The sequence below is a fragment of the Roseovarius pelagicus genome (assembly GCF_025639885.1).
GTDB classification, from domain to species: Bacteria; Pseudomonadota; Alphaproteobacteria; order Rhodobacterales; family Rhodobacteraceae; genus Roseovarius; species Roseovarius pelagicus.
The window spans coordinates 1,711,513-1,767,355 of sequence record NZ_CP106738.1; the positions used below are offsets into that span (position 1 = coordinate 1,711,513).

Consider the following 55,843-nt stretch of genomic DNA (forward strand, 5'->3'; position numbering starts at 1 on the left):
GCAAATAGCCGCACAGATATAGAGCGATCACGAGGCCGGGTGTTCTGGAAACGGGACAGCCGGTCTTGCCTTGCGCCCCGCCGGGTTGTACCCAGAACGCAATCAAATTTGCGGGGGCCCCATGGCGACAGATGATCCCAAAACACTGGTTTCCACCGAATGGCTCGGCGCCCATTTGAAGGACCCTGATCTGCGTATTCTGGATGGTAGCTGGTATCTGCCCGGCGATGGGCGCGATCCAAAGGCTGAATACGATGTCGCCCACATCCCCGGCGCGCGATTCTTTGACATCGACGACATCTCGGACAGCCGGTCAACCCTGCCGCATATGGTGCCGACAACCGAAAAATTCATGTCGCGCCTACGGGCAATGGGCGTCGGCGACGGGCATCAGGTCGTGGTCTATGATGGTGCGGGGGTCTTCTCGGCAGCCCGTGTGTGGTGGTTGTTTAAGCTGATGGGCCAACAAAACATTGCTGTCCTCGACGGTGGTCTGCCAAAATGGCAGGCCGAGGATCGCCCTATAGAGGACATGCCACCCATCATCCGCGACCGACACATGACGGTGCGCCGCCAGAATCATCTGGTCAAGGATGTCACGCAGGTCTCTGCTGCGGCCAAATTGGGCGATCACACAATTCTTGATGCGCGCGCCGCTGCACGGTTTCGCGGTGACGCGCCGGAACCTCGCGAGGGGCTGCGCGCGGGACACATCCCCGGATCACGCAACATGCCCTATACTGAGTTGCAAAACGCGGATGGCACGATGAAAGATGCTGACGCCCTGCGCGCGGCATTGCAAGCCGCCGGAGCCGATCTTTCGAAACCGGTGATCACCACTTGCGGCTCTGGCATCAGTGCCGCCATTATCAACCTCGCGCTGGAACGGATCGGCAAGACTGATCATGCTCTCTATGACGGCTCTTGGGCCGAATGGGGTGCCTCGCCCACCGTGCCGATCGCGACCGGAGACGCCTGATGCTGAACGCCCTGAATGAGCAATCCCCTGACAAAATCCTGATGTTGATGCAGGCGTTCAAGGAGGATCCCCGCCCGGTCAAGATCGATCTGGGCGTTGGCGTCTACAAGAATGCCAACGGTCAAACCCCGATCATGCGTGCGGTCAAGAAGGCCGAACAACAATGGTGGGAAGAGGAAACCAGCAAGAGCTACGTTAATCTGGCAGGCGACCCCGAGTTTTCTGACATGATGATCGGGCTTATTCTCGGCTCCAGCGTCGCCCGCAATTCTGTGGCGGCCATCGCCACGCCGGGCGGCACAGGTGCCCTGCGGCAGGCGTTCGAACTGATCCAGATGGCCAGCCCCGAGGCAAAGGTATTCGTATCGGACCCGACATGGCCCAATCATCTGAGCATCCTGCGCCATCTCGGGATCGAAACCGTATCCTATAGGTATTTCGACAGTGCCACGGGCGCTGTCAATTTCGATGGCATGATGCAAGATCTGGCCAAAGTGTCCAAAGGCGATGTCGTGTTATTGCATGGTTGCTGCCACAATCCGACCGGGGCAAACCTGAACCTGACCGAATGGCAGACCGTGGTTGACCTACTGAACGAAATCGGTGCGGTGCCGATGATCGACATCGCCTATCAGGGCTTTGGCGATGGGCTGGAGGCCGATGCGAAAGGCACCCGACTGGTCGCCACGTCCTGTCCCGAGACGTTGATCGCCGCAAGCTGTTCAAAAAATTTCGGCATCTACCGCGAACGAACCGGCATCCTGATGGCGGTCTCGCAAGATAGCAGCCTGCGCAATCTCGCCCAGAGCAACATGACACACCTCAATCGGCAGAATTATTCATTTCCGCCCGATCACGGCGCGCGGCTGGTCACGCATGTGCTGCGCGATGATGATCTGCGGGCAGACTGGCAGGCAGAGCTGGACGATATCAGGAACGGTATGCTGACCTTGCGCCAGCAATTGGCAGATGAGTTGCAGCGCCTGTCTGGCTCCAACCGATTCGGATTCATCGCCCAGCATCGTGGCATGTTCTCTCGTCTGGGCCTGTCCAGTGCGCAAGTAGAACAGATCAGGGCAGATCATGCGATCTACATGGTCGGTGACAGTCGTATCAATATCGCCGGGCTGAATGACGAATCGGTGCCACTGTTGGCGGACGCAATGATCAAGGTCGGGGCCTGACGCTTTTTCAGCTTTGGACAACGACCAGCCCGCATAGTCGCGAAATCCATCGGCCCCCATCAAACATGGTGGGTACTATGGGTTCAGACGCCGTAGCGGGCCAAGAACATCTTGACCACTTCATCCACCACGTGCGTGATCCGCGCGTCGTCAAAATCACTTTCAACACCGCATAGCTGGCGCGTGAACAAATCACATTTGCACAGCTCGCCGAACTGATTGGCAGCCATCTCCATATCTTCGATCTGCAACGTCCCGCGATCAACGTAGATTTGTAGCACGTCGCTCAACCGTGACCGCACCAATGCCGGTCCCGATTCATAGAACCGCTTGCCAAGCTCGGGAAAGCGAAAGGATTCGGCAACACAAATGCGAAATACCTGCTGACCGAACTTCGTCAGAAAGAACCGTACGATCCGGTCCGCCGCCTCATGCAAGGCTACCTCGACCGGCGCATTCACGTCGATCACATCCATCGCCGCTTCGGCCTGACGGTTACACTCGACTCGCGCCACTTCGGAAAACAGCAGCCGCTTGTCGGGGAAATATGAATAGAGCGTCGCCTTGGACACACCAGCCTCACGGGCGATGTCGTCCACACTGGCGCCCTCGAACCCGTCGCGCATGAAGACATCGCGCGCACCATCCAGCACCTGAGCGAATTTTCGACCCTTTTTAATCTCTGCAGATGCCGTTGGCATGCACTTCCTCCTCTGGCATTTCCACAGTCTAGTGCGGATACCAGTGAATCTGAAACAAGGAAAGTGCATGACGCGGCACGAATGTGGCGCGGCACTCAACGTGCCTGCGCCACAAGCCACGCAAAGCTCAACCGTCGATGTCGACCGCACCGCGCGTTGGTGTGTCCGGCGTTGTTGGGGTGGGATAGGTCAGGACCGGAGTCAGGCTGCTAAAGTCATAGCTGAGCGCCAAGGTCGGAACGAACGCCATTGGCAGCGCCAGTGACGCAGCAAGGACAATGAGGAATTTTCTAAGTTTCATGTTACACCTCTATCTGAACTAAACTGTTCAGATAGAGGTGTAAACCGATCGGTTTAGATTGCAAGCCAGAAGTGAACTATCTGGTTTACTTTTTGGCGGCGGGCCAGCACCCTTGAAACTCGGGAGTTACCCGCGATAGATTAGAATGGTTCTAAATAGTGAGGCAGAAATGATTCCCGGCCTGTCCCATCGTCGCCGTTTCCGTGATCTGAGCGAGCAGGAAATTCTAGCTCTGGCAATCTCTTCAGAAGAAGACGATGCCCGCATCTATCGCAGCTATGCAGAGCGACTGCGCGCTGACTTCCCCGGCAGTGCCGAGGTGTTTGACGGCATGGCCGCCGAGGAGGACGAGCATCGTCAGCGGTTGATTGATCTGCATGTAGCCCGCTTTGGCGCGGTGATCCCGCTGATCCGGCGCGAACATGTGGCCGGTTTCTATGCCCGCCGCCCGGTTTGGCTGGTCGAAAATCTGGGGATTGAACGCATACGTGCCGAAGCCACCGCAATGGAACAAGATGCAGAGCGGTTTTACCATAACGCCGCTGCGCGTTGCACAGACGCAGCCACCCGCAAGCTTCTGGGTGATCTGGCAGCCGCCGAGGCCGGCCATCAGCAAAGTGCCGATGAACTGGAATCCCGCCATCTGGACCCTGACGCACGCGCATCAGAAGAGGCCACCGCCAACCGTCAGTTTATCCTGACCTGGGTGCAACCGGGTCTGGCCGGGTTGATGGACGGCTCGGTCAGCACCCTCGCGCCGATTTTTGCCACTGCCTTTGCTACACAGGACACTTGGACCACCTTTCTGGTCGGGCTTGCTGCGTCTGTCGGGGCTGGCATCTCGATGGGCTTCACCGAGGCAGCCAGCGACGACGGAGAGCTATCGGGGCGCGGCAGCCCGGTGAAACGCGGTTTCGCCAGCGGCATGATGACCACTATTGGCGGGCTGGGCCACGCCCTGCCCTATTTGATTACTGATTTCTGGACCGCCACTGTGATCGCCATCATCGTTGTTTTTATAGAGTTGTGGGCGATTGCCTGGATTCAAAACAAATTCATGGAAACACCGTTTTTCCGGGCGGCGTTTCAGGTCGTGCTGGGTGGCGCGCTGGTCTTTGCGGCGGGCGTTCTGATCGGAAGCGGATAGTGTTTATTCGCCACCCTCGACTTCAGGTGGGCTTGTTGGCCGACTGACAGGCCCCGGCGTGGTCTGCGGTGCAGCTGGCGGCGCAAATACTGTGGTGATCGGATCAGGCGTCGGGCCCGGCGCGCGCTGCAACACCGGTGGCGAGGCCAGCAACGCTTCCTTATCTGCGCGCGGCAATCGGGCGATACGGTTCGCGCAATCTTCGATCGTCTCGCAAAAAACCGCCCGACCTTTGACAGTAAATTCGTAATCCACGTCAGTGATCGCCGAGGTTTGCGTCGAAACGCGGGTAATCAGATAATGTGTCCCGTCCACCTCGATAACTTGGGTATCGCGTGTAATGCCGCAGGCCGACACGGCCAAACATATCCCGATCCCAATCGGTACGCCAAATACTCTAAACATTGTTTTCCTCCTATTTCCGGCCCACACATTCGGTATTTTGCGTTGCCGGAATTGAACACTCCTCTAAAAAATGAACCCTTGAATGCACCCATCGCATGTCGCAAGTCATGCGATCCGCCACCAGCCTACCACACAACAGCAAACAGCTCTGGAAAATGTCTGTTTCGCAAAGGTGCATTTGCCAGCAGGTGAATTGACGCGGCCCGGCGACGTGGTATCAGTCCCTCATGCTCGCCATCTTCCTCCAGACCCTGCCTTTTTTCCTGATCATCGGGCTGGGCTTTGGCGCGGGAAAAACCGGGTTCTTCTCGGACGAGGCAACCGGGTGGTTGACCAAGTTCGTATTCTATTTTGCCCTGTCGGCGATGCTGTTTCGGTTTTCCGCCAATCTCAGCCTTGCCGAGATATTCGATCTTCGGTTCGTTCTGGCCTATCTATGGGCAACGGCCTTTGTTTACTGCATTGCCACGACCGTCGCCCTTTTGCGTGGGTTGAGCATTGAAGTCGCCTCGGTAGAGGCGCAATGCGCCGTTATCGGCAATGTCGGATTTCTGGGGATCCCGATGCTGGTGATGCTGATGGGCGAAGCCGCTATTGCGCCGGTAATGATGGTGCTGGCGGTCGACCTGATCGTTTTCGGATCGCTGATCGTGATCCTGATCACCGGATCGCGGGACGGGCGCATGAGCATCGGAATTTTGCGCACCGTGGGCCTGGGATTGCTCAAAAACCCGATGATCGTCTCCATCGTGCTCGGTATGCTCTGGTCCTCGTTGGCCCTGCCGATCCCGGACCCAATGAATGACTTTCTGTCGATCCTTGGCGGCGCGGCCACGCCCGGCGCGCTCTTTGCTATTGGCGCTTCGCTGGCGTCCAAATCTGCAGAACGCCTGTCGGTCGCGGGCTGGCTGACGGCGTGCAAGCTGATCCTACACCCCGCTTTCGTGGCGATTTCGGCGCTCTGGCTGTTTCGTGTGGATCCGTATTCAGCCGCCGTGATGATCGCAGCTGCGGCACTGCCCGTGGCTGGTAACGTCTATATCCTCGCACGGCATTACGGCGTCGCACCACAGCGCGTATCGGCCTCGATCCTGATCTCGACAACATTGGCAGTCGTGACAGTTTCGCTGGTGATTGGCTGGGTGCGAACGCTTAGCTGAATGCCAATGCCCGCGGCTGGGATGTCGGCATAGGACCTTCAGAATAGCGAATCGTGCCAACCGCTCACCTTGCCCGTACAGACCCAATCCTTGCTGCTGCGCATGGAACCCACCCAAGTGTAGCGAGCGTCACCGCTGCTGTGAGCATTGTAGCCGCTGAAGGTATACTTGCTCCGACCGTTGACATGGCTGGCGCCGCAATCGGGCTTACCCTTGGTGCGGCGGGTGCAAACCTTGATATAAATGCCTCCCGCGCATTTGTTGTGGATCGTCGTAATCAATTTGTTGCCCGACCATTTCGACGACGACGAGACACATCCAGACGCATTGTAACAACCATCCGAATCCTGCGCATGGCCCGGTAGCGCCGTCAGAGCAAGAAACACAGCCGCGGATAATATCCTGCTAAAATATTGTTTCGACACGGTAAACCTCCTTCAATTTTACTAAACGCCACGAAGCAATCACATCGCACGCGTTCCGGTCAAGCCAACCGACCCAACCTTTTTTTGGTAGCCCCCTGCGCGAACAGATTACCTTGCACTCTGTCCTGTCCTTTCGGTCCTGATACGGCTGCCCCGCGCAATTGCCTATTCTCGCAGCGATGATATAGGCTGTCGCAAAGACCGAAGACTTGCTCTTCACTACAAGGAGACAGCCATGCAAACCAAATCCGAAAATGCCTGCTTTGGCGGGGTACAGGGCGTCTATTCCCATGCCTCCGATGCATGTAAATGTGACATGACCTTCGGTCTATTCTTACCAGCCGAGGCGCGCGACGGTCCGGTTCCCGTTTTGTGGTATCTGTCGGGGCTGACCTGCACCCATGAAAACGCCATGACCAAGGCCGGCGCTCAGGGGTGGGCGGCGGAACAGGGGATCGCGCTGATTTTTCCCGACACGTCGCCACGCGGCGATGCAGTGGCCGATGACGAGGCATATGATCTGGGCAAGGGTGCCGGGTTCTACGTGAATGCGACACAGGACCTCTGGGCGCCGCACTACAAGATGTGGGATTATATCGCCGACGAACTGCCTGCTCTGATCACCGGGAATTTCGCGATTGACGGGGATCGGCAGGCAATCACTGGCCATTCGATGGGCGGGCACGGCGCGCTGACACTGGCGATGGGGCTGCCCGGACGTTACACATCCGTTTCGGCCTTTTCACCGATCTGCAACACCACTGGCAGCGACTGGGGCCGCAAACAACTGAGTGCGTATCTGGGCGATGATGAGGCCGGATGGGCCGCCCATGACGCCAGCCTCGTGATGCGCGAGCGCGGCTTTGACGGACCTGTGCTGACCGATACAGGCACTAAGGATCAGTTTGCCGATCTGCTAAAGACTGAAACACTGGCCGAAGCCGCAATGGCGCGCCGCCAACAGGCGACGATCCGTATGCAGCCGGGCTATGATCACAGCTACTTCTTTGTCCAAAGCTTCATAGAGGATCACATCGCCTTCCACGCCGAGGCGCTGTACGCATGACGCATTACGACCTGATCATCATCGGATCGGGCCCGTCGGGCCGCTCTGCCGCAATTCAGGCTGGCAAGCTGAAACGCCGGGTTCTTGTCATAGACCGCAAGGATCGGCTGGGCGGCGTGTCTGTTCATACCGGCACGATCCCGTCTAAAACCCTGCGCGAAACGGTATTGAATCTGTCGGGCTGGCGCGAGCGCAGTTTTTATGGACGTTCTTACCGTGTCAAAGATGACATCGACGCTGGCGATCTCAAGGCGCGGCTGCACAAAACGCTGGATTACGAAGTCGATGTGCTGGAACACCAGTTCAATCGCAACCATGTCGATACGCTGAACGGGTTGGCGCGCTTTACCGGACCGAACGACATTGAGGTGGCAACAGAAGCTGGCGACGTGACCAAGCTGACGGCAGACAGGTTCCTCATTGCCACTGGCACCCAAACCTACCGCCCCGAAAATGTGCCATTCAACGGCACGACCATCGTGGACAGCGACGAGTTTCTGGAACTGGCGACAATCCCGCGCAGCCTGACCGTGGTTGGCGCTGGCGTGATTGGCGTAGAATACGCCACAATGTTCTCGGCGCTTGACGTACGCGTGACACTGATCGAGCCGCGCGATAGTTTTCTCGACTTCATTGATCGCACGCTGATTCAGGATTTCACGCACCAGATTCGCGAGAACGGTGTCGACCTGCGGCTCGCGTCGGCGATCGAGACCATCGAGGACGCCGGCAATCATGTCGAAATCACGCTCGCCAACGGACGACACGTGCGCAGTGAAATGTTGCTCTTTGCCGCCGGACGCATGGGGGCCACTGCGAAATTGAACGTAACGGCGGCGGGATTGAAAACCGATCACCGTGGCCGCCTGTCAGTGGACCGCAAGACGTACCAGACGCCCGTGCCGCATATCTACGCGACGGGCGATGTCATCGGACATCCCAGCCTTGCATCGGCATCGATCCAGCAAGGGCGCGTTGCCGCATGTCATGCGCTAGACACGCCGACCCTGCCCGAAAGCCCGTGGTTCCCATATGGTATCTATTCCGTTCCCGAAATCAGCACTTGCGGCATGTCCGAAGAAGAGATGCAGGAACGTGGCATTCCCTACGAAGTCGGCGTTGCCCGGTTCCGCGAGACCAGCCGTGGACATATCATGGGGTTGGAGCATGGCATGCTAAAGATGCTCTTTTCGCTCAAGACGCGGCGCGTTCTGGGCGTGCAGATCGTTGGCGAAGGCGCAACCGAACTCATTCACATCGCGCAGGCGGTTCTGAACCTCAAGGGCACGGTCGATTACTTCGTGCAGAACACGTTCAACTATCCCACCCTCGCCGAGGCCTATAAGATCGCTGGTCTGGATGCATTCAACCGCATGCCCATTCCCGAAGCCTACAAAGTGCCCCGTGCCGAAGGGAAAAAGCCCGCGTGATCCCCTTGCGATTCTCTTCGCCGGAGAAAATGACGGCAGAAAATCCGAAGAGTTTTCTCGTCCCAATCAGGAGCCAGCGATGCCCATCTATGTCGACGCCGATGCCTGCCCTGTAAAGGAAGAGGTCGAACGCGTGGGCACCCGCCACAAGGTGCAGATGTTCATCGTCTCGAATGGTGGGTTGCGCCCGTCGCAAAATCCTCTGGTGGATAATGTGATCGTACCCGATGGCCCCGACGTGGCCGATATGTGGATCGCTGATCGCGCCGGATCCGGTGATGTTGTGATCACCGGCGATATCCCTCTGGCGGCCAAATGCGTGGCCGCTGGTGCCCGCGTACTAAAGCACAACGGCGAAGCGTTAACCGAAGCAAACATCGGCAACATCCTCGCCACCCGTGATCTGATGGCAGACATTCGCGCGGTAGACCCGTTTCGTCAGGGCGGCGGCAAAGGGTTCACCAAGGCAGACCGCTCGCGGTTTCTGGATGCGTTGGAACGGGCCCTGCGCGCAACGTCTGTCTAGATTTGTGGTATTGAGGTGTCACCAAACAAGGATCAGACACCATGCCTCCGCTGCTACGCCCAGAGCTACTCTACCTCAGCTACGTCGGTATCGAAACCGATCTGATCTTCAATCACGGCATCGACCTGCCAGAGTTCAGCCTCTATCCAAAGGTCGAAACCGAGGACGGGCGTGCGCTGCTGCGGCGCTACGCCAAGGCACAAATCGCAATAGCCACGGCCAACGGAATGGGCGCGATTCTTGAAACACCGACTTGGATGGCAAACACTGATCGCGCCGCCGCGCTGGGATATAATGCCGAGGCATTGGACAGGATCAATGCAAAGGCGGTCACACTCCTGCGCGAGGACCGCACGGCGAGCGAGCACCATGTATTGATCAGCGGCAATATCGGCCCACGCGATGACGCCTATGCCCCCTCTGAACAGATGGATGCCGATACTGCATGCGCCTATCACACCCGACAGATCAACGCGCTGCGCGGTGTGGACATGATCGGAGCGTTCACATTGACCTATGTCGCAGAAGCGATCGGGATCGCGCGCGCAGCTCAGGCTGCGGAAACACCCGTGGTCCTCTCCTTCACGGTCGAAACCGACGGCCGATTGCCGGATGGCATGGCACTCTGCGATGCCATGGCGGCCTGTGATGACGCCACTGACGGCAGTGCAGCATTCTACATGATCAACTGCGCCCACCCCGAACATTTTGCACATGTGCTCGATGGCGGCGCGTGGCAGCAAAGACTTGGTGGTATCGTGGTTAATGCCTCGCGTTGCAGCCATGCAGAACTGGATGCAGCAACCAAATTGGACGCTGGCGATCCCAAAGCCCTAGGCGTTCAGATCGCGGCACTCTCCGCAGACCATAGAAATCTGCGGGTTTTTGGCGGTTGCTGCGGCACCGATGCGAGGCACCTCAACGCGATCGCGACTGCGTTGCGCGCAGAGAACTGATCGCAAACGCCGACAAAGGCTTTACAATCTTCGTACACTCACGCTTTCTGGGCATTGGCAACACGGTGCATTTCGCGCCTCCTCCAACCCCAAAGGCATGCTATGACGGCCGAAATGGTCAAGCGGAACAACAGCATCGGCGCGCTTTTTGCGTTGGCTGCGATGGTGTGTTTTTCGTTCAACGACATGGGCATAAAGTTCCTGAGCGACCATTACGCGCTGCATCAGGTCGTGCTCTATCGCTCGGTGGTGGGCATGGTGTTTTTCCTGTGTTTCATCATGCCTTTCAACGGTGGGTTTTCCCTGATCCGCACCCGACGCCTGCGCGCGCACCTGCTGCGCGGCTCGTTCGTCGTCTTTGCCAACATGAGCCTTTTTCTGGGGCTCGCAGCCATGCCCATCGCAGATGCAATTGCGGTCTTCTTTGTATCGCCCATGGCGATCGCGGTCATGTCAGTGCTGGTGCTCGGCGAAACAGTCGCGCCGCGCCGCTGGGTGGCCATTGCGATAGGGTTCGCAGGGGTGCTGGTGATTGTGCAGCCGGGGACATCGGCCTTTCAGGTGGCCTCGTTTCTACCCGCGCTGGCCGCGATCCTGTACGGGTCGATGCACATGATAACCCGGCGCATCCGCGCAACCGAAAGCGCCGCTACGATGGCGTTCTACATCCTGCTGACCTTTATCGTCGCCAGCTCCACCTTTGGGCTGCTACTGGGCGATGGGCGTTATGCTGACTCTGCGCATCCGTCGCTCGCGTTCCTGCTGCGGGCGTGGCAGCCACTGGAACCCGACGATATTGTCATCATCATCATGCTCGGGATCACCGGGGTCGTCGGGGGGGTTCTTGTCAGTCAGGCATATCGCCTGAGCGAGGCCGCCTTTGCCGCGCCGTTTGAATACATCGCCATGCCGCTGGCGATCATGTGGGGGGTGACGGTGTTCGGAACTTGGCCTCAGCCAAACGCCTGGGCGGGCATCGCATTGATTATTGGGTCGGGTTTTTACCTTCTGTGGAGCGAAACCAACGGTTCCACACTGCCCCGACCCCAACCGCGCAGGTAACGCATGCTAAGTGATGCAGTGATTTTCGACATTGGCAATGTGCTGATTGAATGGCAGCCCGAGCGGTTCTTTGATGCACAGATCGGCACGATAGCGCGCAAGGCTTTCTTTGCCGATGTACCGTTTTACGAGATGATGGACCGTATAGATGCCGGGGCCGATTTCTCTGCCACGGTAGAGAGTATGGCGCTGGCCTATCCCGGCTGGGAAAGTGCGATCAGAATGGTACGCGATAACTGGAGCGATCTGGCGCAACCATCCATTCCTCATTCGGTTCGGTTGCTGGCGGCGCTCAAGGCCAACGGCATACCCGTCTTTGCCTTGTCAAACTTCGGCGCGCAAAACTTTCCTGTCAGTTGCGCCGCGTTTCCGTTTCTAACCTCGTTTGATCGCCACTATATCTCGGGCGAGATGGGCTTGATTAAACCCGACCCTGCGATCTACGCCGCCGTCGAGGATGATTGCGGTATCCCGGCGTCCCGGCTGCTATTCACCGACGACCGGGCCGACAATATCGCCGCCGCACGCGCCCGCGGATGGCAGACCCACCTCTTTGACAGTCCCGCTGGATTTGCGCAGTGTCTGGTCGACGCTGGACTGTTGACCGAGGAGCAAGCGAAATGAGCATCACGATGATCCCCTTTGACGAAGGCGAGACCAACCTCGATTGGCTGGGTCTGTGTGATGCGTTCGAACACGGGCACCTTCTGCCAAAAGCCGAGATTGGCGATACTTTTCTCTACCGAGACCCCGATACACTGCTCAGCCGGTCGGCCTGGATCGACGGCATGGGACTTGCGGTGAAATCCGCCACCATCTTTCCGCGCAATCCCGATAAGGGCGCGCCCATGATCAACGGCGCGGTCAGCCTCTTCGACGATGCGGCCGGCACGCTGGCGGCGATCATTGACTTTCACCTTGTGACCAAATGGAAAACCGCAGGCGACAGCCTGTGTGCCGCGCGCCGCCTCGCACGCCCGGACAGCAAACATATCCTGATCGTCGGGGCAGGCACCGTTGGCCACAACCTGTGGCAGGCTTATTCCGCTGGCTTCCCGGACGCCACGTTCACCGTCTGGAACCGCACCCGCGCAAACGCGGAAGCGATGGTAGAGGACTGTCCCGGATTGGCTGTCGCCGACGATCTGCAGTCCGCAATCCGCGATGCCGATATCGTCACCTCCGCCACGATGAGCACACAGCCAGTGATGTGTGGCGACTGGTTCCAGCCCGGTCAACATATCGACCTCATTGGCGCCTACCGCCCCGACATGCGCGAAGTGGACGATAAAGCCCTGACCCGCGCGCGTATCTTCGTGGACAGCTACGACACCACGGTTGGCCATATCGGCGAAATCAAGATCCCGCTGGAGGCGGGTGTGATCGCCCGCAGCGATCTGCAGGCTGATTACTATGAACCGGAAAAATTCAAACGCAAGTCCGAGGATGAGATCACCCTGTTCAAGAATGGCGGCGGCGCGCATCTGGACCTGATAACAAGCCGTTACATTCTGGACGCGTGGCAAGCGGCAACATGAATTGGCTGCTCGGGCTGCTCGCGTGTATCGCCGTTGCTCCCTTCCTTCGCGAGGCGCTGCGCCCCCCGATCTCATCCGCGCGAAAGGACACTGCCCCGGGCGATTTCGCCATCCTGTCGCGCGGGACCACTTACTATCGGTGGCGGGGGCCAGTGGATGCACCCATCGCCGTTTGCGTGCATGGATTGACCACTCCGAGTCTGGTCTGGGACCGGATCGCCGATGCGCTGGTCGACATGGGGTTTCGCGTCCTGACCTATGACCTCTACGGGCGCGGTCTGTCGGACCGGGCGCGCGGCCTGCAAGATGCCGATTTCTTTGCCCGCCAACTGGAAGAGTTACTATCCGAACTAGGCACCCACCCCAAGATCACGCTGCTGGGCTACTCTATGGGCGGCGCAATCGTGCCCGCCTTTGCCGCGCGTCATATAGACCAACTACGCCAGATCGTGCTGATCGCGCCCGCCGGGCTAGGCCACGACCTCGGCCCGGCCTCACGGATCATCGCCAATACCGGCTTGCTGGGTAAATGGCTGATGCTGACGGTCTATGCACGCTCAATGCGGCGTGCCTGCAATGCTGAACGCAGCATACCCAGTTCAATCGCCGGTATCACGGATGTGCAGGTGAGTCAGATCAATGATCGTGGCTTCCTGCCTGCTGTGCTGTCATCCTTGCGCGGTATACTCGATGCCCCTCTGGACGATGCGCACCGCGTGATCGCCACCGCCGCTGTGCCGACGCTTGCCATCTGGGGCGAAGAGGATGACGTGATTCCGCTCGTTGGCCGTGACACGCTCGCGGCTCTGAATCCACACGCCACAAGCGTGGTAATTGATGGGGCGGGCCATACCCTGCCCTATACCGACGATGACGCCGTCGTGGCCGTCCTGCGCGATCATCTCATCCGGCCGGACAGGACGCCGGGCTAAAGCCGGATTTACGCCGCCACTAGCCGCTTTTCCTTGACCGGCAGATGCACTATCGCGCTGAACGCGCCGACACCGACGCCGATCCACCATACCGCGTTGTAGTCCCCGAAGGCGTCATACATCCGCCCGCCCAGCCAGACCCCCATGAAGCTACCCAATTGATGGCTGAAAAACACGATCCCATACAGCGTGCCCATGTAGCGCAACCCATAAAGCTGCGCGACCAGCCCGCTGGTCAACGGCACAGTTGCCAACCAGAGCGACCCCATGCCGACCGAGAAAAGCAACACCGTCGCAGGTGTGATCGGCGTCATGATAAATGCCGCAGCAATAAAGGTACGCAGCGTGTATATCCCAGCAAGCAGATACTTCTTCGTATATCTCTTACCCAGATACCCCGCTGTCAGCGTACCCGCGATATTGGCGAACCCGATGGCAGAAATCGCAACTGCACCCAACGCCGACGTGCTGGTAACCCCCATCCCATACAGCATTCCACCCGGATCAATCGGACCGCACATCTCGGTCACAAATGCCGGGAAATGCGCAGTGATAAAGCCCAGCTGATAGCCGCAGCTGAAAAACCCGAGGAAGATCAGTGCAAAACTGGGGTCGCGCAACGCTTTGCCCAGAATTGCGCCCATGCTTTCCTCGATCTGCGGGGAGCCGGTGCGGGCGGGCGCGCGCATCAACGGTAATACCATCAACACAGCCATGATCATCACGGCGAAAATGACGAACACCATCTGCCAACTGGTCACAGCCAATAGCGCTTCGGCCAACGGCGGACCAAAGATTTGCCCGACAGAGCCAGCAGCGGTCGCAATCGCCAAGCTCATTGAGCGATGCTCGTCCGAACTGGCCCGACCGACCACAGCCAGAATAACGCCGAACCCGGTGCCTGCGATGCCGAAACCGACGAGTATCTCATAGACCTGATGTTCACCCGGCGTGACGGCAAAAGACGACAACACCAGTCCGGCCGCATAGACGAGCGCCCCCATCACGATGGCCTTACGATCACCGATTTTCTCGGCCAGGGCACCGAACAACGGCTGACCGATCCCCCAAGCCAGATTCTGAATGGCGATGGCCAAACTGAACTCTGCCCGGAGCCAGCCGAACTCTTCGGCGATGGGGATCTGGAACACGCCAAAGGCCGCACGGATCGAGAAGGAAACCATGACAATGACACAGGCGGCGATCAAAACCGGGTTCATCAAAGGGGCAGGTCGGTTCATGTCGCGCTCCACGCATCATCTGAGCGCAGACTAGGCGGCATTCGTCTCACGTCAATTCAACAAATGTGATTGGTACAATCACTTCCCGGCGTCTCGGTGCGCCATCGTCTCCAACCGTTTGTCGATGGCGTCCAGACGTCCCAGCACATCATCGCGATAGGCATCAGTGTTGGCGGTGTCCTCCGCATGGTGCGCATCCTGCATCGAATTGACGATCAGACCCACCAGCAAGTTCACTACTGCGAAAGTCGTCACCATGATGAACGGTACGAAAAACGCCCAAGCCCAGACATAGACTTCCATCACGGGGCGCACGATGCCCATCGACCACGATTCCAACGTCATGATCTGAAAGAGGGTATACCCGGAGCGCCCCAGCGTTCCGAACCACTGCGGGAAGGCCGCGCCAAAAAGTTTTGTCGCAATCACCGCCCCGATGTAAAAGATAATCGCCATCAGCAGGAACACCGATCCCATGCCCGGCAGCGCGGTGACGAACCCTTCGACCACCCTGCGCAGGCTCGGCGCGACCGAAATCACCCGCAACACCCGCAATATCCGCAAGGCTCGCAGCGCCGATAGCCCCTGCCCCGCCGGAACTAGAGAGATTCCCACAATGACCAGATCAAAGAGGCTCCAGCCTTCTCGAAAGAATCGCCCCCCCCGCGCCACCAGCTTGGCCGCGATTTCAACGACAAAGAAAATCAGGCAGGCCGTATCGAGCGCCGTAATCAATGTGCCGAAACGGTCCATGACCGTATCCGCCGTTTCCAGCCCCAATATGATCGCGTTAAACACAATCACCCCGATGATCACTCTTCGGACATCCGCCCGGTCCAGAAACGCATCCAATCTTTGCCGAAACCCGGTCATGCTGCCCTCTTCGCTGCTCTCGCGATATATGAGACGCGCCGCCCCAGCATACAAGCGCCAACACTCTGCTTTTTCTTGGCAAAAATACCCCAGCGCGCGCCATCGGTTCGCACAACGCCAGTCACGGCAGCCCAACCTGCGCGGGCGCAAATGATGACAATGGGCGCGCCCCTCCGGGCGCGCTCGATCAAATTACACCTTAGTCAGGTCGCCGCGATCATCTCAGCTTGCTTTACGATCACTTCGGCCTGCTTGATCGAGGCAATATCCACCAGACGCCCCTTGTAGACGGTCGCACCCTCGCCATTGGCCTTCGCTGTTTCCATTGCCGCCAGAATTTCACGTGCTTCCGCCACAGCCGCTTCTGTCGGGGTGAATACCTCGTTGGCCAGCGAGATCTGCTTGGGGTGGATCGCCCATTTGCCGACCATGCCCAGCGTAGCGGACCGCAGCGCCTGCGCGCGAAACCCATCATCGTCGGAAAAATCCCCGAACGGTCCATCTACGGGCAACAGTCCATGCGTACGGCACGCCGCAACGATAGCTGTCTGCGCCCAGTGCCACGGATCGGACCAGTGTTTTTGCCCCTCGTGCAGCATATAGTAATTTTCCTGAGTTCCACCGATACCCGTTGTCGCCATACCCATCGAGGCGGCGAAATCCGCAGCACCTAGGCTCATCGCCTGCAATCGCGGACTGGCCGCCGCGATTTCCTCGACATGCGCGATGCCAGCCGCGCTTTCGATAATCACCTCGAAACTCAGCGGCTTGGTACGGCCCTTGGCGCGTTCCACCGCTGTAACCAGTGCATCAACGGCATAAATGTCGGCTGCACAGCCCACTTTCGGGATCATGATCTGATCCAGCCGGTCGCCTGCCTGTTCCAGCAGGTCGACCACGTCGCGGTACCACCATCCAGTATCCAGGCCGTTGATCCGCACGCTGAGATATTTGTTGCCCCAATCCACCGTGTTGATTGCGTCGATCGTCTGAGCACGGGCTTTGTCTTTGTCCGTCGGAGAGACAGAGTCCTCCAGATCAATGTTCACCACATCCGCTGCACTCTTAGCCATTTTTTCAAACAGCTTGGCGTTGGATCCCGGTCCAAATAGCTGACAGCGGTTCGGGCGGGCAGGTGCAGCGGGTTGCAGGCGAAAGCTCATGGTGCGGGCCTTTCGGATAAGGAAATTGCGGAAAACATCGCCTAGTTGCTATTAAATTGCGCGGTCGCGCGCAAGGCATTTTGCATCTGCGGCATTTTGCATTGCGACGCAGCATACCTCATCCGCGACGCTCGTGTCGGTAACAGGCGCGAGCCGCAACATCAGGCCATGACAGGTTGCAGCATAAACAACCCGAGAGGGCGAAATGCGTCGCGCACTTATCGAGAATTGGGCCCTCTTCCTTGGGATGTTGATGCTCATGGTAGCCAATGGGTTGCTGGTTACATTGCTCACCATCCGTGGCGATGCGTTGGGGTTTTCCGATCTCACGATCTCGGTCATGCATGCCTGTTATCCACTGGGTGCGCTGGCCGGGACGATCGTGACGCCACGGTTGGTCGAAAAAGTGGGCCATATCCGTGTCTTTTCCGCCCTCGCCTCGCTGGTATCGACATCGGCAATTGTGCATCTGCTGACCTCTGATCCAGTCAGCTGGAGTGCGATGCGCCTGCTGGCCGGAGCCTGCTTTCCGGGGCTTTATGTCGTCACCGAAAGCTGGCTGAATGCCAAGGCCGACAACACGTTGCGCGCGCAGATCCTATCGGTCTACTTCATCATCCAACTGGCCGGTCCCGCTGTCGGCACGGCGATGGTCGGTCTGCCCGATCCCAGTGGATCGTTACTCTTTGGCACCATTTCTATCCTGATGTCGCTGGCGATCGTCCCGCTACTCTTGTCGAACAATCGCGCACCGGATTATTCGGCACCGGACCGCATGCCTGCGGCGCGGCTCTTTGCGGTATCGCCGATGGCCGTTTTGGGGATCGTGATCATGGGCTCGGCCGTTTCGGCCTGGTTCATCTCCCTGCCGCTCTATGCGTTGGCGCAGGGATTCAGTCAGGCACAGGCGTCAGGCGCGTTGGTGGTCGCTATGTTGGCGGCGGCCGTGGTGCAATACCCGTTGGGCTGGATGTCCGACAATACCGACCGGCGCTATGTGGTCATCGGGTTGTCGCTGATCGCCGTGATCGCAGCAATGTGGATGGTGGTAGACACCTCGCCTGCCCGTACCGTGATCGGTTTTGCGGTAATCGCAGGCGCGACATTGCCTGTCTATTCCATCCTAGCCGCCCACGCCAATGACCAACTTACGCCGGGGCAGATCGTGCCCGCCAGCGGCACAATGGCGTTTTTGTTGCAGCTGGGGCAGGTGTTCGGCATGCTGATCGGGCCGAACATGATCGCGCTTGCGGGTGGCCGAGGGTTGCAGATCATGATCGCAGTATCGGCGTTGGTGGTCGCACTGATCGGGATCGCGCGCCGCGCACGCAGTCAAGCGCCCATCAATACCGGCGAGGTCCAGCCCAGCGGTGTCATCGGCGTCGCACAGCCCGGCTTGTTTCAGGCCGAAGCAGGTACGCTGGCAAATGAAATGGAAGAAGTTGTCAGCAGGTAGCATATTTACCGAATAATCTTGCGTATGCATCGCATCAGGCTTCTGTTTTGACAGGATATAGCGCAAAATCCATGCAATTTTTACCATGAATTGATTCCCGCCAAGGACGACTGCCATGATCGAAACACCATATCTCCTCTTCTTGGGCGACGCGCCCGACATGCTTGCCGCCAAAGTTGCCATAGGTATCCGCGACTGGCGCCCTGAAAATGCAGTCGGCCAAATTCGGCTAGACGGATGCGGTGCCGATCTGGGCCTGACCGACATGACGTTGGCCGCGGCGCGCGAGGCCGGGGCCAAGACACTGGTGATCGGTGTCGCCAACCGGGGTGGCGTGATCAGTGCGGCCTGGAAAGAAGTGCTGATTGAGGCGTTGCAGATGGGCTATGATTTGGCTGCCGGCCTGCATAACCTGTTGCGTGACGAGGGCGATCTGGTCGCCGCCGCGCAGACCTATGGCGGCACATTGCATGACGTACGCGTGCCGACGGTTGGCTATCCTATCGCCAACGGCGTCAAGCGCAGCGGCAAACGCTGTCTTGCTGTTGGTACCGACTGTTCTGTTGGTAAGATGTATACCGCCATGGCGATGGAGCGCGACATGGCAGAGCGCGGGATGAAGACGACCTTTCGTGCCACTGGCCAAACCGGCATCCTGATCACCGGCCATGGTGTCCCGCTGGACGCCGTGGTCGCCGATTTCATGGCCGGGTCCATTGAATACCTGACACCAGATAACGACGATGACCACTGGGACATGATCGAGGGGCAAGGCAGCCTTTTTCATGTCAGCTATTCCGGTGTCACCATGGCATTGATCCACGGCGGGCAGCCAGATGCGCTGATCCTGTGTCACGAACCGACTCGCGCGCACATGCGAGGGTTGCCGGGCTACACGTTGCCTTCGTTGGAGCAGCTCCGCGATACCGCACTGCCGCTGGCCCAAGTCGCCAACCCTGAATGCAAGGTGGTCGGTATTTCCGTCAACACGCAGCACATGACCGAAGACGATGCGCGTTCCTATTTGTCTGAAGTGTCGTCGCGCATGGGCTTGCCCGCGACGGATCCTTATCGGTTCGGATCCGATGTTCTGGTGGACGCGCTGATCGCCCTGTGATCTGACGACACGCGCGGGGGCATCTGACCGATGCCTCCGGCGGATGTTTTATACAAAGAAGAAGGGCCAAAGACGTGCAAATCACCGTCACTCCGGATGTCTTCAAACTGGCGCAGGTCTTTACGATTTCACGCGGCTCACGAACCGAAGCGAAAGTGCTGACCGTGCGTATCAGCGACGGCATTCACCAAGGTTGGGGCGAATGCGTACCCTATGCACGCTACGGTGAGACGTTGGAGAGCGTGACCGCTCAGATTGAGAGCGTCAGCGGATCAGTGGACCGTGCTGGTCTTTATGCGTTGCCAGCAGGTGCGGCACGCAATGCGTTGGATTGCGCGCTGTGGGATCTGGAGGCCAAGCGCGCAGGAAAACGGGTCTGGGAATTGGCGGAATTGCCCGCACCCGGACCTGAGATCACCGCCTATACCCTATCTCTGGACACCCCCGCTGCGATGCAGGCTCAGGCGGCCAAGAACGCATCCCGCCCCCTGCTCAAGATCAAGCTGGGGACACCGGACGACATGCCCCGGCTCGAAGCCGTGCGCGCAGGTGCACCGGATGCAACCATCATCGTCGACGCCAACGAAGGTTGGTCGGCAGAGGTCTATGCCGACCTCGCGCCGCATCTGGTCCGGCTGGGTGTGGCATTGGTCGAACAGCCGCTGCCAGCAGGTGACGACGATGCGTTGATCGGGATGGATCGTCCAGTGCCGGTCTGCGCTGACGAAAGTTGCCATGACCGCGCCAGCCTGCCCAACCTCAAGGGTAAATATGACGTCGTGAACATCAAGCTGGACAAAACCGGCGGGTTAACCGAAGCGCTGGAACTGCGTAGCGCGGCACTGTCCGAAGGTTATCAGGTGATGGTCGGATGCATGATCGGCTCGTCTCTTGCAATGGCGCCGGCAACTCTGGTGGCACAGGGTGCGATGATCACGGACCTTGACGGCCCCTTGCTTCTGGCCGAAGACCGGGATGCACCGCTAATGTTCGACGCCCATGGCGTACACCCACCGAGCGCCGCGCTCTGGGGTTAAGGAGATCTGAGATGACCCGCACCGTTTACGTGAATGGCGACTACCTGCCAGAAGCCGAAGCTACCGTTTCGATTTTTGACCGTGGCTTCCTGATGGCCGATGGCGTCTATGAGGTGACCAGCGTTCTGGGCGGCAAGCTGATCGATTTCGCGGGGCACGCCAAACGGCTGGAGCGATCCCTGAACGAACTGGATATGAAAAAACCCGCCTGCTTTGATGATTTGCTGGAAGTGCATCGCGAACTGGTGCGCCTCAACGCAATCGACGAGGGCCTGATTTACCTGCAAATCACCCGCGGCAGTGACGGCGACCGTGATTTCGTGTTCCCTGACCCTGACACGACCGAACCCACAGTGGTTCTCTTTACTCAATCAAAGCCCGGTCTGGCAGATAGCGCGCAGTCGAGAACCGGAACCAAGATCATCTCGATCGAGGATATCCGTTGGGGTCGCCGCGATATCAAGACGGTGCAGTTGCTCTACCCGTCGATGGGGAAAATGATGGCCAAGAAGGCCGGCTGTGACGATGCGTGGCTGGTCGAGGACGGCCATGTGACCGAAGGCACGTCAAACAACGCCTATATCGTCAAGGGCGGCAAGATCATCACCCGCCAACTCAGCAATGACATCCTGCATGGCATTACCCGCGCCGCCGTGTTGCGTTTTGCCCGCGAGGCACAGATGGAGATTGAGGAGCGCAGCTTTACGATTGAAGAGGCGCAAGCGGCAGACGAGGCGTTCACCACTTCGGCCAGCGCCTTTGTTATGCCAGTGGTCGAGATCGACGGCGTAGTTTTAGGTGACGGCACACCGGGGCCGGTGGCAAAGCGACTGCGCGAGATTTATCTGGATGAGAGTGTGAAATCGGCGATTTGAGGCTGATCGCAGATGACCGCCCGCGCTGACCGTTGCACCGGCGGAAAAATCCGACAGTTCAGCTTTTTTCGCCAACGTTCTCGGCAAATGCTGTTTTAAACGCTTCTTGCTGCGTGCCCGTGGCCTCGGTCTGATAATTGGCCTTCCACTCTGCCATGGTCATGCCGTAGAAAATCTCGCGCGCTTCGATCTTATCCATCTCGATGCCCCGCTCATTGGCCGCCTCTTGGTACCAGCGGCTCAGACAATTGCGGCAAAACCCAGCAAGATTCATCATATCGATGTTTTGCACATCGGTGCGCTTTTCCATCAGATGCGCACGCAAGGTGCGGAATGCGGCGGCTTCTAGCTCGGTACGGGTTTGATCGTCCATTTTGCATCTCCTTGGTGTAGGCGTATTGGGCTTCATATAGGGCGGCGATATATTTTACAGAACCCGCTTGGCGTAAGCGGGGTCAAGATCGTCCAGATTGACAGACAGGCTTCCAACTTGTGGCAGCATATCACTCAGAACCTGCAATAGCCGGTTTGCCAGATCGGCCTTCACCTCTGCCGAACGCCCTGGAAGCAACAATAGAGTGGCGTGGGCATAGCTCTGCGGCTCTGATCCCAGACGATGAGCACCCGACGCGAGCGTGCGGACCTTGATCGCTTGTGCATTCGGGATTGACGGATGGGTGGCCAGCACATCGAAAACGGCCTGACATAGCCCGTTCAACGCTTCGGTATTTCCGACATCATCGGAATGGTCGATCATTACATGGGGCATTGCACACTCCGGGTCGGGTCAAACGTTGGCGGTCTCTGCGGCCTCAATCATCATCGGCGCTAGACGCTGCGCCCATGCGATCTGGTCCGCCTCAATAGCGATCAGATCATTGCGCAGTTCGATCAGGATATTGGGTCGCTCATACGCAATCGCATGCCGGGCAATACTGTCTCCGGGCAGGTGTCCTGAATATGGCTCATTGTCGCCCACGCATAAATCCGGCTCGATCCGCAGCCGTGCGAGCAGCGGCTTTGCCAGACGTGCATCGGCCGCATAGAGCAGCCCAACGTGCCAAGGGCGAGGCGGGCGTCCCTTGAACTGCGGTGTGAAACTGTGGACAGACACGACCACCGTATCGTCGCGGCGCGCGCAAAGCTCTGCCAGCGCCGTGTGATAGGGGCGATGCAGCGCGTTCAGACGCGCCTCGCGTTCGGCCTCATCCGCATGACGATTTCCGGGGATGATGGTGCCGTCATATAGCTTCATCAACAGGGTCGGATCGTCCTCGCCCCGGTTGGGGTCAATCACCAGTCGCGAAAAATTGCTGAGGATCGCAGGCGCATCAAGCGCCTCGGCCAAGGCCAGCGCCAGACCAGCAGCGCCCACGTCATACGCGATGTGACGTGCCATGTCTTCGGGCGCGACGCCGAGATCACCGCCGTTCACGAACTCTGGCACAGTGTTGCTGGCATGGTCACAGGTGATCAGCCAGCGCGCCGGTCGGTGCTTGCCGATAATTTCAAATGGATGATAGGTCATTCAGGTGTCACCTTCGTTGCTCACCGTCTAGGCGCAATGTTCCGGCAACGCAACAAACTGCTGGAAATCACTGGCACCCCGTTAGCGTTAACGGTATCACATCCAAAACGACTGAGAGGACACCACCGCATGAGGCGCCACCGCAACGTCAAGATCGTCGCCACGCTCGGCCCCGCGTCTGAGAACTATGAAACCATCCGCGCCCTGCACGAGGCAGGTGCAGATGTGTTCCGGTTGAACATGAGCCATGGCGAACATGATTCCATCCGGGAAAAACATTGTATTATCCGCCAGATCGAAAAAGACCTGAACAGTCCGATTGCGATTCTGGCTGACCTTCAGGGACCAAAGCTGCGCGTCGGCACCTTTGCCAATGGCGAAGAAGAACTGGAAGTAGGCGCAATGTTCCGCCTCGACCTCGACGAGGCCGAGGGCAACGCCACACGGGTATGCCTGCCGCATCCAGAGATTTTCGCTGCCCTGCAACAGGGCGCAACGTTGCTGGTCAATGATGGCAAGATCCGTCTGCGTGTCTCCGACTGTGGTCCTGATCATGCCAATTGCGAAGTGATCGTGGGCGGGACAATCTCGAACCGCAAGGGTGTCAACGTTCCTGACGTGGAATTGCCATTGGCGGCACTGTCGGAAAAAGACCGCAAGGATCTGGAATTTGTCTGCGAACTGGGCGTCGACTGGCTCGCGCTCAGCTTTGTGCAGCGTCCCGAAGACGTAACCGAGGCCCGCGATCTGGCGCGTGGGCGCGCCGCGATCCTCAGCAAGATCGAAAAACCCTCTGCTGTGACCCGTTTCAACGGCATCCTTGCGGCGTCTGACGGAATCATGGTCGCGCGCGGCGATCTGGGGGTAGAACTGCCGGTGCAGAACGTCCCGCCGATCCAGAAACGCTTGGTACGCGCCTGTCGCGCGGCGGCCAAGCCGGTGATTGTCGCCACCCAGATGCTGGAATCGATGATCGAGAGTCCGGTGCCCACCCGCGCCGAAGTCAGTGATGTGGCTACCGCGATCTATGAAGGCGCAGATGCGATCATGTTGTCGGCCGAAAGTGCCGCGGGCAACTATCCGATCGAGGCCGTCACGACGATGGATAACGTTGCCCGCGAGGTCGAAGACGATCCGACCTACACCCAGATCATTGAGGCATCTCGCACGGCAACCCGTACCAGTGTAGCCGACGGTATCGTGGCTGCCGCCCGCGAAATAGCCGAGACCACAGACATCAAGGCGATATGCTGTTTCACACAGTCCGGCACCACCGCACTACTCACCGCGCGCGAACGCCCGCGCGTTCCGATCATCGCAATGACCTCAGTATTGGGCACTGCCCGTCGACTGGCACTTAGCTGGGGCGTGAATACGGTGATGACCGAAGAATTGGACCGCTTCAAGCTGGCCGTGATCAATGCAGCGCGCGCCGCGCGCGCCCAAGGCTATGCCACGACGCAGGATCAGATCGTGGTTACAGCCGGCGTGCCTTTCAATGTGCCGGGTACCACCAATATTTTGCGTGTCGCACCTTGTCAGGAAAGTTTGATCTACGCCACCGATCCGGGCTAGCGTATCGCAGTGGGCTGCAAACGCCCGTTGATGGGAGTAGCGCCAAGATGAATACCGACCTGATACTGGTTATCGGCATAGTGCTTATGGTCTTTTCTGTCCCTTCAATCGTTTCGGCCTTCTCCGAAGGACGCGCACCACGCGTTGCCGCCGTGGTTCTGATCGCAGCAGGATGTCTGGTGGTGTATGCGATTCAGCAAACACCAGGTGAATTCAGGGTTGAGGAAATCCCCAACGCATTTGTCCGCGTCGTGGCCAGCATTATCCGCTGACACTCGCCGAACCGGGGCGCTGGCCAGTGCGGGGGATGTAGAAACGCAAGCGGCCCGTATTCCCTCTTGCGCTAACCGCCCGCCCCTTTTATACGCCACACTTCACCCGCGCGTCCGGCCTAAGTGGCATGCCGAGTCGCGCGTTTTCGACCGACGACCATAAAGGAGCCGGAAATGCCCAAGATGAAGACCAAGTCGAGCTGCAAAAAGCGGTTCAAAGTAACGGCGAGTGGCCGTGTCGTAGCCGCCCAAGCGGGCAAGCAGCACGGCATGATCAAACGCAGCAATAAATTTCTCCGTAACGCGCGCGGCACCACCACGCTGTGCAAAGCCGACGAAGGTATCATCAAACCGATGATGCCTTACGCACGCTGATTAGGGGGAATTTGATCAATGGCACGCGTTAAAGGTGGGGTTGTTACCCACGCCCGTCACAAGAAAGTCATCAAGGCCGCCAAAGGTTACTATGGCCGCCGCAAGAACACCTTCAAGGTGGCCGCACAGGCTGTCGACAAGGCCAACCAGTACGCGACCCGCGACCGCAAGAACCGCAAGCGCAACTTCCGCGCGCTGTGGATTCAGCGGATCAACGCCGCGGTGCGCAGCCATGACGAGGCGCTGACATACAGCCGCTTCATCAATGGTCTGTCGCTGGCAGGCGTCGAAGTGGACCGCAAGGTTCTGGCTGATCTGGCTGTACACGAACCGGCGGCATTCGCCGCAATCGTCGACCAGGCCAAGGCGGCTCTGCCAGCCTGATCCGAACGGCCAACAAAACATGCTAAGACCCGGTCCGCCTCGCTGACCGGGTCTTTTTTTGCCGCGCTGTATCGGCAGTGGTTTCGTTTGGATGAATGACCTGCCGATTTATCTGTCGCGTCAGTAACTCAATGATGCACCGGATCGTGGCCATCTTCTAAACCACCGCCGGTTTGCGCTTCCACCCCGCATCAGCGTTCTAGTACTGCGCGAACCTTGAACTGGGGCGAGTGGGCATTCAACTTTCAAACGCAGACAAGATTGCCTTTCGTGTCGCAGCGCAGAAAGCCTCCAAAACACTCCGGTCAGCCGCTAACTTGCGGCGCAGTGATCTGGGAAGTTCGAGCTGCACTCCTTCACCGCTGCGCGTCCGGTTGCAGATGTTCATCTTGTGGATGCCCGGTAGCGTCCTGTTGGGTTCTGCCGCGAAGCCGACCTCGTCCAGTGACGCGCCGATGGCATCGCGCAGATCGGTCGCTCTTCCCCCCAGCCATACGATGTCGGTTCCGTCGTCTCTGCGTCCGTGAATCGCGACGGCGATCCGCGACTTGCCAACAAGCTCAACGGCCCGTGGTTCGTCGAAACGGTGAGAGGTGATGTGGAAATCGCCATGTGCGCCGGGCGTCAGCGCCTCAAAAGCATAGAAGGAAAAGTCCTGCCCCGCGATCGCCTCCGCGATTTCAGCTGTTTCAGGCTCTATGGTGCCACCGTGCGGTGCAAGGATCACGACCGATGTATCGCGATCATCGATCCTGATGCGATAGTCGGTCTCCGACTGCGCACTGGCGTCGAGTTCTGCGAAGTTCCGGTAGCGATCAGCCATTCATCATTGCCCTACTCAGCGAACAGGATGTGCAAGGACACGCTTTGGTCCGTGTCTTCATCCGTTCAGTGTTCTGACCTTTTTAGAAATGGTATCGCCCTTTTTCTCTAGGAAAATGATTTCACCAAATTCGATGTTCAGCCACGCATCGCCATCTTCGGTCAGCGGTTCAGACGCGAAAAAGGCGCATGTTGCCTCATCCTCAGGACAGGTATCGACTTCGTACGAGTTCGCGTGATCTTGGAAATTTTTCCCAGTCAAAACATACATCGGCTCCAGCAGCATCGAAAGTGCCATATCCTCGTTCCGCAGTTCTTTCCAGTCGCCGGCAACGTTCGTTTTTCCTTCGTGCCCACAGCCGTAGTTAACCCCGATGATCCGGCCCGGAGCGACCAGGGCGATCTTCAGCTTGGTCAGTGCAGTCAGATTAAGCGTCTTCATTGCCTGAAGAATAACCTCCAGAAGCCTCTCGAACCCCTCTTGGACGTCATCATCACCATCTCCCTTGAGCAGCGAGAGAAGCAAAACGTACAGGAATTCCGTGTCGGTGGTGCCCCGCATCTGCCGAAGATAGCGATCCTCGCAATGTGGCAAGAGTTCCCGCTGCAATCTCCGCCAGTTCGGCAAAGCGCCATTTTGGGCGATGATCCAGGGCGTTCCATCAAAGGAAAAAGGATGGCAATTTTCGTCGGTCTGAACGACGCTGGAATCGTAGCCCGATGCTCTTACATGAGCGAGGAGGGTATTCGCCTGAAGGCTCGGTATGATGCCCTTGGCATTGTCGTCATAAAAGGCCGCTTTGGGCCTGTGATAGAGAAACGGTTCATCCGGTTTCAGCAGATGTTGGCTCCAGGCCCCGAAACCCCAACCTGCCAACTGCAGGTCTGGGTGAAGCTCCGGGTCCAGACTCTGGTTGACCAAGCTGTTTTGCGGTTCAAGAAGCAGACTGTCGAGCGGTATTTCTGACCCGATATAGGCAAGGACGCGGCACATGTTTCCTCCAATTCAATCAGGACACTGCGCCCAGGCTGCTTGTTTGGTTCAGGTAGCGCCCATCGACGCCGCGAAGCGCTCAAACAGATAGAAACTGTCCTGTGGTCCGGGGCTGGCCTCTGGGTGGTGCTGGACCGAGAACACCGGCTTATCCTTCATACGGATACCGCAATTCGATCCATCAAAGAGCGAAACATGCGTCTCGACCACACCATTGGGCAAGCTCTGACTGTCCACCGCGAACCCGTGGTTCATCGACGTGATTTCAACTTTACCCGTTTCCATGTCTTTGACCGGATGGTTCGCCCCGTGATGCCCGTGGTTCATCTTGACGGTCCGGCCACCCAGCGCGAGCGCCAGCATCTGGTGGCCAAGACAAATGCCAAAAACCGGCAGGTCCGCATCCAGCACACCGCGAATCATAGGTACCGCGTATTTGCCTGTCGCTGCCGGGTCGCCGGGACCATTGGACAGAAACACACCATCCGGCTTGTGCGCCAGAATATCTTGAGCCGTCGCTGTTGCGGGTAGCACGGTCACATCGCATCCCGCGCTGGCAAGGCACCGCAGAATATTGCGTTTGGCGCCGTAATCCACCGCGACAACCTTGTATTTGGGCTGACTCTGACGCGGATACCCATCGGGCCACGCCCATCGCATTTCGTCCCAGCGGTACGATTGTGCACAGGTGACACCTTTTGCCAAATCCACCCCCTCGAGGCCGGCAAAACCGCGCGCTTTTTCAACCAGTGCGCCGATGTCGAAGTTACCTGTCGGATCATGTGACAGCGCCACATGCGGTGCACCTTGTTGTCGGATCGCGCGTGTCAGACGGCGTGTATCAACACCCCCGATCGCGATGCGCCCACGCCGCGCCAGCCAGTCACCCAGCGTCTGTGTGCTGCGCCAGCTGCTCGGCTCGGTCGGATCCCATTTGACCACCATGCCTTCGGCCACCGGATCTGCCGTTTCGTCATCATCCGCATTCACCCCGGTATTGCCGATATGGGGGAAGGTAAATGTCACGATCTGCCCGGCATAGCTGGGGTCGGTCATGATCTCTTGGTAACCGGTCATCGCGGTGTTGAAACACAGTTCTGCAACCGTATCGCCGGTTGCCCCGAAACCGCGCCCGTAAAAGACGGTACCATCCGCAAGCGCAAGACAGGCGGTGGGGTGTGACTGGGAAGTATCGACCATGGGCGGCTCTCCAGATTGTGACGCGAGCAGGCAAATCTGCGCATACCTACGGTCGTCACCCGAGGGGGTCAAGAGGTAGCGCAGCGGTTAGTGGAAACGCTATTTTGCGGGATGCCCTGCCGCTGGCGGCTTTGCCAGACGGGATTCGAGCAGCTCTCCCTCTCGCTCTAGAATCGGATGCGCGACCGTAACGATCCACGAATTGAACTCTTTCATCAGATACGCCGTCTCAACATGCTTATCGCTTGTGCTAAAGCTGTCGACATCCCCTTGGCTGAGACGCTTAAGATGCTGCTTGCGGCTGTTGCGCTCCAGCCGCTTCATCTCGGTCTTGCCTTCCAGAAGCGCACGGGCACTTTCGACATCCCGGCTGATCAGGATATTGGTGGCAAGCTTGAGGTTTTCCATCACGCTGGCGTGAATTTGCTCCAGCTCCGCACGGCCTGCGGGGCTGAACCTCTGACTGTCTTCGTGCATCTCCTCTGCAAGCGGCAGCAGTCGCTTGACGATGATATCACCCGCTGCCTCCAACGCGATCGCGTAGTCCACCAATGCTCTGAGGTCCCTGCGTTGTTGACGCGTCAAGTCGTCAGCAGGCAGCGCGGACGCATACCTGCGCACGCCGTCCAGCGCGACATTGACCACCTCGTCCCGTTCGGTAATCCGCTTGACCCTGTCGGGGTCCGGCTCGGCGTAGATCGTGATGACCGGGCCAAACATATCTGAAACGATGCCAGCCATGCGCAGGACTTCGCGTCGCAGATTGGCCAATGCCTGCGGCGCTGGTGGCACTGTGTTGTCCTTTAGAACGGAGAGGAAAGCGGGGTTACCATGATCCCCATCAGCGGCGCGACGCATCGGTAGACAGGCCGCCATCGGCTTTTCCAGCCACCCGCAAAATGGAAGCGTGATCAACAGAGACGCATTGAACCCGATATGCAGCAGTACCAGTTGCTGCGCATCCTGCGCCCCCTGATGCCAAAACGGAATGTGCAGCCCATTCAACACAAAAAGGGCACACAGCGCCGCTGCACCGCGAATGACCAAATTGGCGACGGGGATGCGTCGTGCCTCGGCGGGAAAACCACGACACAGCCACACCGGGATCAGGGCAGAGCCCAAATTTGCCCCCAACACCAGCGATACACCGACGGCAAAGGGCAACGCGCCGATTGCCACGACAGTGACACACATCAGGATGGCCGCAACCGAGGAGTGCATGACAAAGGCCAGCGCGCCCCCAACCATGAAGGCCGTCAGGTAATCACGCTCCAGATAGGCCGACATGGACGGCAAGAAGGCGCTGTCACGAATGGGTTCCATGGTGTTGCGCAGCAGATCAAGCGACAACAGGATCAGTGCGATCCCCAGAATGATCCGGCCAGCCTGTCGCAGAGACCGGCGTTCGGTCTTGAGAAATAGTATCCCGCCCACCATCAGCAGCACAGGCGCCAGCCAATCCAGTTTTAGCGACAGCACCTGAATAAGCAGCGCCGAACCCAGATCACCGCCCAGAACCAGAGCGATCCCCGGTACGAACCCGATCACCCCGCCGGCCGCGAACCCCGCCACCAGCAATGTCACCGCAGCCGAACTTTGCAGTACGATGGCCAGCATCACACCAATCGGCACCAATCGCGTGGGGCCGCGCGTCGACGTTACCAACCGACGGAATCGCGCTCCGAATGCCCGTTCAATTCCGGTCCGCACCATTCGGACAGCGAAGAGCAGGAGCATCGTCGCGCCAAAAAGCTGGGTCAGAAAGGAAAGGACCAACATTTAAGTGTTTTACACCTCAGTTAAAAAAATGGCGGGGCTCGTTTTGTGAGCCCCGCAGTTTCGGGAGAAAATGAGGGGAATGTCAATTGGGCCAAGGCAGGGAGTATGTCTTGACGTTGGTAAAGAACTTCATCGCCTCGATGACGCCTTCCTTGACGGCGTTGCCCGAGTCCTTGATGCCGCCAAAGGGGGACATCTCGATCCGGTAGCCGGGTTGTTCCCAGATGTTGCAGGTGCCCACGTCCAGCCCGTTGATATAGGCGATCGCGCGGTTCAGATCGTTGGTGCACACCCCCGAGCTGAGGCCGAACTGGGTGCCGTTGGAGATGGCCATCACCTCGGCGTCGTCGTCGGGGACACGCACGATGGGGATGATCGGGCCGAACGTTTCCTCCATCACCAGTTCGCTGGCGTGGGGCACGTGATCGACCACGATCGGCGGCAACAGCGCGCCCTGACGGCCGGGATGATAGAGGATCTGCGCGCCTTCCTTCTCGGCCTGCAGCACACGGTTCTCGAACACTTCCGCGGCCTGCGCGTGGATCACGCAGCCCAGTTCGGTCGCGGGGTCCTGCGGGTCGCCGAACTTGATCTTCTTCGCTTTCTCCAGCACCAGCGGCACAAACCGGTCCGCCACGCTTTGCTGCACCAGGATACGCTTGATCGCGGTGCAGCGTTGACCGGAGTTGCCGGTGGCGCCCGCCACCGCGATGGTCGCAGCGCGGTCCAGATCGGCGTCGCTCAGATCATTGCACACGATCAGCGGGTCGTTTCCGCCCAGTTCCAGCGCCTGACGTTTATAGCCCGCCTTGGACGCGATCAGCTTGCCCACCGGCACACCGCCGGTAAAGGTGATGATGTCGATATGATCGTTCACCATCATTTCTTCGCCGATGTCGCCCGGCAGGCCGGTCACGATCTGGAACATCTCGGGCGGCAGCCCTGCCTCATAGAGGATGTCCGCCAGCGCGATCGCCGTCAGCGGGGTCAGTTCGGTCGGCTTGCACACCATGCAGTTGTTGGTGGCGATCGACGGCGCGATCTTGTGGCTGACCATGTTCAGCGGGTGGTTGAACGGCGTGATCGCAGAGATCGCCCGCACCGGCTCGCGCTTGGTAAAGATCTTGCGCTCCTTGCCGTTATGCGTGAGATCGCAACTGAAGATCTCGCCATCGTCATTCAGCGCCTGCATCGCCGCGAACTGATACACATCCTGCGCGCGCTTGGTCTCGTAGATCGCGTGCTGGTGGCAGATGCCCAGTTCCAGCACCAGCCACTTGGCCAGATATTCGCGCCGCTCGCCGATCAGTTCACCTGCGCGTTGCAGGATCTGGCTGCGTTCGTACCGGCTGAGCTTTGGCGTATAGTCAGCCGCGATCTGGAACGCCCGCGCCGCATGCTCGGCCGTGCCCGCGGGCACCGTGCCGATCACCTCGCCCGTGTAGGGATATGTCACCTCTATCACATCGTCGGTGAACACCACCTCACCGCCAATGCGCATGCCTTCATGCCGGATCTCCGTCTTGCTCATCGTGTCCCCCCATCCTTACGCGCCATTGCTTGCCAAAGCGTTACCAAAGACCCCATCACAGGGCCGCCGCCGCCGTGGCGTAGAAAAACGCGTCGAAATTACGCAACTCCGGCTTGCTCGGCAGGTCGATCACACGGTTGCAGATGAATGGCACGACTTGCTCGGTCAACCCGCCATGGCTGCGCAGCGGCTCGTTCAGCGCGGCCAGATCGTGGCGATGCGCAGATGTGCCGATGGTCATGTTCTCAGTTGATATCATCACGATATCGCCGATCCGGTCACCCGGCAACTCGAACCGCTCGATCGCTTCTTCCTTGCCGATGACCTCCAGCAGTTCGTCACGCTGCGCCAGCCGCGCGATGATATCCGCGCGGTCCGCCCCTGCGGGCAGGTAGGCCGTGGCAAAGCCCCCCAACGCGCCGTGGTGCACCACATAAGGGTCGGTGATCGGCAGGATCACCCGCGCCGCCGCCGCGCCCAGCCAGTCGTCCAGCAGGTCCTGCACATAGATCACCTTGGGATCGCCCTGTGCATCATGCTTGGGCTTCATCCCGTGATCAGCGGTCACCACGATGGCCGCCCCCAGCGCATCCAGCTGCCCGAGGTATTTATCGAACATCTCGTAGAACGCCTTGGCCTGTGCGTCGTCGGGCGCGTATTTGTGTTGCACATAGTCGGTCGTGGTCAGATACATCACGTCCGGTTTCCATTCCGTTAACAGCTTGACGCCCGCGGCAAAGACAAACTCGCTCAATTCCGCCGAATAGACCTCGGGCTGCGCCATGCCCAGCCATTTGCTCGCCGCTTCCTGCCCGTGTTCAGCCGCCGTCGATGTGTCTGATTTCTCTGCCGAAAAACACTTCGCCCGATCCTCGTCAAACCGCAAACCCGCGCCCAGAAGCGCACGCAGCTTGTCCTTGGCAGTGACCACCGCCACCCGCGCCCCGGCCTCGTAAAAGGCCGAAAATACCGTCGGTGCACGCAAGAACCGCACATCGTTCATCATCACTTCCTCGCCCGTCTCCGGATCGTAAAGGAAATTGCCACAAATCCCGTGCACAATCGGCGGACGCCCCGTCGCGATGCTCAGGTTATTGGGGTTGGTGAACGAAGGAATCACCGAATGCGCCAGCCGATCCGTCCCCTCTCGACGCATCCGCGCCAGATGCGGCATCAAACCATCCGCTATCGCAGCCTCAAGATACGCAGGCTCGCAACCATCAAGGCAAATCGCTATCGCACAAACCTTCGGCAAAGCATAATCACGATCATTCGCGATAACAGGAGAAATAATCGACATAGGGGTTCCTTTTTCAGTGAGGCTGCGCATTCTGACATGCGAGCCGAATTTTATGTTTTGCTATGGCTACTTGGCACGATTCACTGCCGCGCGCAGCCAGCCCGAGATGAATTCGGCCACCAGCACCATCGCAATGATGGACAGAATGATCGCAGCCACCCGCAGGTTTTCCAACTGCTGCACATTCCGCTTGAGGTACCAGCCCATACCGCCGCCGCCAAAGAAACCGACGACCGTGGCGGCACGAAAGGCCACGTCCCATGTGTAGATCGCGATCCCGGTAAAGGCGACGCGCACCTGCGGAACCACCGCAAAGATGAACACCTGAAACGGGTTGGCCCCTGCGGCGCGCATTGCTTCAACCGGACCCATCTCAATCGCTTCAATCTCATCCGAAAAGAGCTTGCCTGCGAAACCGATGCAGAACATCGTCAGGGCGCTGACCCCCGCCAGCATCCCGAACCCAAGGACCGACACAAAAAGGATCGTCCAGATGGTTTCGTGGATGGCGCGGCAAGAGATGACCCCGAGACGACCAACCGGAAAGAGAATGCGACGGTTGGGTGATACATTCCAAGCCGAAAACCAAGCCAGAGGAATGGCCAGAAGAACCCCGGCAAATCCCCCCAGAAACGACATCTGCAAGGTATCCAGGATCGCCTCAAGGTATCCGCGATCCAGCACATATTCCAGATCGGGTGGATAGTAACGGTCGCTGACGACACCGGCGAAGCGCCCCAATGCGCCGATCAGCAGGCCGATATCCACATTCAGGAAGTGCAGGGAATAGCCCAGAAAGAGCAGAACAATCAACAATGTGCCGTGTTTTATCAACGATTCCGGATATTTGTAGCGTGACCACTTGGGCAGTTCAGAGGTGCGTGGCGCGGGAATTTGTTCGGTCATAGCCATCTCCTCAGATCACTGCTTTGCGCAAATAGTGCGAGATCACCTCGCCCAGAATGATCAGCATCAGGATGGCCAATATCACCATCGACACGCCGCCATAGTTGAAGCTGTTCATCTGACGGAAGAACAACAGCCCCAGCCCGCCGGCACCAACCAACCCCATGACCGCAGAGCGGCGGATGTTGATGTCCCATTCGAAAATGACGGTCGCCAGCACCACTGGATAAATTTGCGGCAGAATGCCGTAATACATCACCTGAAACTGGTTGCCGCCTACCGCGCGGATAGCCTCGACCGGCTTGGCGTCGATATTCTCGATCGCCTCGGCCGTGATTTTCGAGATGAACCCGACGGACCGCATGGCGATGGCCAGAATACCCGGAAGCGCGCCCAGACCCACGGCACTGACAAAGATCAGCGCCCAGACGATCTCGTGAACCGAGCGGCTCAGCACCATCAGGAAACGACCGACGGGATAGAGGATCATTTTGCTCGGGGTCACGTTCGCCGCCCCAAGCCATGCCACCGGCAGGGAAAAGAAGCAGCCCAACACCGTACCGACACAGGCCATCATAAACGTTTCTAACGTGGGGATGAGCAGCTCGGAAAACAGGCCCAGATCAAGCGTAAAGTAGCGCCCCATTGAGGCCAGCACACCGCTACGCCCACCGATCCGCGACCAATCAGTATCTTCGACGATCGTTCCGTGGACGCACCACGCGATAAAGATCAGGATGACGCCCCAAATCAGGCCCATCTTCGTGAATCGCTTGCGCCGCAGCTCGCTCTGTAGGCTCAGCGCAGCAGGATTAACATCTGTGGCGGCCATGATCAGAGGACCTCCATCGCATAGATGTCGTCCAGATCGGCATCGCGCAGCGTTTCGGTCGCCCCGTCGAATTTCTTGTAGCCGTCTTGCAGGCCGATGATCCGGTTACAGAATTCCTTGGCCAATTGCACATCGTGGATGTTGCATAGGGCCGGTACTTTCAGTTCGAGCGCGATATCACGGATCAATGCCATGACTTCGCGCGAAATCTTGGGGTCGAGTGCCGATGTCGGCTCGTCCAGCAGCAGCAGCTTGGGCGCCTGCATCAGGGCGCGCGCGATACCGACACGCTGTCTCTGGCCGCCGCTCAACTCGTCGGCACGTTTGTTGATATGGTCGCTCAGCCCCACCCGATCAAGATAGTAAAGCGCCTGCTGCACGTCATCTTTTGAGAACGCGCGGAAGAAGGACCTTAGGTTGCCGGTGTAACCCAGCCGCCCGGACAGCACGTTATCCATTACAGACATACGGTTGATCAGGTTGAACTCCTGAAAGATCATTCCGACATTCCGGCGCAGATTGCGCAGCGCCCTTGGATTCAGACTACATACATCCTCGCCCAGCAAATGAATGCTGCCACCCGATGGCTCGACCAGCCGGTTCACACAGCGGATCAGCGTGGATTTACCCGCCCCGCTGGGGCCGATGATCGCAAGAAAGTCGTCGTCTTTGACTTCGAAGTCGATACCTTTAAGGATCTCCGGTCCTTTCGCGCTATAGCGCACTTTCAGGTCTTTTACGGTCAATACGGCCATGGTTTCTCCTCCCCTCAAGTGGCCTGACCCGCATGGCTGCGGATCAGCGCCTGATCTTCATTTACTTTTTGGCATCTTTCGCGGCCTTCAGATCGCGGATGATGTCGTAATCCGCGTCCGTCATCGCAACGAATTTGCTGGCGTTAACGTTTTTGAGGTATTCTTTGCCCTCTTCGCTGTCGCTCAGCGTCAGGAACGCGGACGAGATTTGCTCGACCAGCTCATCGCACAGCTTGCCCGACACGACGAAGGGATCCTGTGGAATGACCGGAGAGGACCAGATCACTTGGTAGTCTTCCATTGTGGCCAAACCGCGGTCAATCACATTGTCCAGACGGTGGGTCGCAACAAACGCAACATCAACCTGACCTTCGATCACCGCAATGGCCGACAAGTCGTGGCCGCCGGTATAGACGACGCGGCTAAAGTGATCCTCCAGATCCTCACCGATCACTTTCGTGAACGAAACCCGCGGCAGCAGGTTGCCTGAGGTCGATGCCGGATCAGTCAGACCAACAACGGTGCCCTTCAGGTCCTCGACCTTGGAAATACCGGAATCGGCGCGCGATACCAAAACGGCCTTATAGCCGGGGCCTTCTTCCTGAAAGTGGCCCTTGTGTTTGGCGTAGGTGGCGAAAACTTGCAGTGTTGGGTCTTTTTCCTGTGCGATTACATAGGAATAGGGACCATGCATCCCGATATCGACAAACCCACCCAACATCGCTTCGACCACCGACGCGTAAGATGTGGGCAGGAAAAACTCGACATTTTTTCCTGTGGCTTCTTTCAGCTGGTTCACCATCGGCTGATACAGTGACAGTTCCTGCGTCGTTTCTTCGGTCGGAATCATCGAAAACCGCAGAACATCGGGATTTTTGCACTCTTCCGCACTGGCGATTCCGGCTGCCGCGATGGCCATCGTGGATATCGCCGTCTTTATTACGTTGGTCAGTTTCATGTTTTTCTCCTTGGGTTGGATGGGAAGTGCCGGGTTGTTCCCGGCTTATGTTTCACGCGGCTGACAATCTGATGACATTCTGTTGTTGTGCCGCCGCGATGAAGTTGTCCTTGGTTCCGACAAAGTTCTTGCCGCGTTCGCCGGCAAATGCTTCGTCGATAATGTCGGCGCATTTGTCCGCCGGGATGCCGTGATCGGCAAATCGCGCGCCGATACCCAGATCGCTCAGAAACTGGGTCAGGCGATCTGCTCCCGCATTCAGGTCCGTGCCGAAAATCTCGTTCAGTGCGGCCTCGCGAAACCCGCCGATACCGATGACGGACCGCAGAACCGTGGGCAAGGTAAAGGAACAGGCAATACCGTGCTGCACCCCCCATCCCAGTGTGATCGGATAGGACAGATTATGAGCAATCGCAGTCTTGGTATTGGAAAAGGCCAATCCGGCACATAGCGATGCCTCGGCCATATCAGTGCGCAGATCCAGATTGCCGGGGTCTCGCACCAGTTGCGGCAAGGCGTCCATGATCAGCCTTGATGCCGCGACGGCGTGGCGCGCCGACACGGGGTTCGCGTTAACGTTCCATATGCTCTCCAGCGAGTGCGATAATGCGTCCAGCCCCGTGGCCAGCGTCAGACCCAGAGGCTTGCCTAGCATCAGTTCGGGATCGACTAGCGCGGTTTCGGGATAGAGTTCAGGATGCGCGAGCGAATATTTCTTGCCCTTGTCTTCGTTCCAGACCGTGGCCCAACATGTCACTTCGCTACCGGTTCCGGCCGTCGTTGGCACTGCAATGATAGGCAGGAATGACAATGCATCCTCCCCTGCCTTAGTCTCTAAAAAGCGGGCGACATTACCAAAATTTCCTCCCGCGGCGGCAAAGACCTTGGTCGAATCGATAACCGAACCGCCACCAACCGCAACGATCACATCGATCGGCTCGGCCAGATCAGCAAATCTGCCGCTTTGCTCTTCGAGCAGCGTGTAATCGGGGTTTGGCGCGACATCGTCGATCGTCAGGACAGGTTTACCTGCCACAGATTCGATGCGTTGCGCGAGTTCGGCAAATGGCGGCTCGGGGTAGGTTACCAGCGCATAGCGCCGTCCCCCGATCAGGTCAGCCAGCTTGCTGTACGCGCCGGTACCAAAGATGACATTTACCGGATTACTGTATGTCCACATATGATTCCTCTTGCGCAACTTGCACCCGGTTTTGCGGGGTTGAATGACAGTTTGTCGCTACGAAATGCATTTAACAAATTGATTGTTTGCATAGCATCCATATACTGAGGCTATGCTACGATCAGAACTTCGCTCTTTTCACGCGGTTGCAAAACACAATGGCTTCTCTCGGGCAGGCAAAGTGCTCAACATCAGCCAGCCGACACTCTCCACTCAGGTCAAAGCGCTGGAACAGCGCTATGGCGTAGAACTGTTCAACCGGATCGGGCGCGACATCCGCCTGACGGTTCCAGGCCATGAACTCTTTGAAATTACATCCAGATTGACGCAGGCCGAACGGGATGCCGAAAATCTGCTTGATACGTTCATGGGATTTCATTCAGGCACGCTGAATCTGGCCGCAGTCGGACCGTTTCACGCCACTGACATGATCGTGGCGTTCAAGCAAAAATACCCCCTGATCGACGTCGAGGTGCGTTTCGGCAACTCGTCTCGCTGCTTTGAGCGGATCCTGTCATTTGATGCGGATGTCGGTATCATCGCCGAGGTTCCACAGGATGACCGGGTGACAACCCTGCCCTACAGCGTGCATGACGTCGTCACTTTTGTGCATTCCCAGCATCCCTTCTTTCAACGCGACAGCATTTCCATATCAGAGCTTGAAGGCGAGAGAATTGTGCGCCGCGAAACGGGATCAACAACGCGCATCGCTATCGAAAACGAGCTGCAAAATCGCGGAATCAGCGTCAAAACCGTGCTGGAGATGGATAGCCGCGAAGCGATCTGGAAAGCCGTCGAACAGGGCTTGGGCATCGGATTTGTCGCCGATTTCGAATTTGTGGCCCACCCCAACCTGCGCGCCATTCCGATTGCAGACGCCAAGGTCAAAACTAACTATTATCTGGCCTACCTGACGGAGCGAGCGCAATCACAGAATCATCGAATCCTTTTGCAAGGTCGCGCTCAGCCACATTGACGACGTCAGGCAACATCAAAAGTAAGGTTAAGACAATCATTTCGGCCAAGCTATGCGCCCGCCATCGGAATTTTACCCTGCGTTCAGGGCGACGTTACGGCACCCACGCATGGCATGTCACCGGATGTTGCAAGGCGACTTCAATTTATATAGAACACCATGCTTATGACTGCCGCAAACCACTCACTCGGCGGTCCCCCATTTAGGCGCGCGGCGCTCTCAGTTCGAGGGAAGAACACAACATGACATTGCGTGACCGGGTCAATACGGCCATGAAGCAGGCTATGCGAGACAAGGATGCTGGTCGTCTGGCAACCTTGCGGTTGATCAACGCCGCCATCAAGGATCAGGATATCGCCGCGCGCGGCAGCGGCAGTGATGATGGCGTCGGCGACGCAGAAGTGCTCGCCATCCTTGGAAAGATGACCAAGCAACGTCAGGAATCGGTTCGCGCCTATGAAGAAGGCGGCCGGATCGATCTGGCCGAACGCGAGCGCGCTGAGGTGGCAGTGATCGACGAATTTCTGCCCCGCCAGTTGAACGAAGACGAAGTTTCAGACGCGGTCGACAAGGCAATCTCTGAGACCGGTGCAACGTCGATCCGCGACATGGGCAAGGTGATGGGTCTGCTAAAGCAGAACTATACCGGCCAGATCGATTTTGGCGCGGTCGGCCCTCGGGTTAAGGACCGTCTCTGCCAAGGTGCCTGACTGGTGCCTGCTCAACTTTAGTATTTCAAGAACGTCGAAAGACGAAGATAGCAGGCCCGGCGGCCTCTATCTCAGCGCGCTACGCGTGCCAGTTGGAGCGCGTTCTTGATTTCTGGGTATAGCGCCCTGCGCTCATCTTCGGACAGGAATGCGCCAATTTCCACTTCGCGCCCGCGCCCTTTGAGCGTCAGGTAATGTGCGACCGGCCCCCCGGTAGGGTACATGTTTACCTGCGCCCAATAGCTGTTGCAGTCCCATTCCTGCACATCGCCGTGCGGGTTGGTGCGAGTCAGGCGCACTGCATCCGCATCCATGAACAGCACCTCGTGCGTGTTGCCGCTGGCATAGGAGCGTTGCAGCGCCCACCATAGGCCAGCAACGGCCAAGGCCACAAACGGCAGCAAACCCCACAGCAATACTGTGCCCAAGAGCGCAAACAGTGGCAATGAGATCATCACACAGGTCACCACCATAAACCCGGCGAAACCGCGCCGGGGCAATGATCGGTGCGGCCACAAATCCAGCCGTGTCAGCGGTGATCCGATTGCCTGAGGGGACCATTCATAGGGCATGTCCGCAACCTATGCCGCCTGTCCCGTTTGGCAAGTGTCCAATTGCGCAGCGCCGCTATGTCACTGCCTCGGCACCGAATGCCGCGCCCAGCGCAATCTCCACCATCTCGCCAAAGCTGCTCTCACGCACTCCCGAATCCAGCGCAGCGCCCGTGATCAGATGATCCGATACCGTCAGCACCGCCAACGCCCGCACACCATACCGGGCTGCTACAGTGTAGAGTTCGGCCGTCTCCATTTCGACTGCCAGTGCACCGTGGCGGGTCAGTGCCTCGGTCAGATCCGCGCGCTCGTCATAAAACGTATCCGACGAATAGATGCCTCCCACATGCGGGGTGCTTCCCTTCGCTTCGGCCGCGTGGACGGCTGCCCGTAGCAGCCCCCAATCGGCGCAGGGCGCAAAGTTCAACTCGCGCAGCATGTTAGACGAAGGCGTGCTGATGCTGCTGGCCGTCATCGCCAAGATCACATCGCGCAGCTTCACATCGTGTTGCATCGCTCCACATGACCCAATGCGGATCAGGGTGGTGGCGCCGAAATCGCGGATCAGCTCATTGGCATAAATACTCAGTGATGCCATGCCCATTCCGCTGCCATGAATCGTGACCGGGTGCCCCTGCCACGTCCCGGTGTAGCCGGACATGCCTCGTACTGCATTCACCTGCCGCGCATTGTCCAGAAACCTCTGTGCGGCCCATTCGGCGCGCTTGGGGTCGCCCGGCATCAGCACCGTCGGGGCGATATCGCCCGGCTCCGCACCGATATGAATAGTCATGCACGCGTCTCCTTGATGTGTCGTGCGCAGCTTAGCGCGCTTGCGCGTTGGTGAAAACCAACGCAGGATCACCCGAATGTCCAGCAGCGACAGCAGCCAAAGGTGCCAATGAAATTCTTGCTCGTCACCAGCGTAATGGCATCGACCAGTTCGGTTGCTGCGCAGGACAATACTGAAATCGCCTTTGCAAAGTCGGTTCTGGCAAGTGTTCAGGCGAAATCAATTGCGGAGAACCGGGAGTATTGCGGTTATCTGGGACGCGATGCCGCCGGGCGTCTGGCCAGTGGCCCGTCCATCCGTGGCAAGCGCGACGAATGTACGCCAGTGTGGCCTGACGCACTGGAGGTGCTCGCATCGTGGCACACACATGCGGGGTATGACGCCGGCGCATGGTCAGAAGTGCCCACCGTCATCGACATCGAAGCCGACGAAGAAGAGGGTATCGACGGCTACGTTGCTACGCCGGGTGGGCGGCTTTGGTATGTGGACACCACTGATATGGTCGTCAGCCAGCTCTGCGCCGTGCGCTGCATGCAGGTCGACCCGCGCTTCGTGATCGGGTCCGAAGGGGAAATCGAGACATCCTACACTTACCGACAATTGCTTGCGCGTGAGGCAGAAGGCGACTGACGCAGCTAACCCATCACCCAGTCGAACACATAGCCCGCCGCCAGTGATCCGCTGACCGCCAGCGCCAGATATAGCAGGAAGGGCGGCAGCCGCAGCACCGGAAAAATCGCCATCGCGCCCCAGATGCTGACGACACCGCCGGAAACCAGAAATGCCATCGCCGCCCCCGGTGACATCCCATGGTCCAGCAGCCCACGAGTCAGCGGCAGCGCCGCATACCCATCCAGATAGGCCGGTGCACCCACGAGCGTGGCAAAGGGGATTGCCCACCAGACGTCAGCGCCCACATACGCCGTCAGCGCCGCTGGGTGCAATGCCGCGTTCAGCGCGTATTCGGCAGCAAAGGCGGGAATCAGGCAGATCAGGATCAGACGAGTCGTTGCGCGGCAAATCTGCCAGAAGTGCGCACGCCGGGCGGCGCTACGCCAGATTGCCGCCTGATAAGAGGCTGGCGCGCAACATTGACGCTGGGCCAGAGATCCCACGAACCGGTTCTGTCGTAGCGCCGACACCGCCCAGCCGCGTCGCGCAAAGAGTGCGGTGATCGCGCCCCCCCACAGGCCGAGACCAAAAGCCGCCACCGTCTTGCCCACCGCAAAGCCCAAGCCCAGAGTTGCCACTGTCGTCGCCAGCATTGCCGGGTCTGTGACTGGCGATGACAGCCAGAACGCCATCACCGGTGCCAGCGGAATCCCCGCCGCCAGCAGCCCTGCCATCAACGGCAGCACTGTGACCCCGCAAACCGGTGTAATTGCCCCGATTGCCGATGCAACAATCACGGTTTGTATCGTTCGCCCTTCGAACGCGCGGGCAATATGAGCATCCGCCCCACTGGCCATGATCCATGCCGACAACACGATTCCGGGAATCACCAGCGGCGCGACTGCGACCAGCCCCCAAAAGACGAAAGCCGCCATTTCCGTCATCTGTGCTGGCCACAATAGGATCGAAAGCATCAAGATGAACAATGTTCCGCCAATCAGCAGCGACTTCGCAGCAAAACGTGATTTTGGATCTGTCTGGTCGGACATTTGGCAACTCCGGTGCGATTTCCCTTGGAGTATCGTCCGCAACTCGCCATATGTGAAACGGGTAATTCAGATATTAGATATGAGTTTTTCCAATGACTGAACTTAACAGCGACCTTCTGCGCAGCTTTCTCGCCGTGACCGAGGCAGGCAGCGTAACCGAAGGAGCCATGCGTATTCACCGCTCGCAAAGCGCGGTCAGCCTGCAAATACGCAAGCTGGAGGACATCGTCGGCCATCCCCTGTTCGAGCGTCACGGGCGCGGCATCACCCTAACCGCAACAGGTCGCGAACTGTTGCCGGTGGCCCGCGACGTGACCCGCACCCTCAGCCATACGTTACGCCGGTTAAGCGCGGACCGACTGCATGGACGGCTCCGTATTGGGCTGCCCGACGACCAAACGCAAGGATACCTGACCCGTATCCTCGGTGCATTCACCCAATCGCATCCGATGGTCGAACTGGATGTGACCTGTGCACTCAGCGCCGGGTTTCCCGATGCACTGGCCGCCGCGAAACTGGATATCGCCGTGTATGAGACAGCAGAGCCAGAACATTCCGCCGACGTGCTGAGGCGCGAGCAAACCTGTTGGTCCACAGCACGCTTTGCCGATTTTCCAGCAAGCGATGCGCTGCCCGTCGCACTCTTTGATCAGGCTTGCTGGTGGCGCGACGTGGCGCTTGCTGCACTGGACGCGGCAGGACGACCCTACCGCGTGGTCTATTCCAGCCAGAGCGTTGCAGGTGTCATTGCCGCGATCGAGGCAGGCATCGCCGTCGGGCTGCTGGGTGAAAACAGCCTTACGCGTGACTTGCGCCGCTTAGGGACGGCCGATGGCTTCGGCGAAACTCCCTGCTCTCACCTCATTTTGGCGCGGTCGCCCGGCGCAACCGGCGCGGCGCTCGACGCGATGGAGGCGGCCATTCGCACGGCCTTTGCGACCGGTGAGACTGTCATCCTCTAGCGCGTGTATTTTATGAACGGTGTCAATTTGCCAATCCGGTCGTAAAGCCGTCGACCGGTATGATTGAAATCTTGCGTCATCCAGTAGACTGACGGACGACCATCCGCATCAGCCTGTGAATAGACAGCCTCGATCAGCTTGCGCCCCACGCCGGTGCCACGAACGGACGGGTCGGCATAGAGATCCTGCAGGTAGCAGACATGATCCACTCGCCAGTTATGCGGGTGATAGATGTAATGCACGAGGCCGATCCCCTTGTCGCTCTCAAGCGCGATAAACCCATTCTGATCCGGGTGATCCGTGGACAACAACCGGGCAAAGGTGGTTTGGTACACTTTTTCTGTGACCGAAGTCTCATAATACTCCAGATACCCTGTCCAGAGACGGCGCCATTCTGCCTCGTCGGCGGATTTCATCGGGCGGATGGTGATGGAATCGGACATGATAAAGAACCTCCAGACATAGATCTTCCACAGGCTAGCCGCTTGCGTCACGCGGGGCCAGTACCGTCAGTGCGACGACACGCGACATGACGCATGTTGTCTGCGAACCTGTCGGCATCTTGGCGTCAGTGCGCTCGCGGGCACATTCGCGCGATACCGACCGGGTAAGACGGTCAAGTGGTGCCTCTCTCTACTTTTCGCTCGGGTCAGCACCCACGGAACGATGCTGCTTGCTGGTTGCCCAGTCTATGACGCCCATTGCTGGCAGGCCGATGCTGTCCCGGCGGACCCGGTTATCGTTGCCAGCCCCACCGTCGTCACCGCCGCACCCCAAGCGCAAAGCACTGCCCGGATCAAAGCAGGCAATCACTGACCTCATATACCAACCGATAGAGGGTTGACCTCGCTACTGCGCAGCCACCGCCTGTGGGTCGGCCAGTGTCACGATGTCCATCATAATCGTATTCAGTTCGAAATCCTTGGGCGTGTATACGCGTGCGACGCCCATTTCCAGCAACCGTCGCGCATCCTCGTCCGGGATGATCCCGCCGACAATTACCGGCACGCTGCCGAGCCCCGCATCGCGCATGCGGATCATCAGATCCTCGACCAGCGGCAGGTGACTGCCACTGAGGATAGACAGCCCCACCACATGCGCGCCATCCTCTTGCGCGGCACTGACAATCTGTTCAGGTGTCAGACGGATACCATCATAGCCGATATCCATGCCGCAATCGCGCGCCCGGAATGCGATCTGTTCGGCCCCGTTGGAATGTCCGTCCAGCCCCGGCTTACCCACAAGGAACTTCAGCCGCCGCCCCAAACGGCCCGAAACCGTATCCACGGCATCACGGATATGCTCCAGTCCTTCGGTCTTGTTCGACACGCTGGCCGATACACCTGTCGGGCCGCGATATTCGCCATAGACCGCGCGCATCTGCGCGGCCCACTCGCCCGTAGTCACGCCTGCGCGGGCCGCCTTGATTGACGCTGGCATGATGTTCTCGCCGGCGTCGGCCGCCGCACGCAATGCTGCCAGCGCGTCCTTTACCGCGCCCGCGTCCCGCTCGGCGCGCCACGCCTCCAGTCGACCGATCTGTTCGGCCTCGGTCGCCGGATCGACGACCATGATACCGCCATCCTCGGTTTGCAGTGGGCTGGGTTCGCCTTCGGTGTACTTGTTCACGCCGACCACGACCGTCTCGTTGCGTTCGATCCGGTTCAGGCGTTCGGCATTGCTGTCGACCAGACGCGCCTTCATGTAGTCGATCGCCCCGATCGCGCCGCCCATGCCACCCAGCGTCGCCAATTCGTGCCGCGCACCATTTTTCAGCGCTTCAACCTTGGCGTCGACTGCCGGGTTACCATCAAAGAGGTCGTCGAACTCCAGCAAATCAGTCTCGTAGGCCAGAATCTGCTGCATCCGCATCGACCATTGCTGATCCCAAGGGCGCGGCAGGCCCAGCGCCTCGTTCCACGCGGGCAACTGCACGGCGCGCGCGCGCGCATTTTTCGATAGCGTCACTGCCAGCATCTCGATCAGGATGCGGTAAACGTTGTTTTCGGGCTGCTGCTCGGTCAGGCCGAGGCTGTTGACCTGTACGCCATAGCGAAAACGGCGGAATTTGGGATCTTCAACGCCATACCGCTCGGCCAGAATTTCATCCCACAGATCGACAAAGGCACGCATCTTGCACATCTCAGTCACGAACCGGATGCCTGCGTTGACAAAGAACGAAATCCGCCCTGCCAGCGCCGGAAAATCAGCATCCGGCACGCGCGGCTTCAATTCGTCCAGAACCGCGATGGCCGTGGCCAGCGCAAAGGCCAGCTCTTGTTCTGGCGTCGCTCCTGCCTCTTGTAAGTGATAGGAACACACGTTCATCGGGTTCCATTTCGGCACGTTGGTATAGCAGTATTCGGCGACATCACCGATCATCTTCAGCGACGGCTTGGGCGGGCAGATATAGGTGCCGCGCGACAGGTATTCCTTGATCAGGTCGTTCTGTACAGTCCCTTGCAGAGCGGCCACATCGGCACCCTGTTCCTCTGCCACGGCGATATAGAGCGCCAGCAGCCACGGTGCAGTCGCGTTGATCGTCATCGACGTGTTCATCTGGTCCAGCGGGATATCCGCAAAGAGACTGCGCATGTCGCCCAGATGGCAGACCGGTACGCCAACCTTCCCCACCTCGCCACGCGCCAGAACATGATCGCTGTCGTAACCGGTCTGCGTCGGCAGATCGAACGCCACACTCAGGCCGGTCTGCCCCTTGGCCAGATTCGCCCGATAAAGCGCATTCGACGCCTCTGCCGTGGAATGCCCCGCATAAGTCCGGATAAGCCACGGACGATCCGGGCGGTTGTTCTGCTGATCTTTCTGCGAGTGCGACATTGGCGGGCCTCGTGAATCTGTTGCGCAATTTTCTTACGTTGTGCGATTGATACTTGGAACTTTATACCGATGTCAATTCGCTGCATCGCAGCAACACGTTCCTACTCTCTACCGTCACCCGGCACCAGCCACTTGACCGCACATTTGCCTGAGATTACGGCAGCGCGTCGGCCTGCCGGTGCCGATTGGCACCACCAAAAAGGGCCCCGCCATGATCGGACAAAGAGAATTGATGTACGATATCGACAGCATTCATATTGCAGTTGCACTGATGATCCTGATGCTGATCGGGATGGCAGTCGGTTACCTGATCGGCCAAAAACGCCAGCGCAGCGCCACCGACGAATTGCGCTCGCAGGCAACCGCGGTGCAAGGCTCATTGCTTGGTCTGCTGGCGCTGCTTTTGGGTTTTACTTTTTCGCTCGCACTTTCCCGACACGATGACCGTTCGGGTGCCGTGGTATCAGAGGCAAACGCCATTGGCACCGCATGGCTGCGGATCGACTACCTGCCCGACGCCGCGCAGGACGAAGCACGCAGCGATCTGCGCCGCTATCTGCGTTTGCGTGTCGAGGCTGGCGAAGTGTCTGCCGACAACCAGCAACGCCGCGATCGTCTGGTCGCCAATGCCGAAGCCGCGTTTGCTGAGCTTTGGGCGCAAGCGGCCGAGGTGGCGCGTTCAACCGGCGGCCCGGCGACGGTGGCCTATGGCAATGCGCTGAATGACATGATCGACGCGCTCGGCAGTCGCGATGCGGCAATCGAGCGGCACGTACCCGAAGTGGTGCTGATGATGATGTTCCTCACCTTTATCCTGTCGGGTACAATGCTGGGCTATTCTTCGGGTGTTGCGGGCACACGCCCGGCCACGCCCGTATACCTGATGGTCGGTCTGATCGTGCTCTTGGTGTTCATGATCATCGACCTAGACAGACCACGGCGCGGATTGATCGCGGTCGATCAGACACCGATGCGCGGCCTGTTGGCAGCCATTGACACGAAGTAACCGTCAGAGCGTGTAACGCATCCGCGTTGCCTTGCTGAACCCGAGCAGGTGGCGCAGCGGCCCGATGTCCTCGGTGCCCTGCGCGACGAAACCCTGCCGCTCATACAGCGCACGTGCCCGCGGGTTGATGTCGATCACGTCCAGCCGGACATGGGTCTCCTCGCGCTGTGCCGCTTCGGTCTTGATCGCGTCCAGCAGCCGGGTGCCGACGCCCTGCCCGCGCGCCGCCGTGTCAACGCAAATCCCGTCCATCAACAGTATGCCCGGAGCGACCGGCCGCTCCAGCATCGACAAAACCGGCGCGCGCCACAATGCCCCGAACCAGCCATAGGCGCGGGCGAGATCACGAAACCCACCGCCGGTCAGGCTGCCTTCCTGCGTCTTGAACCCCGCCAGCCCGATCACCCGCCCCCGTGCGTCCAGCGCCGAGATCGCGTAACCGGGATTGAGGATAGTTTCGAAAAAGTGCAATGCGCGGGCTTCGGGCGCCATGATCCGGCCCAACTTGGCCCCGAACGCCTGCCAGTAAAGCGCCGCAGCGCGGTCGCGCTGACCGTCCGGAAACCCCGGTATGATCGTGATCTGGGCCATCGTGGTTGCCCGCCCCTCCTTCAGCCTATATTTGCAGTCAGGCAATGGTGTACAAGGGGCGCACATGACATCGAAAGTCGAAATGCCGCTCTGGATGCTGTTGCTGCTGCTGGCTTTCGCTGCAGTGACGTTTGCGTCTCATTTCCTGTTTCCATCCGTGCGCTGGTTTTTTCGTCGCAGACTGGAACGCGCGGTGGCGCAGTTGAACACCCGTCTGACCCGTCCGATTGAACCGTTCAAGCTGGCCCGCCGACACGACATGATCCAACGGTTGATTTACGACCCAGAGGTAACTCAGGCCATCGTCGACTATGCGCGCCGCAACAATGTGCGCGAGGATGTCGCGTTTCAAAAGGCGCGGCGCTATGCGCGCGAAATCGTGCCCAGTTTCAGCGCCTTCGCCTATTTCAGCTTTGGCACGCGGATGGCCAACTGGCTTGCGCGATCGCTCTACGTGGTGCGCACCGGACTGGCAAACACCGCCGTTCTGGAAGGGATCGACAAGGATGCCACGGTCGTTTTCATTATGAACCACCGTAGCAATATGGACTACGTTCTGGTCACGACCCTTGCGGCGCGGGCTTCGGCGCTCAGCTATGCGGTGGGTGAATGGGCGCGCGTCTGGCCACTGAGCCGCCTGATAAAATCCATGGGCGCGTATTTCATTCGCCGTCGCTCGCGCGGCGGGCTCTATCGGACGGTACTGGCACGCTATGTACAGATGGCGACCCGAGGCGGCGTAACGCAGGCGATCTTTCCCGAAGGGGGGCTCAGCGTCGATGGGCTGACCAAACCGCCCAAGCTTGGCCTGCTCTCCTACGTTGTCGAAGCCTGGCAACCGGGCGAGCGCGACGTTGTCTTTGTCCCTGTCGCGATCAACTATGATCGTGTGCTCGAAGATCGCGTTCTGGTCGAGGCTGACGCAAGCGGTACCCGGCGCTTTCGCGCGCGTATGTCGGTCATTGTGCGGTTCATGGGGAAAATGGTCTGGCAACGGTTACGCGGCAAGTTTCAGCGTTTCGGTGTCGCCGCAGTGATTTTTGCAGAACCGATAAAGCTGAGCGATTATGGTGATACTCCGTCCGTCAATCTGTTAGGTGACGACCTGATGGGACGGATCAAAAACGCGATGCCGCTCCTGTTTGTGCCAATGCTCGCACGGGTCATGCTGCGTGCAGACGGACCATTGAATGCAGCCGCGCTTCAGGCTGCCATCATCGAAACGGCCGAAACCGCTACGACAGAGACACCATTGGTTTCCCCCGCAACCCTGCCGCGTGCAATCGACCACGCGCTCAGATCACTTGCGCAACGCCAACTGATCGAGAAAACACCGGATGGCTGGCAGGCGGTTGAGACAGAACGCGACGTTCTGGCCTTTTACGCAAACTCAATTACCCATTTCTTTGCGGATGATGCTGCGCTCGCAAAGTAAATTGCTGCGACCGCTGGGTCATAAAGTTACAAAAACTCACCTCAAGGCATTGCATTATTGCGTATCCATGCGTATTCCAAGGCAAGACGTCGCGATTCTGCATCGCGGCAAAACGCATAAACGACAACTTTCGCCCGCCACATAACGATACGAGGAACGCTGATCATGGCTCTGGACACCGAACCCGGCATCGCCGCCTACACCGCGCCGGAAAAAGACCTGTATGACATGGGTGAAATGCCTCCGATGGGGTACGTGCCCAAACAGATGTACGCGTGGGCGATCCGCCGGGAACGCCATGGCGAGCCGGACACCGCGATGCAGGTCGAAGTCGTCGATGTCCCGACGCTGGACAGCAACGAAGTGTTGGTTTTGGTGATGGCGGCGGGCGTCAACTATAACGGCGTCTGGGCTGCACTCGGCCTGCCGATTAGCCCCTTCGACGGGCACAAGCAGCCCTATCATATCGCGGGCAGCGATGCGTCCGGTATCGTGTGGGCCGTGGGCGACAAGGTGAAACGCTGGAAGGTGGGCGATGAAGTCGTCATTCACTGCAATCAGGACGATGGCGACGACGAAGAGTGCAACGGTGGCGATCCGATGTATTCCACCTCACAACGCATCTGGGGTTACGAAACTCCGGATGGCAGTTTCAGCCAGTTCACCCGCGTGCAGGCCCAACAGCTAATGCCGCGCCCCAAACACCTGACATGGGAAGAGTCGGCCTGTTACACACTGACATTGGCGACCGCCTACCGGATGCTCTTTGGCCACGAACCACATGATCTGAAGCCCGGTCAGAACGTTCTGGTCTGGGGCGCTTCCGGTGGTCTCGGCTCTTATGCGATCCAGTTGATCAACACGGCCGGCGCCAACGCCATTGGCGTCATTTCGGAAGAGGATAAACGCCAGTTCGTAATGGACCTAGGTGCCAAGGGCGTCATCAACCGCAAGGATTTCAATTGCTGGGGGCAATTGCCAACGGTGAATACACCCGAATATGCCGATTGGTTCAAAGAAGCGCGCAAGTTTGGCAAGGCGATTTGGGACATCACCGGCAAGGGCAACAACGTCGACATGGTGTTCGAGCATCCCGGCGAGGCGACGTTCCCCGTCTCCACGCTGGTCTGCAAGAAGGGCGGCATGGTCGTGATCTGCGCCGGCACCACCGGGTTCAACTGCACCTTTGACGTACGCTATCTGTGGATGCACCAGAAGCGCGTGCAAGGCAGCCACTTTGCCCATCTCAAGCAGGCCGCCAGCGCCAACAAGCTAATGTTGGAGCGCCGCCTTGATCCGTGCATGTCCGAAGTATTCAGCTGGGATGACCTACCCGCCGCGCATATGAAAATGATGCGCAATGAGCATAAGCCCGGTAATATGGCCGTACTTGTGCAGGCCCCTAAAACCGGCCTCAGAACAGTCGAAGATGTTCTGGAGGCACGCAGCTAATCAAGCGTTTCACGTCTAAAATAAACGCCCGCGGATCTGAAAACGGTTCGCGGGCGCTTCTATTTGGGTCAAGTTCTGTCCAGCCGGTCGCCGATTAACGATCCATTAAAGCGTTTTGCCTTCTATCTGTTCGAGACCACATTGAACGTCGTAACCGATAGCAATCCGGAGCGCAGATGAACAACGAATGGATACTTGATATTTTGACTGACCTGCGCTCGTTTGCTCTGCAAAACGATCTGGAGGCGCTCGCCGAACAACTTGACCAAACCCGCCTGCTGGCGGCTGTTGAATTGTCTTCACTGTCGGCCAATGCCATTCCATCAGATAGTGAGGCAGACAAGGTCGAAAGCTCTGCTAACCCGCGCAAGTTCGCTACGCCTACATCCGAGTGATCAACCACCGCACTAAGGCACGCTCATGCCAGCGGGAACCAGATCGGCACAGCGGTCAGAACGTCAAAGCAGGTGCGCCCGCTCAAGTGGCGCTTGACGCGGCCCAGTCCCAATACATCTCGCGCACTGATTTGGTCACAGGTCCTACTTGATAATTGCGCCCGTCGAATTCGGTCACTGGCGTGACCTTGCTCATGTTGCCGGACAGGAAAACCTCGTCTGCGTTCTCGAAATCGGCAAAGCTCAGCACTTTTTCATGCACCATCATCCCCTCGCGGCGCATATTGTCGATATGACGCGCGCGGGTGATCCCCGCCAGAAACGTACCGTTCGGCACCGGGGTAAACACCTCACCGTCACGCACCATGAACACGTTCGCAGTCGCGGTTTCGGCGACATTTCCCAACGCATCCGCCACCAGCGCATTTCCGAACCCCTTGGCGCGAACCTCTGCCAACATACGCGCATTATTCGGGTACAGACACGCCGCCTTAGCGTTCACCACGGCGCTGTCCAGCGTGGGACGACGAAACTGTGTGCGCGTCAACGTGGTGGCGGCATCTGCGGCTGGCATCGGAATTTCTTCCAACGCCACGGCAAACCGCGTGCTTGATGCCTCCGGGATAATCGCCGAATAACCGCCGTCCGCTGCCCAGTACATAGGCCGAATGTAAACCGCCGCTCCGATCGGATAGGCCTTCAGGCCGTCCTTGATCAGTGCAACCATGTCCTCGGTGCTGACGGTCGGCGTCAGCATCAACGCCTCTGCTGACCGATTAACCCGTGCGCAATGAAGATCAAGGTCCGGCGTCAGTCCGTTGACCAGCCGCGCCCCGTCGAACACGTTCGAGCCAAGCCATGCACCGTGATCCGCAGCATGAATGATCGGCGTGTCGCCGTCATGCCATGACCCTTTGAAATAGGTTCGGATATTTTTTCCAACGGCCATGTGCTGCCCTCCTTTGCCGCGGGCACCCTAGGCGCGCAGCGTACCCTCGTCCAGTGCCTTAGGGGGTTACGCAGAACACGCGGCCTCTCACCAATACGCCGCTTGGCACCTTGAGCCGAACGCACCGATGCCATACCAAAGGTTCGGATCAAATCGGAGACATCATGGCGTTCACAGTTGCAATCGACGGCCCTGCAGCGGCAGGCAAGGGCACCGTGGCAAGACAGGTCGCGGCGCATTTCGGGTTTGGTCATCTAGACACCGGTCTACTCTACCGGGCCACAGGGCGCCGCACTCTGGACGGGCTGACCCCGATCGAAGCCGCCCGCGCGCTTCGAGCCGATGATCTTGATGCACAGGACCTGCGCTCGCCCGAGGTTGCGCAAGCCGCCAGTCGTGTTGCCGCTATCCCCGAAGTCCGCGCGGCACTGGTCGATTTTCAGCGCGCATTTGCCCGCCGGGATGGCGGTGCAGTGCTTGATGGGCGTGATATCGGCACAGTGATCTGCCCCGAAGCCGAGGTGAAACTCTACGTCACGGCCTCGGATGATATCCGCGCCGCGCGCCGGCATATCGAACTGACGGGAAAAGGCCACGACATCACCTATGGTGCCGTTCTTGAGGACCTGCGCCAACGCGACGCCCGCGACAGCGCCCGCGCCACTGCGCCGCTGAAACCAGCCGAAGACGCTGTGCATCTGGATACGTCTCAATTGACAATCGAAGAGGCCGTCGCTGCCGCAATCACCGAGGTTAACGCTGCACGCAAAACCTAGGCGCAGTTCTTCAGCGTTATGGCACGGTTATAGCTGCGGGGCTTGATCCCGCCCTCCATCTGACGTATATGCGCAGCCGTCAGCACGGTGATCAACACCGCAAAGCATATGAGCGCGAGCAGGGTCGGGACTCCTCCGGCCCTCTTTGTTTTGCGAATCGCCCGACCAACGAAACCCTCAAGACCGGCGGAGACAACCGCACGGCCAGACACAACACTAGTTAGGATTGAAACGCCACATGGCTGAGAACACATCTATGGAGGAATTCGAAGCCCTCCTGAACGAAAGCTTCGAAATGGACACGCCCGAAGAGGGTACAGTTGTCAAAGGCAAAGTCATCGCTGTCGAAGCGGGCCAAGCCATCATCGACGTCGGCTACAAGATGGAAGGCCGCGTCGAGCTCAAAGAATTCGCAAATCCCGGTGAAGCACCAGATATTTCGGTCGGCGACGAAGTCGAAGTATTCCTGCGCTCGGCAGAGAACTCTCGCGGTGAAGCCGTCATTTCCCGCGAAATGGCTCGCCGCGAAGAAGCATGGGACCGCCTGGAAAAAGCATACGCCGACGATGCCCGCGTCGAAGGCGCGATCTTTGGCCGTGTCAAAGGTGGCTTTACCGTCGATCTCGGCGGCGCCGTGGCCTTCCTGCCCGGCAGTCAGGTCGATGTACGCCCCGTGCGCGATGCCGGCCCGCTGATGGGTCTCAAGCAGCCGTTCCAGATCCTGAAAATGGACCGTCGCCGCGGCAACATCGTCGTCTCGCGCCGTGCAATCCTCGAAGAAAGCCGCGCGGAACAGCGTGCCGAAGTCATCGGCAACCTGACCGAGGGTCAGAACGTCGACGGCGTGGTCAAGAACATCACCGAATACGGTGCGTTCGTGGACCTCGGCGGTGTCGACGGCCTGCTGCACGTGACCGACATGGCATGGCGCCGGGTCAACCACCCGTCCGAGATCCTCGCCATCGGCGAAACGGTCAAGGTGCAAGTCATCAAGATCAACAAGGAAACCCACCGCATCAGCCTCGGCATGAAACAGCTGCAGGACGATCCGTGGGATCTGGTGGCAGCCAAGTATCCGCTGGAATCGACCCACACCGGTCGCGTAACCAACATCACCGACTATGGTGCGTTTGTTGAACTGGAGCCGGGCGTCGAAGGCCTCGTTCACGTCAGCGAAATGAGCTGGACCAAGAAGAACGTGCACCCCGGCAAGATCGTGTCGACCTCTCAGGAAGTCGAAGTCATGGTACTGGAAATTGACCAGACCAAACGCCGCGTGTCGCTCGGTCTCAAGCAGACCATGCGCAACCCTTGGGAAGTGTTTGCAGAAACGCACCCCGAAGGCACCGAGGTCGAAGGCGAAGTCAAGAACATCACCGAATTTGGCCTGTTCATCGGCCTCGACGGCGAAATCGACGGCATGGTTCACCTTTCCGACATCAGCTGGGACGAGCGCGGCGAAGATGCGATCCAGAACTTCCGCAAGGGCGATATCGTTCAGGCGGTCGTTTCCGAAGTCGACACTGACAAGGAACGCATCTCGCTTTCGATCAAGGCACTCGGCGGTGACAAGTTTGCCGAAGCCGTTGGCGGCGTCAAACGCGGCTCGATCATCACGGTCGAGGTCACCTCGATCGAGGATGGCGGCGTCGAGGTCGAATACGAGGGCATGAAGTCGTTCATCCGTCGTTCCGACCTCAGCCGTGACCGCGCCGAACAGCGTCCCGATCGCTTCTCTGTCGGCAACAAGGTCGACGTGCGCGTGACCAATGTCGACAGCAAGACCCGCCGTCTGGGTCTGTCGATCAAGGCTCGTGAGATCGCCGAAGAAAAAGAAGCCGTCGAACAATATGGCAGCTCGGACTCCGGCGCATCGCTTGGCGATATCCTCGGCGCAGCGCTGAAACCAAGCGACGATTGATCGTCCGCTAGGTTAGAAAATACACTAGGCTCCGCCCTCACCCGGCGGGGCCTTTTTCATACGCAGAACCATCACAGAACCTGTGCTTTTTCTTGGGTAAATACCCTGGGGAACGTTGAAAATTTCCCAAATTTTCAACGTTGGGCAAAGCCCCCAACTGCGTGAACGCAAATAGTGAAAATGCGCGCGGCGCAGACGCGCTCAATCAGGTCACGCGTCTCGCTTCCCATAGTATAGCCCGACCACATGCTCGGCTTCCGCAAAGAACAACCAGCGCGAGGTCGCGACGCCTGCCAGATGGCTCACAACCGCTAGCAGCGCAAACAGATGCGCGAACGGTAACAACAGCAAGACGACTGGCAGGACATAGCCTGCCCCAAGTGCGAACAACCGCAGCTTTTGCGCATGTTTACGGCCGATCACATGCACGAACTCACGCAACAAGTAGTTGGTTCCGGTATGTGGCGGTTCGAACGCGCGCACGGTTGCGCCATCCTTGGCCAGCCTCGTCGCAGTCGCCAAATTTGTCCCGCTCGCGGCCAATGCCCCATCGCCATGTCGCCACCACAGCACTTGCACCACTGCGGCCACCGGCAGCAGGATCAGCGCGAATGTAACTTGCCCCGCCAACAGCGCGCCCCCCGCCAGTGCAATCGCCAGATAGAGCGCCGACGTCAGCGGTGTTCTCCAGCGTGGAATTGTCTTCATCTGGCCGTAGATCATCGAGGTGGTATAAACCGTGCCCAGAGACAGCACTGCGCCGATCCAGCCCATCACGCTCCAACGCTCGTCTAGGAACACCAGCCCAGTGCCGAATACCCCCATCGCCACCAGCGCCGTGACTGCGGCCCATCCCTCC

General features: G+C 58.7%; 61 protein-coding genes (2 of these 61 running past the window's edge). 32 read left to right on the plus strand and 29 right to left on the minus strand.

Annotated elements, in window-relative coordinates; translation table 11 throughout:
• From N7U68_RS09595 to N7U68_RS09605, 3 genes are all read left to right on the plus strand, one after another.
• Positions 1-8: the 3' end of a hypothetical protein gene (locus N7U68_RS09595; RefSeq protein WP_165196045.1), read on the plus strand. Its footprint begins 268 nt before the window's first position; the window shows 8 of its 276 coding nt (coding positions 269-276); its start codon lies off the left edge, out of view; its stop codon occupies positions 6-8.
• Between the two features lie 113 nt (positions 9-121).
• Positions 122-979, plus strand: coding sequence for a 3-mercaptopyruvate sulfurtransferase (gene sseA / locus N7U68_RS09600; protein WP_263048962.1), 858 nt, complete (start codon positions 122-124; stop codon positions 977-979).
• Positions 979-2,163 carry an amino acid aminotransferase gene (locus N7U68_RS09605; RefSeq protein WP_263048963.1) on the plus strand — a complete coding sequence of 395 codons (1,185 nt, stop codon included), beginning with the start codon at positions 979-981 and terminating at the stop codon, positions 2,161-2,163. Before sseA ends, N7U68_RS09605 begins: the two co-directional genes overlap by 1 nt.
• An 83-nt stretch (positions 2,164-2,246) precedes the next feature.
• Here N7U68_RS09605 and N7U68_RS09610 read toward each other — a convergent pair whose 3' ends face one another.
• Complete coding sequence (locus tag N7U68_RS09610; RefSeq protein ID WP_263048964.1) at positions 2,247-2,864, minus strand: TetR/AcrR family transcriptional regulator; 618 nt, start codon at positions 2,862-2,864, stop codon at positions 2,247-2,249.
• 127 nt (positions 2,865-2,991) lie between these two features.
• Positions 2,992-3,165 carry a hypothetical protein gene (locus tag N7U68_RS09615; protein ID WP_165196037.1) on the minus strand — a complete coding sequence of 58 codons (174 nt, stop codon included), beginning with the start codon at positions 3,163-3,165 and terminating at the stop codon, positions 2,992-2,994.
• 169 nt (positions 3,166-3,334) lie between these two features.
• Here N7U68_RS09615 and mbfA point away from each other — a divergent pair, with 169 nt between their 5' ends.
• Positions 3,335-4,312: an iron exporter MbfA gene (mbfA, locus tag N7U68_RS09620; RefSeq protein ID WP_263049138.1), complete on the plus strand. Its 978-nt coding sequence runs from the start codon at positions 3,335-3,337 to the stop codon at positions 4,310-4,312.
• Between the two features lie 3 nt (positions 4,313-4,315).
• Here mbfA and N7U68_RS09625 read toward each other — a convergent pair whose 3' ends face one another.
• Positions 4,316-4,717, minus strand: coding sequence for a hypothetical protein (locus tag N7U68_RS09625; protein WP_165196035.1), 402 nt, complete (start codon positions 4,715-4,717; stop codon positions 4,316-4,318).
• A gap of 227 nt (positions 4,718-4,944) precedes the next feature.
• On the opposite strand from N7U68_RS09625, the gene N7U68_RS09630 reads away from it, so the two are divergent.
• On the plus strand, positions 4,945-5,877 hold the full coding sequence (locus N7U68_RS09630; protein ID WP_263048965.1) for an AEC family transporter: 933 nt from the start codon (positions 4,945-4,947) through the stop codon (positions 5,875-5,877).
• 38 nt (positions 5,878-5,915) lie between these two features.
• Here N7U68_RS09630 and N7U68_RS09635 read toward each other — a convergent pair whose 3' ends face one another.
• Positions 5,916-6,302 (minus strand): hypothetical protein, encoded by a 387-nt coding sequence (locus N7U68_RS09635; RefSeq protein ID WP_263048966.1) that lies wholly within the window; start codon positions 6,300-6,302, stop codon positions 5,916-5,918.
• A 235-nt stretch (positions 6,303-6,537) separates the two neighbouring features.
• Between N7U68_RS09635 and fghA the strand changes: the two genes are divergently transcribed.
• From fghA to N7U68_RS09675, 8 genes are all read left to right on the plus strand, one after another.
• Positions 6,538-7,368, plus strand: coding sequence for an S-formylglutathione hydrolase (gene fghA, locus N7U68_RS09640; RefSeq protein ID WP_263048967.1), 831 nt, complete (start codon positions 6,538-6,540; stop codon positions 7,366-7,368).
• Positions 7,365-8,798: a Si-specific NAD(P)(+) transhydrogenase gene (sthA, locus tag N7U68_RS09645; RefSeq protein WP_263048968.1), complete on the plus strand. Its 1,434-nt coding sequence runs from the start codon at positions 7,365-7,367 to the stop codon at positions 8,796-8,798. The genes fghA and sthA overlap by 4 nt, the downstream gene beginning before the upstream one ends.
• Before the next feature lie 79 nt (positions 8,799-8,877).
• Positions 8,878-9,324, plus strand: coding sequence for a YaiI/YqxD family protein (locus N7U68_RS09650; protein WP_263048969.1), 447 nt, complete (start codon positions 8,878-8,880; stop codon positions 9,322-9,324).
• Between the two features lie 41 nt (positions 9,325-9,365).
• Complete coding sequence (locus N7U68_RS09655; protein ID WP_263048970.1) at positions 9,366-10,280, plus strand: homocysteine S-methyltransferase family protein; 915 nt, start codon at positions 9,366-9,368, stop codon at positions 10,278-10,280.
• A 102-nt stretch (positions 10,281-10,382) separates the two neighbouring features.
• A complete protein-coding gene (locus tag N7U68_RS09660; protein WP_165196021.1) occupies positions 10,383-11,342 on the plus strand; it encodes a DMT family transporter in 960 nt (319 codons plus the stop codon).
• A 3-nt stretch (positions 11,343-11,345) separates the two neighbouring features.
• Positions 11,346-11,966 carry an HAD family hydrolase gene (locus N7U68_RS09665; protein ID WP_263048971.1) on the plus strand — a complete coding sequence of 207 codons (621 nt, stop codon included), beginning with the start codon at positions 11,346-11,348 and terminating at the stop codon, positions 11,964-11,966.
• Positions 11,963-12,880, plus strand: a complete 918-nt coding sequence (locus N7U68_RS09670) for an ornithine cyclodeaminase family protein (protein WP_263048972.1) — start codon at positions 11,963-11,965, stop codon at positions 12,878-12,880. The genes N7U68_RS09665 and N7U68_RS09670 overlap by 4 nt, the downstream gene beginning before the upstream one ends.
• Complete coding sequence (locus N7U68_RS09675) at positions 12,877-13,812, plus strand: alpha/beta fold hydrolase (protein ID WP_263048973.1); 936 nt, start codon at positions 12,877-12,879, stop codon at positions 13,810-13,812. The genes N7U68_RS09670 and N7U68_RS09675 overlap by 4 nt, the downstream gene beginning before the upstream one ends.
• A gap of 8 nt (positions 13,813-13,820) precedes the next feature.
• Here N7U68_RS09675 and N7U68_RS09680 read toward each other — a convergent pair whose 3' ends face one another.
• The 3 genes from N7U68_RS09680 to N7U68_RS09690 all read right to left on the minus strand — a co-directional run bounded on the left by N7U68_RS09680 (position 13,821) and on the right by N7U68_RS09690 (position 17,089).
• Positions 13,821-15,053: an MFS transporter gene (locus N7U68_RS09680; protein WP_263048974.1), complete on the minus strand. Its 1,233-nt coding sequence runs from the start codon at positions 15,051-15,053 to the stop codon at positions 13,821-13,823.
• A 78-nt stretch (positions 15,054-15,131) separates the two neighbouring features.
• Positions 15,132-15,926, minus strand: a complete 795-nt coding sequence (locus tag N7U68_RS09685; RefSeq protein WP_165196011.1) for an ion transporter — start codon at positions 15,924-15,926, stop codon at positions 15,132-15,134.
• A 203-nt stretch (positions 15,927-16,129) separates the two neighbouring features.
• The gene (locus N7U68_RS09690) at positions 16,130-17,089 is read right to left on the minus strand and encodes an L-malyl-CoA/beta-methylmalyl-CoA lyase (RefSeq protein WP_263048975.1); all 960 of its coding nucleotides are present in this window, start codon (positions 17,087-17,089) and stop codon (positions 16,130-16,132) included.
• Between the two features lie 205 nt (positions 17,090-17,294).
• Here N7U68_RS09690 and N7U68_RS09695 point away from each other — a divergent pair, with 205 nt between their 5' ends.
• From N7U68_RS09695 to N7U68_RS09710, 4 genes are all read left to right on the plus strand, one after another.
• Complete coding sequence (locus tag N7U68_RS09695; RefSeq protein WP_263048976.1) at positions 17,295-18,545, plus strand: MFS transporter; 1,251 nt, start codon at positions 17,295-17,297, stop codon at positions 18,543-18,545.
• Positions 18,546-18,660: 115 nt separating this feature from the next.
• Positions 18,661-19,662: an N-acetyltransferase DgcN gene (gene dgcN, locus N7U68_RS09700; RefSeq protein ID WP_165196005.1), complete on the plus strand. Its 1,002-nt coding sequence runs from the start codon at positions 18,661-18,663 to the stop codon at positions 19,660-19,662.
• A gap of 74 nt (positions 19,663-19,736) precedes the next feature.
• The gene (gene dgcA / locus N7U68_RS09705; protein WP_263048977.1) at positions 19,737-20,699 is read left to right on the plus strand and encodes an N-acetyl-D-Glu racemase DgcA; all 963 of its coding nucleotides are present in this window, start codon (positions 19,737-19,739) and stop codon (positions 20,697-20,699) included.
• Positions 20,700-20,710: 11 nt separating this feature from the next.
• Positions 20,711-21,574, plus strand: a complete 864-nt coding sequence (locus N7U68_RS09710) for a D-amino-acid transaminase (RefSeq protein WP_165196001.1) — start codon at positions 20,711-20,713, stop codon at positions 21,572-21,574.
• A gap of 58 nt (positions 21,575-21,632) precedes the next feature.
• Here N7U68_RS09710 and N7U68_RS09715 read toward each other — a convergent pair whose 3' ends face one another.
• The 3 genes from N7U68_RS09715 to N7U68_RS09725 are packed head-to-tail and all read right to left on the minus strand — an operon-like array spanning position 21,633 to position 23,102.
• Positions 21,633-21,947, minus strand: a complete 315-nt coding sequence (locus N7U68_RS09715) for a DUF1244 domain-containing protein (RefSeq protein ID WP_165195999.1) — start codon at positions 21,945-21,947, stop codon at positions 21,633-21,635.
• A 54-nt stretch (positions 21,948-22,001) separates the two neighbouring features.
• Positions 22,002-22,343: a 5-carboxymethyl-2-hydroxymuconate Delta-isomerase gene (locus N7U68_RS09720; RefSeq protein ID WP_263048978.1), complete on the minus strand. Its 342-nt coding sequence runs from the start codon at positions 22,341-22,343 to the stop codon at positions 22,002-22,004.
• 18 nt (positions 22,344-22,361) lie between these two features.
• Positions 22,362-23,102, minus strand: a complete 741-nt coding sequence (locus N7U68_RS09725; protein WP_263048979.1) for an N-formylglutamate amidohydrolase — start codon at positions 23,100-23,102, stop codon at positions 22,362-22,364.
• Between the two features lie 129 nt (positions 23,103-23,231).
• On the opposite strand from N7U68_RS09725, the gene pyk reads away from it, so the two are divergent.
• The 4 genes from pyk (at position 23,232) to rplT (ending at position 25,708) form a co-directional block, all read left to right on the plus strand.
• Positions 23,232-24,677, plus strand: a complete 1,446-nt coding sequence (pyk, locus tag N7U68_RS09730; RefSeq protein ID WP_263048980.1) for a pyruvate kinase — start codon at positions 23,232-23,234, stop codon at positions 24,675-24,677.
• Between the two features lie 47 nt (positions 24,678-24,724).
• Positions 24,725-24,949 carry a hypothetical protein gene (locus tag N7U68_RS09735; RefSeq protein ID WP_165195991.1) on the plus strand — a complete coding sequence of 75 codons (225 nt, stop codon included), beginning with the start codon at positions 24,725-24,727 and terminating at the stop codon, positions 24,947-24,949.
• Between the two features lie 174 nt (positions 24,950-25,123).
• Entirely contained in the window at positions 25,124-25,324 is a 201-nt protein-coding gene (rpmI, locus tag N7U68_RS09740; protein WP_165195989.1) for a 50S ribosomal protein L35, read from the plus strand.
• 18 nt (positions 25,325-25,342) lie between these two features.
• Positions 25,343-25,708: a 50S ribosomal protein L20 gene (rplT, locus tag N7U68_RS09745; protein ID WP_165195987.1), complete on the plus strand. Its 366-nt coding sequence runs from the start codon at positions 25,343-25,345 to the stop codon at positions 25,706-25,708.
• Between the two features lie 238 nt (positions 25,709-25,946).
• Here rplT and N7U68_RS09750 read toward each other — a convergent pair whose 3' ends face one another.
• The 11 genes from N7U68_RS09750 to psrA form a co-directional block, all read right to left on the minus strand.
• On the minus strand, positions 25,947-26,531 hold the full coding sequence (locus N7U68_RS09750; RefSeq protein ID WP_263048981.1) for a poly-gamma-glutamate hydrolase family protein: 585 nt from the start codon (positions 26,529-26,531) through the stop codon (positions 25,947-25,949).
• Between the two features lie 57 nt (positions 26,532-26,588).
• Complete coding sequence (locus N7U68_RS09755) at positions 26,589-27,524, minus strand: class II glutamine amidotransferase (protein ID WP_263048982.1); 936 nt, start codon at positions 27,522-27,524, stop codon at positions 26,589-26,591.
• A 48-nt stretch (positions 27,525-27,572) separates the two neighbouring features.
• Positions 27,573-28,724, minus strand: a complete 1,152-nt coding sequence (gene carA / locus N7U68_RS09760; protein WP_165195983.1) for a glutamine-hydrolyzing carbamoyl-phosphate synthase small subunit — start codon at positions 28,722-28,724, stop codon at positions 27,573-27,575.
• A gap of 99 nt (positions 28,725-28,823) precedes the next feature.
• A complete protein-coding gene (locus tag N7U68_RS09765) occupies positions 28,824-30,503 on the minus strand; it encodes a Na/Pi cotransporter family protein (RefSeq protein WP_263048983.1) in 1,680 nt (559 codons plus the stop codon).
• Positions 30,504-30,585: 82 nt separating this feature from the next.
• Complete coding sequence (gene phnY, locus N7U68_RS09770; protein ID WP_165192063.1) at positions 30,586-32,034, minus strand: phosphonoacetaldehyde dehydrogenase; 1,449 nt, start codon at positions 32,032-32,034, stop codon at positions 30,586-30,588.
• Between the two features lie 55 nt (positions 32,035-32,089).
• Positions 32,090-33,334, minus strand: a complete 1,245-nt coding sequence (gene phnA, locus N7U68_RS09775; RefSeq protein ID WP_263048299.1) for a phosphonoacetate hydrolase — start codon at positions 33,332-33,334, stop codon at positions 32,090-32,092.
• A gap of 66 nt (positions 33,335-33,400) precedes the next feature.
• Entirely contained in the window at positions 33,401-34,240 is an 840-nt protein-coding gene (locus N7U68_RS09780) for a PhnE/PtxC family ABC transporter permease (protein WP_263048984.1), read from the minus strand.
• Between the two features lie 10 nt (positions 34,241-34,250).
• A complete protein-coding gene (gene phnE, locus N7U68_RS09785; RefSeq protein ID WP_206295699.1) occupies positions 34,251-35,072 on the minus strand; it encodes a phosphonate ABC transporter, permease protein PhnE in 822 nt (273 codons plus the stop codon).
• A gap of 2 nt (positions 35,073-35,074) precedes the next feature.
• Positions 35,075-35,827 (minus strand): phosphonate ABC transporter ATP-binding protein, encoded by a 753-nt coding sequence (gene phnC, locus N7U68_RS09790; protein ID WP_165195977.1) that lies wholly within the window; start codon positions 35,825-35,827, stop codon positions 35,075-35,077.
• 61 nt (positions 35,828-35,888) lie between these two features.
• Positions 35,889-36,785 (minus strand): phosphate/phosphite/phosphonate ABC transporter substrate-binding protein, encoded by an 897-nt coding sequence (locus tag N7U68_RS09795; protein ID WP_263048985.1) that lies wholly within the window; start codon positions 36,783-36,785, stop codon positions 35,889-35,891.
• Positions 36,786-36,837: 52 nt separating this feature from the next.
• Entirely contained in the window at positions 36,838-37,965 is a 1,128-nt protein-coding gene (gene psrA / locus N7U68_RS09800) for an iron-containing alcohol dehydrogenase PsrA (RefSeq protein ID WP_263048986.1), read from the minus strand.
• A gap of 112 nt (positions 37,966-38,077) precedes the next feature.
• On the opposite strand from psrA, the gene N7U68_RS09805 reads away from it, so the two are divergent.
• The gene (locus N7U68_RS09805; RefSeq protein WP_263048987.1) at positions 38,078-38,941 is read left to right on the plus strand and encodes a LysR substrate-binding domain-containing protein; all 864 of its coding nucleotides are present in this window, start codon (positions 38,078-38,080) and stop codon (positions 38,939-38,941) included.
• 242 nt (positions 38,942-39,183) lie between these two features.
• A complete protein-coding gene (locus N7U68_RS09810) occupies positions 39,184-39,651 on the plus strand; it encodes a GatB/YqeY domain-containing protein (RefSeq protein ID WP_263048988.1) in 468 nt (155 codons plus the stop codon).
• Between the two features lie 71 nt (positions 39,652-39,722).
• Here the strand turns inward: N7U68_RS09810 and N7U68_RS09815 are convergent, their stop codons facing one another.
• On the minus strand, positions 39,723-40,223 hold the full coding sequence (locus tag N7U68_RS09815; protein ID WP_263048989.1) for a DUF2244 domain-containing protein: 501 nt from the start codon (positions 40,221-40,223) through the stop codon (positions 39,723-39,725).
• Positions 40,224-40,278: 55 nt separating this feature from the next.
• A complete protein-coding gene (deoD, locus tag N7U68_RS09820) occupies positions 40,279-40,998 on the minus strand; it encodes a purine-nucleoside phosphorylase (protein ID WP_263048990.1) in 720 nt (239 codons plus the stop codon).
• Between the two features lie 108 nt (positions 40,999-41,106).
• Between deoD and N7U68_RS09825 the strand changes: the two genes are divergently transcribed.
• Positions 41,107-41,628 carry a DUF4329 domain-containing protein gene (locus tag N7U68_RS09825; protein ID WP_263048991.1) on the plus strand — a complete coding sequence of 174 codons (522 nt, stop codon included), beginning with the start codon at positions 41,107-41,109 and terminating at the stop codon, positions 41,626-41,628.
• Between the two features lie 5 nt (positions 41,629-41,633).
• Here the strand turns inward: N7U68_RS09825 and N7U68_RS09830 are convergent, their stop codons facing one another.
• Positions 41,634-42,659: a permease gene (locus tag N7U68_RS09830; RefSeq protein WP_263048992.1), complete on the minus strand. Its 1,026-nt coding sequence runs from the start codon at positions 42,657-42,659 to the stop codon at positions 41,634-41,636.
• Positions 42,660-42,751: 92 nt separating this feature from the next.
• Here N7U68_RS09830 and N7U68_RS09835 point away from each other — a divergent pair, with 92 nt between their 5' ends.
• Positions 42,752-43,621 (plus strand): LysR substrate-binding domain-containing protein, encoded by an 870-nt coding sequence (locus N7U68_RS09835; protein WP_263048993.1) that lies wholly within the window; start codon positions 42,752-42,754, stop codon positions 43,619-43,621.
• On the opposite strand, the gene N7U68_RS09840 is transcribed toward N7U68_RS09835, so the two are convergent.
• Complete coding sequence (locus N7U68_RS09840) at positions 43,618-44,064, minus strand: GNAT family N-acetyltransferase (RefSeq protein WP_263048994.1); 447 nt, start codon at positions 44,062-44,064, stop codon at positions 43,618-43,620. The genes N7U68_RS09835 and N7U68_RS09840 overlap by 4 nt on opposite strands.
• 223 nt (positions 44,065-44,287) lie before the next feature.
• On the opposite strand from N7U68_RS09840, the gene N7U68_RS09845 reads away from it, so the two are divergent.
• Positions 44,288-44,437: a hypothetical protein gene (locus N7U68_RS09845; RefSeq protein WP_263048995.1), complete on the plus strand. Its 150-nt coding sequence runs from the start codon at positions 44,288-44,290 to the stop codon at positions 44,435-44,437.
• Between the two features lie 33 nt (positions 44,438-44,470).
• Here the strand turns inward: N7U68_RS09845 and N7U68_RS09850 are convergent, their stop codons facing one another.
• Entirely contained in the window at positions 44,471-46,459 is a 1,989-nt protein-coding gene (locus N7U68_RS09850) for an ethylmalonyl-CoA mutase (protein WP_165195956.1), read from the minus strand.
• A gap of 211 nt (positions 46,460-46,670) precedes the next feature.
• Between N7U68_RS09850 and N7U68_RS09855 the strand changes: the two genes are divergently transcribed.
• Complete coding sequence (locus N7U68_RS09855; RefSeq protein ID WP_165195954.1) at positions 46,671-47,465, plus strand: bestrophin-like domain; 795 nt, start codon at positions 46,671-46,673, stop codon at positions 47,463-47,465.
• Between the two features lie 3 nt (positions 47,466-47,468).
• On the opposite strand, the gene N7U68_RS09860 is transcribed toward N7U68_RS09855, so the two are convergent.
• The gene (locus N7U68_RS09860) at positions 47,469-48,056 is read right to left on the minus strand and encodes a GNAT family N-acetyltransferase (RefSeq protein ID WP_263048996.1); all 588 of its coding nucleotides are present in this window, start codon (positions 48,054-48,056) and stop codon (positions 47,469-47,471) included.
• A 64-nt stretch (positions 48,057-48,120) separates the two neighbouring features.
• Between N7U68_RS09860 and N7U68_RS09865 the strand changes: the two genes are divergently transcribed.
• From N7U68_RS09865 to N7U68_RS09875, 3 genes are all read left to right on the plus strand, one after another.
• Positions 48,121-49,491, plus strand: a complete 1,371-nt coding sequence (locus N7U68_RS09865) for a 1-acyl-sn-glycerol-3-phosphate acyltransferase (RefSeq protein WP_263048997.1) — start codon at positions 48,121-48,123, stop codon at positions 49,489-49,491.
• 165 nt (positions 49,492-49,656) lie between these two features.
• Positions 49,657-50,943 carry a crotonyl-CoA carboxylase/reductase gene (ccrA, locus tag N7U68_RS09870; RefSeq protein WP_263048998.1) on the plus strand — a complete coding sequence of 429 codons (1,287 nt, stop codon included), beginning with the start codon at positions 49,657-49,659 and terminating at the stop codon, positions 50,941-50,943.
• 176 nt (positions 50,944-51,119) lie between these two features.
• On the plus strand, positions 51,120-51,338 hold the full coding sequence (locus tag N7U68_RS09875; protein WP_263048999.1) for a hypothetical protein: 219 nt from the start codon (positions 51,120-51,122) through the stop codon (positions 51,336-51,338).
• 82 nt (positions 51,339-51,420) lie between these two features.
• Here the strand turns inward: N7U68_RS09875 and N7U68_RS09880 are convergent, their stop codons facing one another.
• A complete protein-coding gene (locus N7U68_RS09880) occupies positions 51,421-52,287 on the minus strand; it encodes a branched-chain amino acid aminotransferase (protein WP_165195946.1) in 867 nt (288 codons plus the stop codon).
• A 164-nt stretch (positions 52,288-52,451) separates the two neighbouring features.
• Here N7U68_RS09880 and N7U68_RS09885 point away from each other — a divergent pair, with 164 nt between their 5' ends.
• Both N7U68_RS09885 and rpsA read left to right on the plus strand, forming a co-directional pair.
• Positions 52,452-53,063, plus strand: coding sequence for a (d)CMP kinase (locus tag N7U68_RS09885; RefSeq protein ID WP_165195944.1), 612 nt, complete (start codon positions 52,452-52,454; stop codon positions 53,061-53,063).
• A gap of 238 nt (positions 53,064-53,301) precedes the next feature.
• Positions 53,302-54,984: a 30S ribosomal protein S1 gene (gene rpsA, locus N7U68_RS09890; protein WP_206295698.1), complete on the plus strand. Its 1,683-nt coding sequence runs from the start codon at positions 53,302-53,304 to the stop codon at positions 54,982-54,984.
• Positions 54,985-55,194: 210 nt separating this feature from the next.
• Here the strand turns inward: rpsA and N7U68_RS09895 are convergent, their stop codons facing one another.
• Positions 55,195-55,843: the 3' portion of a dimethyl sulfoxide reductase anchor subunit family protein gene (locus N7U68_RS09895; protein WP_263049000.1), read on the minus strand. Its footprint extends 233 nt past the window's final position; the window shows 649 of its 882 coding nt (coding positions 234-882); its start codon lies off the right edge, out of view; the stop codon is at positions 55,195-55,197.

Coding starts and splice junctions, on each gene's coding strand:
- N7U68_RS09850 (WP_165195956.1), bottom strand. CDS start 46,459: ATGTCGCACTCGCAGAAAGATCAGCAGAACAACCGCCCGGATCGTCCG.
- psrA (WP_263048986.1), bottom strand. CDS start 37,965: ATGTGGACATACAGTAATCCGGTAAATGTCATCTTTGGTACCGGCGCG.
- N7U68_RS09665 (WP_263048971.1), top strand. CDS start 11,346: ATGCTAAGTGATGCAGTGATTTTCGACATTGGCAATGTGCTGATTGAA.
- N7U68_RS09885 (WP_165195944.1), top strand. CDS start 52,452: ATGGCGTTCACAGTTGCAATCGACGGCCCTGCAGCGGCAGGCAAGGGC.
- N7U68_RS09750 (WP_263048981.1), bottom strand. CDS start 26,531: ATGGCTGATCGCTACCGGAACTTCGCAGAACTCGACGCCAGTGCGCAG.
- N7U68_RS09720 (WP_263048978.1), bottom strand. CDS start 22,343: ATGCCCCATGTAATGATCGACCATTCCGATGATGTCGGAAATACCGAA.
- N7U68_RS09875 (WP_263048999.1), top strand. CDS start 51,120: ATGAACAACGAATGGATACTTGATATTTTGACTGACCTGCGCTCGTTT.
- N7U68_RS09605 (WP_263048963.1), top strand. CDS start 979: ATGCTGAACGCCCTGAATGAGCAATCCCCTGACAAAATCCTGATGTTG.
- N7U68_RS09755 (WP_263048982.1), bottom strand. CDS start 27,524: ATGTGCCGCGTCCTTGCCTATATCGGGTCAGAAATACCGCTCGACAGT.
- N7U68_RS09845 (WP_263048995.1), top strand. CDS start 44,288: ATGCTGCTTGCTGGTTGCCCAGTCTATGACGCCCATTGCTGGCAGGCC.
- N7U68_RS09675 (WP_263048973.1), top strand. CDS start 12,877: ATGAATTGGCTGCTCGGGCTGCTCGCGTGTATCGCCGTTGCTCCCTTC.
- N7U68_RS09690 (WP_263048975.1), bottom strand. CDS start 17,089: ATGAGCTTTCGCCTGCAACCCGCTGCACCTGCCCGCCCGAACCGCTGT.
- N7U68_RS09865 (WP_263048997.1), top strand. CDS start 48,121: ATGACATCGAAAGTCGAAATGCCGCTCTGGATGCTGTTGCTGCTGCTG.
- phnE (WP_206295699.1), bottom strand. CDS start 35,072: ATGGCCGCCACAGATGTTAATCCTGCTGCGCTGAGCCTACAGAGCGAG.
- N7U68_RS09830 (WP_263048992.1), bottom strand. CDS start 42,659: ATGTCCGACCAGACAGATCCAAAATCACGTTTTGCTGCGAAGTCGCTG.
- sthA (WP_263048968.1), top strand. CDS start 7,365: ATGACGCATTACGACCTGATCATCATCGGATCGGGCCCGTCGGGCCGC.
- carA (WP_165195983.1), bottom strand. CDS start 28,724: ATGGTCGATACTTCCCAGTCACACCCCACCGCCTGTCTTGCGCTTGCG.
- rplT (WP_165195987.1), top strand. CDS start 25,343: ATGGCACGCGTTAAAGGTGGGGTTGTTACCCACGCCCGTCACAAGAAA.
- N7U68_RS09625 (WP_165196035.1), bottom strand. CDS start 4,717: ATGTTTAGAGTATTTGGCGTACCGATTGGGATCGGGATATGTTTGGCC.
- deoD (WP_263048990.1), bottom strand. CDS start 40,998: ATGACTATTCATATCGGTGCGGAGCCGGGCGATATCGCCCCGACGGTG.
- sseA (WP_263048962.1), top strand. CDS start 122: ATGGCGACAGATGATCCCAAAACACTGGTTTCCACCGAATGGCTCGGC.
- N7U68_RS09610 (WP_263048964.1), bottom strand. CDS start 2,864: ATGCCAACGGCATCTGCAGAGATTAAAAAGGGTCGAAAATTCGCTCAG.
- N7U68_RS09805 (WP_263048987.1), top strand. CDS start 38,078: ATGCTACGATCAGAACTTCGCTCTTTTCACGCGGTTGCAAAACACAAT.
- N7U68_RS09735 (WP_165195991.1), top strand. CDS start 24,725: ATGAATACCGACCTGATACTGGTTATCGGCATAGTGCTTATGGTCTTT.
- N7U68_RS09725 (WP_263048979.1), bottom strand. CDS start 23,102: ATGACCTATCATCCATTTGAAATTATCGGCAAGCACCGACCGGCGCGC.
- phnY (WP_165192063.1), bottom strand. CDS start 32,034: ATGAGCAAGACGGAGATCCGGCATGAAGGCATGCGCATTGGCGGTGAG.
- N7U68_RS09650 (WP_263048969.1), top strand. CDS start 8,878: ATGCCCATCTATGTCGACGCCGATGCCTGCCCTGTAAAGGAAGAGGTC.
- N7U68_RS09630 (WP_263048965.1), top strand. CDS start 4,945: ATGCTCGCCATCTTCCTCCAGACCCTGCCTTTTTTCCTGATCATCGGG.
- dgcN (WP_165196005.1), top strand. CDS start 18,661: ATGATCGAAACACCATATCTCCTCTTCTTGGGCGACGCGCCCGACATG.
- N7U68_RS09715 (WP_165195999.1), bottom strand. CDS start 21,947: ATGGACGATCAAACCCGTACCGAGCTAGAAGCCGCCGCATTCCGCACC.
- N7U68_RS09795 (WP_263048985.1), bottom strand. CDS start 36,785: ATGAAACTGACCAACGTAATAAAGACGGCGATATCCACGATGGCCATC.
- N7U68_RS09695 (WP_263048976.1), top strand. CDS start 17,295: ATGCGTCGCGCACTTATCGAGAATTGGGCCCTCTTCCTTGGGATGTTG.
- mbfA (WP_263049138.1), top strand. CDS start 3,335: ATGATTCCCGGCCTGTCCCATCGTCGCCGTTTCCGTGATCTGAGCGAG.
- N7U68_RS09765 (WP_263048983.1), bottom strand. CDS start 30,503: ATGTTGGTCCTTTCCTTTCTGACCCAGCTTTTTGGCGCGACGATGCTC.
- rpmI (WP_165195989.1), top strand. CDS start 25,124: ATGCCCAAGATGAAGACCAAGTCGAGCTGCAAAAAGCGGTTCAAAGTA.
- N7U68_RS09810 (WP_263048988.1), top strand. CDS start 39,184: ATGACATTGCGTGACCGGGTCAATACGGCCATGAAGCAGGCTATGCGA.
- N7U68_RS09835 (WP_263048993.1), top strand. CDS start 42,752: ATGACTGAACTTAACAGCGACCTTCTGCGCAGCTTTCTCGCCGTGACC.
- N7U68_RS09780 (WP_263048984.1), bottom strand. CDS start 34,240: ATGACCGAACAAATTCCCGCGCCACGCACCTCTGAACTGCCCAAGTGG.
- N7U68_RS09680 (WP_263048974.1), bottom strand. CDS start 15,053: ATGAACCGACCTGCCCCTTTGATGAACCCGGTTTTGATCGCCGCCTGT.
- phnA (WP_263048299.1), bottom strand. CDS start 33,334: ATGTCGATTATTTCTCCTGTTATCGCGAATGATCGTGATTATGCTTTG.
- N7U68_RS09685 (WP_165196011.1), bottom strand. CDS start 15,926: ATGACCGGGTTTCGGCAAAGATTGGATGCGTTTCTGGACCGGGCGGAT.
- N7U68_RS09670 (WP_263048972.1), top strand. CDS start 11,963: ATGAGCATCACGATGATCCCCTTTGACGAAGGCGAGACCAACCTCGAT.
- N7U68_RS09880 (WP_165195946.1), bottom strand. CDS start 52,287: ATGGCCGTTGGAAAAAATATCCGAACCTATTTCAAAGGGTCATGGCAT.
- N7U68_RS09840 (WP_263048994.1), bottom strand. CDS start 44,064: ATGTCCGATTCCATCACCATCCGCCCGATGAAATCCGCCGACGAGGCA.
- N7U68_RS09660 (WP_165196021.1), top strand. CDS start 10,383: ATGACGGCCGAAATGGTCAAGCGGAACAACAGCATCGGCGCGCTTTTT.
- pyk (WP_263048980.1), top strand. CDS start 23,232: ATGAGGCGCCACCGCAACGTCAAGATCGTCGCCACGCTCGGCCCCGCG.
- phnC (WP_165195977.1), bottom strand. CDS start 35,827: ATGGCCGTATTGACCGTAAAAGACCTGAAAGTGCGCTATAGCGCGAAA.
- N7U68_RS09860 (WP_263048996.1), bottom strand. CDS start 48,056: ATGGCCCAGATCACGATCATACCGGGGTTTCCGGACGGTCAGCGCGAC.
- rpsA (WP_206295698.1), top strand. CDS start 53,302: ATGGCTGAGAACACATCTATGGAGGAATTCGAAGCCCTCCTGAACGAA.
- N7U68_RS09815 (WP_263048989.1), bottom strand. CDS start 40,223: ATGCCCTATGAATGGTCCCCTCAGGCAATCGGATCACCGCTGACACGG.
- ccrA (WP_263048998.1), top strand. CDS start 49,657: ATGGCTCTGGACACCGAACCCGGCATCGCCGCCTACACCGCGCCGGAA.
- N7U68_RS09615 (WP_165196037.1), bottom strand. CDS start 3,165: ATGAAACTTAGAAAATTCCTCATTGTCCTTGCTGCGTCACTGGCGCTG.
- N7U68_RS09655 (WP_263048970.1), top strand. CDS start 9,366: ATGCCTCCGCTGCTACGCCCAGAGCTACTCTACCTCAGCTACGTCGGT.
- N7U68_RS09825 (WP_263048991.1), top strand. CDS start 41,107: ATGAAATTCTTGCTCGTCACCAGCGTAATGGCATCGACCAGTTCGGTT.
- N7U68_RS09855 (WP_165195954.1), top strand. CDS start 46,671: ATGATCGGACAAAGAGAATTGATGTACGATATCGACAGCATTCATATT.
- fghA (WP_263048967.1), top strand. CDS start 6,538: ATGCAAACCAAATCCGAAAATGCCTGCTTTGGCGGGGTACAGGGCGTC.
- N7U68_RS09710 (WP_165196001.1), top strand. CDS start 20,711: ATGACCCGCACCGTTTACGTGAATGGCGACTACCTGCCAGAAGCCGAA.